Annotated in this window: 59 protein-coding genes, 2 pseudogenes and 2 CRISPR repeat arrays (2 of these 63 running past the window's edge); of the genes and pseudogenes, 17 read left to right on the top strand and 44 right to left on the bottom strand. The window is 41.1% G+C overall.

The window, feature by feature from the left end:
- Positions 1-486: the 5' portion of a nucleotidyltransferase-like protein gene (locus MKY18_RS04375; RefSeq protein WP_003217861.1), read on the bottom strand. Its footprint begins 393 nt before the window's first position; 486 of the gene's 879 nt are visible here — the first part of the coding sequence; it begins with the start codon at positions 484-486; its stop codon lies beyond the left edge, outside the window.
- Between the two features lie 189 nt (positions 487-675).
- Here MKY18_RS04375 and MKY18_RS04370 point away from each other — a divergent pair, with 189 nt between their 5' ends.
- Positions 676-1,023, top strand: coding sequence for a YgzB family protein (locus MKY18_RS04370; protein WP_003217804.1), 348 nt, complete (start codon positions 676-678; stop codon positions 1,021-1,023).
- A gap of 34 nt (positions 1,024-1,057) precedes the next feature.
- On the opposite strand, the gene perR is transcribed toward MKY18_RS04370, so the two are convergent.
- Entirely contained in the window at positions 1,058-1,495 is a 438-nt protein-coding gene (gene perR, locus MKY18_RS04365; protein ID WP_003217782.1) for a peroxide-responsive transcriptional repressor PerR, read from the bottom strand.
- 157 nt (positions 1,496-1,652) lie between these two features.
- The gene (gene bcp / locus MKY18_RS04360; protein WP_065097425.1) at positions 1,653-2,120 is read right to left on the bottom strand and encodes a thioredoxin-dependent thiol peroxidase; all 468 of its coding nucleotides are present in this window, start codon (positions 2,118-2,120) and stop codon (positions 1,653-1,655) included.
- A gap of 128 nt (positions 2,121-2,248) precedes the next feature.
- On the opposite strand from bcp, the gene MKY18_RS04355 reads away from it, so the two are divergent.
- A complete protein-coding gene (locus MKY18_RS04355; protein ID WP_342497749.1) occupies positions 2,249-3,544 on the top strand; it encodes a glutamate-1-semialdehyde 2,1-aminomutase in 1,296 nt (431 codons plus the stop codon).
- Positions 3,545-3,790: 246 nt separating this feature from the next.
- Positions 3,791-4,864: an aromatic acid exporter family protein gene (locus MKY18_RS04350; protein ID WP_283924254.1), complete on the top strand. Its 1,074-nt coding sequence runs from the start codon at positions 3,791-3,793 to the stop codon at positions 4,862-4,864.
- Between the two features lie 31 nt (positions 4,865-4,895).
- Here MKY18_RS04350 and MKY18_RS04345 read toward each other — a convergent pair whose 3' ends face one another.
- The 10 genes and pseudogenes from MKY18_RS04345 to fabL all read right to left on the bottom strand — a co-directional run bounded on the left by MKY18_RS04345 (position 4,896) and on the right by fabL (position 14,646).
- Positions 4,896-5,792, bottom strand: coding sequence for an ABC transporter permease (locus MKY18_RS04345; RefSeq protein WP_217012987.1), 897 nt, complete (start codon positions 5,790-5,792; stop codon positions 4,896-4,898).
- A gap of 17 nt (positions 5,793-5,809) precedes the next feature.
- Positions 5,810-6,811, bottom strand: a complete 1,002-nt coding sequence (locus tag MKY18_RS04340; RefSeq protein ID WP_065097429.1) for an ABC transporter permease — start codon at positions 6,809-6,811, stop codon at positions 5,810-5,812.
- A 60-nt stretch (positions 6,812-6,871) separates the two neighbouring features.
- Complete coding sequence (locus MKY18_RS04335) at positions 6,872-8,458, bottom strand: ABC transporter substrate-binding protein (RefSeq protein ID WP_265209141.1); 1,587 nt, start codon at positions 8,456-8,458, stop codon at positions 6,872-6,874.
- Entirely contained in the window at positions 8,433-9,410 is a 978-nt protein-coding gene (locus MKY18_RS04330; protein WP_265209142.1) for an ABC transporter ATP-binding protein, read from the bottom strand. Before MKY18_RS04330 ends, MKY18_RS04335 begins: the two co-directional genes overlap by 26 nt.
- Complete coding sequence (locus MKY18_RS04325) at positions 9,379-10,401, bottom strand: ABC transporter ATP-binding protein (protein WP_137055485.1); 1,023 nt, start codon at positions 10,399-10,401, stop codon at positions 9,379-9,381. Before MKY18_RS04325 ends, MKY18_RS04330 begins: the two co-directional genes overlap by 32 nt.
- A 112-nt stretch (positions 10,402-10,513) precedes the next feature.
- On the bottom strand, positions 10,514-12,256 hold the full coding sequence (locus MKY18_RS04320; RefSeq protein ID WP_065097433.1) for an ABC transporter ATP-binding protein: 1,743 nt from the start codon (positions 12,254-12,256) through the stop codon (positions 10,514-10,516).
- A gap of 95 nt (positions 12,257-12,351) precedes the next feature.
- Entirely contained in the window at positions 12,352-12,882 is a 531-nt protein-coding gene (locus MKY18_RS04315; RefSeq protein ID WP_003217818.1) for a DUF402 domain-containing protein, read from the bottom strand.
- Positions 12,883-13,029: 147 nt separating this feature from the next.
- The gene (locus MKY18_RS04310) at positions 13,030-13,290 is read right to left on the bottom strand and encodes a YgaB family protein (RefSeq protein ID WP_003217867.1); all 261 of its coding nucleotides are present in this window, start codon (positions 13,288-13,290) and stop codon (positions 13,030-13,032) included.
- Between the two features lie 382 nt (positions 13,291-13,672).
- Positions 13,673-13,819 (bottom strand): annotated as a pseudogene (locus tag MKY18_RS04305) (gamma-type small acid-soluble spore protein); the annotation flags it as partial.
- A gap of 74 nt (positions 13,820-13,893) precedes the next feature.
- Complete coding sequence (gene fabL, locus MKY18_RS04300; protein ID WP_003217873.1) at positions 13,894-14,646, bottom strand: enoyl-[acyl-carrier-protein] reductase FabL; 753 nt, start codon at positions 14,644-14,646, stop codon at positions 13,894-13,896.
- Positions 14,647-14,727: 81 nt separating this feature from the next.
- On the opposite strand from fabL, the gene MKY18_RS04295 reads away from it, so the two are divergent.
- Positions 14,728-14,952 carry a hypothetical protein gene (locus MKY18_RS04295; protein WP_044139672.1) on the top strand — a complete coding sequence of 75 codons (225 nt, stop codon included), beginning with the start codon at positions 14,728-14,730 and terminating at the stop codon, positions 14,950-14,952.
- Here the strand turns inward: MKY18_RS04295 and mutY are convergent.
- On the bottom strand, positions 14,939-16,039 hold the full coding sequence (gene mutY, locus MKY18_RS04290; protein WP_106067534.1) for an A/G-specific adenine glycosylase: 1,101 nt from the start codon (positions 16,037-16,039) through the stop codon (positions 14,939-14,941). The genes MKY18_RS04295 and mutY overlap by 14 nt on opposite strands.
- Positions 16,040-16,230: 191 nt before the next feature.
- Between mutY and MKY18_RS04285 the strand changes: the two genes are divergently transcribed.
- Positions 16,231-17,211, top strand: coding sequence for a metal-dependent hydrolase (locus MKY18_RS04285; RefSeq protein WP_044139674.1), 981 nt, complete (start codon positions 16,231-16,233; stop codon positions 17,209-17,211).
- An 822-nt stretch (positions 17,212-18,033) separates the two neighbouring features.
- Positions 18,034-18,329: a CRISPR direct-repeat array (repeat unit 20 nt; unit sequence ATTTCAATCCACGCACTCAT).
- A 662-nt stretch (positions 18,330-18,991) separates the two neighbouring features.
- On the opposite strand, the gene cmr6 is transcribed toward MKY18_RS04285, so the two are convergent.
- The 10 genes from cmr6 to MKY18_RS04235 all read right to left on the bottom strand — a co-directional run bounded on the left by cmr6 (position 18,992) and on the right by MKY18_RS04235 (position 29,537).
- Positions 18,992-19,768, bottom strand: coding sequence for a type III-B CRISPR module RAMP protein Cmr6 (cmr6, locus tag MKY18_RS04280; RefSeq protein ID WP_223252871.1), 777 nt, complete (start codon positions 19,766-19,768; stop codon positions 18,992-18,994).
- Entirely contained in the window at positions 19,765-20,133 is a 369-nt protein-coding gene (gene cmr5 / locus MKY18_RS04275; protein WP_106067536.1) for a type III-B CRISPR module-associated protein Cmr5, read from the bottom strand. Before cmr5 ends, cmr6 begins: the two co-directional genes overlap by 4 nt.
- Positions 20,130-20,999: a type III-B CRISPR module RAMP protein Cmr4 gene (cmr4, locus tag MKY18_RS04270; RefSeq protein WP_223252872.1), complete on the bottom strand. Its 870-nt coding sequence runs from the start codon at positions 20,997-20,999 to the stop codon at positions 20,130-20,132. The genes cmr5 and cmr4 overlap by 4 nt, the downstream gene beginning before the upstream one ends.
- A gap of 13 nt (positions 21,000-21,012) precedes the next feature.
- Positions 21,013-22,245 (bottom strand): type III-B CRISPR module-associated protein Cmr3, encoded by a 1,233-nt coding sequence (cmr3, locus tag MKY18_RS04265; RefSeq protein WP_065097439.1) that lies wholly within the window; start codon positions 22,243-22,245, stop codon positions 21,013-21,015.
- On the bottom strand, positions 22,238-24,049 hold the full coding sequence (cas10, locus tag MKY18_RS04260; RefSeq protein WP_342497748.1) for a type III-B CRISPR-associated protein Cas10/Cmr2: 1,812 nt from the start codon (positions 24,047-24,049) through the stop codon (positions 22,238-22,240). Before cas10 ends, cmr3 begins: the two co-directional genes overlap by 8 nt.
- Positions 24,019-25,326: a type III-B CRISPR module RAMP protein Cmr1 gene (cmr1, locus tag MKY18_RS04255; protein WP_216927788.1), complete on the bottom strand. Its 1,308-nt coding sequence runs from the start codon at positions 25,324-25,326 to the stop codon at positions 24,019-24,021. Before cmr1 ends, cas10 begins: the two co-directional genes overlap by 31 nt.
- Before the next feature lie 15 nt (positions 25,327-25,341).
- Complete coding sequence (locus tag MKY18_RS04250; RefSeq protein ID WP_065097451.1) at positions 25,342-26,223, bottom strand: DUF6602 domain-containing protein; 882 nt, start codon at positions 26,221-26,223, stop codon at positions 25,342-25,344.
- Between the two features lie 216 nt (positions 26,224-26,439).
- The gene (locus MKY18_RS04245; protein ID WP_342497747.1) at positions 26,440-26,730 is read right to left on the bottom strand and encodes a dipeptidyl aminopeptidase; all 291 of its coding nucleotides are present in this window, start codon (positions 26,728-26,730) and stop codon (positions 26,440-26,442) included.
- Positions 26,731-28,087: 1,357 nt separating this feature from the next.
- Positions 28,088-28,584: a CRISPR direct-repeat array (repeat unit 32 nt; unit sequence ATTTCAATCCACGCACTCATGTAGAGTGCGAC).
- A 181-nt stretch (positions 28,585-28,765) separates the two neighbouring features.
- The gene (gene rsoA, locus MKY18_RS04240) at positions 28,766-28,987 is read right to left on the bottom strand and encodes a sigma-O factor regulator RsoA (RefSeq protein ID WP_268455031.1); all 222 of its coding nucleotides are present in this window, start codon (positions 28,985-28,987) and stop codon (positions 28,766-28,768) included.
- Positions 28,935-29,537 (bottom strand): sigma-70 family RNA polymerase sigma factor, encoded by a 603-nt coding sequence (locus MKY18_RS04235; RefSeq protein ID WP_268455033.1) that lies wholly within the window; start codon positions 29,535-29,537, stop codon positions 28,935-28,937. The genes rsoA and MKY18_RS04235 overlap by 53 nt, the downstream gene beginning before the upstream one ends.
- 166 nt (positions 29,538-29,703) lie before the next feature.
- Between MKY18_RS04235 and MKY18_RS04230 the strand changes: the two genes are divergently transcribed.
- From MKY18_RS04230 to MKY18_RS04220, 3 genes are all read left to right on the top strand, one after another.
- The gene (locus tag MKY18_RS04230; protein WP_073204399.1) at positions 29,704-29,868 is read left to right on the top strand and encodes a YvrJ family protein; all 165 of its coding nucleotides are present in this window, start codon (positions 29,704-29,706) and stop codon (positions 29,866-29,868) included.
- Positions 29,869-29,962: 94 nt separating this feature from the next.
- A complete protein-coding gene (locus MKY18_RS04225) occupies positions 29,963-31,126 on the top strand; it encodes an oxalate decarboxylase family bicupin (RefSeq protein ID WP_034664992.1) in 1,164 nt (387 codons plus the stop codon).
- A 67-nt stretch (positions 31,127-31,193) separates the two neighbouring features.
- A complete protein-coding gene (locus MKY18_RS04220) occupies positions 31,194-31,616 on the top strand; it encodes a regulatory YrvL family protein (RefSeq protein ID WP_106036214.1) in 423 nt (140 codons plus the stop codon).
- A 4-nt stretch (positions 31,617-31,620) separates the two neighbouring features.
- On the opposite strand, the gene MKY18_RS04215 is transcribed toward MKY18_RS04220, so the two are convergent.
- Positions 31,621-32,088 carry a DinB family protein gene (locus tag MKY18_RS04215; protein WP_106030249.1) on the bottom strand — a complete coding sequence of 156 codons (468 nt, stop codon included), beginning with the start codon at positions 32,086-32,088 and terminating at the stop codon, positions 31,621-31,623.
- 206 nt (positions 32,089-32,294) lie between these two features.
- Between MKY18_RS04215 and MKY18_RS04210 the strand changes: the two genes are divergently transcribed.
- Positions 32,295-33,428: an NAD(P)/FAD-dependent oxidoreductase gene (locus MKY18_RS04210; RefSeq protein ID WP_283924250.1), complete on the top strand. Its 1,134-nt coding sequence runs from the start codon at positions 32,295-32,297 to the stop codon at positions 33,426-33,428.
- A 22-nt stretch (positions 33,429-33,450) separates the two neighbouring features.
- Here MKY18_RS04210 and MKY18_RS04205 read toward each other — a convergent pair whose 3' ends face one another.
- From MKY18_RS04205 to MKY18_RS04195, 3 genes are all read right to left on the bottom strand, one after another.
- Entirely contained in the window at positions 33,451-36,042 is a 2,592-nt protein-coding gene (locus tag MKY18_RS04205) for a YfhO family protein (RefSeq protein ID WP_265209148.1), read from the bottom strand.
- Between the two features lie 87 nt (positions 36,043-36,129).
- On the bottom strand, positions 36,130-37,113 hold the full coding sequence (locus MKY18_RS04200; protein ID WP_003217835.1) for a glycosyltransferase family 2 protein: 984 nt from the start codon (positions 37,111-37,113) through the stop codon (positions 36,130-36,132).
- 289 nt (positions 37,114-37,402) lie between these two features.
- On the bottom strand, positions 37,403-37,675 hold the full coding sequence (locus tag MKY18_RS04195; protein ID WP_044139690.1) for a YfhJ family protein: 273 nt from the start codon (positions 37,673-37,675) through the stop codon (positions 37,403-37,405).
- 116 nt (positions 37,676-37,791) lie between these two features.
- On the opposite strand from MKY18_RS04195, the gene MKY18_RS04190 reads away from it, so the two are divergent.
- Both MKY18_RS04190 and MKY18_RS04185 read left to right on the top strand, forming a co-directional pair.
- Positions 37,792-37,941: a small, acid-soluble spore protein K gene (locus tag MKY18_RS04190; RefSeq protein WP_003217849.1), complete on the top strand. Its 150-nt coding sequence runs from the start codon at positions 37,792-37,794 to the stop codon at positions 37,939-37,941.
- A gap of 25 nt (positions 37,942-37,966) precedes the next feature.
- The gene (locus tag MKY18_RS04185; protein WP_003217811.1) at positions 37,967-38,140 is read left to right on the top strand and encodes a YpzG family protein; all 174 of its coding nucleotides are present in this window, start codon (positions 37,967-37,969) and stop codon (positions 38,138-38,140) included.
- A 160-nt stretch (positions 38,141-38,300) separates the two neighbouring features.
- Here MKY18_RS04185 and MKY18_RS04180 read toward each other — a convergent pair whose 3' ends face one another.
- Both MKY18_RS04180 and recX read right to left on the bottom strand, forming a co-directional pair.
- Positions 38,301-38,615 (bottom strand): YfhH family protein, encoded by a 315-nt coding sequence (locus tag MKY18_RS04180; protein ID WP_106033150.1) that lies wholly within the window; start codon positions 38,613-38,615, stop codon positions 38,301-38,303.
- Between the two features lie 3 nt (positions 38,616-38,618).
- Positions 38,619-39,410: a recombination regulator RecX gene (gene recX / locus MKY18_RS04175; RefSeq protein ID WP_185108445.1), complete on the bottom strand. Its 792-nt coding sequence runs from the start codon at positions 39,408-39,410 to the stop codon at positions 38,619-38,621.
- Positions 39,411-39,504: 94 nt separating this feature from the next.
- Between recX and MKY18_RS04170 the strand changes: the two genes are divergently transcribed.
- The 3 genes from MKY18_RS04170 to MKY18_RS04160 all read left to right on the top strand — a co-directional run bounded on the left by MKY18_RS04170 (position 39,505) and on the right by MKY18_RS04160 (position 40,781).
- Complete coding sequence (locus MKY18_RS04170; protein WP_342497746.1) at positions 39,505-40,401, top strand: TIGR01777 family oxidoreductase; 897 nt, start codon at positions 39,505-39,507, stop codon at positions 40,399-40,401.
- A gap of 52 nt (positions 40,402-40,453) precedes the next feature.
- Positions 40,454-40,564 carry a YfhE family protein gene (locus MKY18_RS04165; protein ID WP_017358836.1) on the top strand — a complete coding sequence of 37 codons (111 nt, stop codon included), beginning with the start codon at positions 40,454-40,456 and terminating at the stop codon, positions 40,562-40,564.
- A gap of 61 nt (positions 40,565-40,625) precedes the next feature.
- Complete coding sequence (locus MKY18_RS04160; protein WP_012009317.1) at positions 40,626-40,781, top strand: YfhD family protein; 156 nt, start codon at positions 40,626-40,628, stop codon at positions 40,779-40,781.
- Positions 40,782-40,819: 38 nt separating this feature from the next.
- On the opposite strand, the gene MKY18_RS04155 is transcribed toward MKY18_RS04160, so the two are convergent.
- Positions 40,820-41,407, bottom strand: a complete 588-nt coding sequence (locus MKY18_RS04155; protein WP_185108759.1) for a nitroreductase — start codon at positions 41,405-41,407, stop codon at positions 40,820-40,822.
- 274 nt (positions 41,408-41,681) lie between these two features.
- On the opposite strand from MKY18_RS04155, the gene MKY18_RS04150 reads away from it, so the two are divergent.
- On the top strand, positions 41,682-42,938 hold the full coding sequence (locus MKY18_RS04150) for a transcriptional regulator (RefSeq protein ID WP_065097460.1): 1,257 nt from the start codon (positions 41,682-41,684) through the stop codon (positions 42,936-42,938).
- A 36-nt stretch (positions 42,939-42,974) separates the two neighbouring features.
- On the opposite strand, the gene MKY18_RS04145 is transcribed toward MKY18_RS04150, so the two are convergent.
- The 3 genes from MKY18_RS04145 to mprF all read right to left on the bottom strand — a co-directional run bounded on the left by MKY18_RS04145 (position 42,975) and on the right by mprF (position 46,995).
- On the bottom strand, positions 42,975-43,442 hold the full coding sequence (locus MKY18_RS04145; RefSeq protein ID WP_003217856.1) for a DUF393 domain-containing protein: 468 nt from the start codon (positions 43,440-43,442) through the stop codon (positions 42,975-42,977).
- 336 nt (positions 43,443-43,778) lie between these two features.
- Positions 43,779-44,327 (bottom strand): thioredoxin family protein, encoded by a 549-nt coding sequence (locus MKY18_RS04140; protein ID WP_003217810.1) that lies wholly within the window; start codon positions 44,325-44,327, stop codon positions 43,779-43,781.
- Between the two features lie 97 nt (positions 44,328-44,424).
- The gene (mprF, locus tag MKY18_RS04135; RefSeq protein ID WP_044139697.1) at positions 44,425-46,995 is read right to left on the bottom strand and encodes a bifunctional lysylphosphatidylglycerol flippase/synthetase MprF; all 2,571 of its coding nucleotides are present in this window, start codon (positions 46,993-46,995) and stop codon (positions 44,425-44,427) included.
- Between the two features lie 168 nt (positions 46,996-47,163).
- On the opposite strand from mprF, the gene MKY18_RS04130 reads away from it, so the two are divergent.
- Entirely contained in the window at positions 47,164-47,643 is a 480-nt protein-coding gene (locus MKY18_RS04130) for a MarR family transcriptional regulator (RefSeq protein ID WP_008341672.1), read from the top strand.
- Positions 47,644-47,665: 22 nt separating this feature from the next.
- On the opposite strand, the gene MKY18_RS04125 is transcribed toward MKY18_RS04130, so the two are convergent.
- The 6 genes from MKY18_RS04125 to MKY18_RS04100 form a co-directional block, all read right to left on the bottom strand.
- On the bottom strand, positions 47,666-47,950 hold the full coding sequence (locus MKY18_RS04125) for a hypothetical protein (protein WP_106067550.1): 285 nt from the start codon (positions 47,948-47,950) through the stop codon (positions 47,666-47,668).
- 12 nt (positions 47,951-47,962) lie between these two features.
- Positions 47,963-48,490 (bottom strand): YfiT family bacillithiol transferase, encoded by a 528-nt coding sequence (locus MKY18_RS04120; RefSeq protein ID WP_044139700.1) that lies wholly within the window; start codon positions 48,488-48,490, stop codon positions 47,963-47,965.
- Positions 48,487-49,512 (bottom strand): zinc-binding alcohol dehydrogenase family protein, encoded by a 1,026-nt coding sequence (locus MKY18_RS04115; protein ID WP_106067552.1) that lies wholly within the window; start codon positions 49,510-49,512, stop codon positions 48,487-48,489. The genes MKY18_RS04120 and MKY18_RS04115 overlap by 4 nt, the downstream gene beginning before the upstream one ends.
- A gap of 158 nt (positions 49,513-49,670) precedes the next feature.
- A complete protein-coding gene (locus MKY18_RS04110; RefSeq protein WP_342497745.1) occupies positions 49,671-50,105 on the bottom strand; it encodes a hypothetical protein in 435 nt (144 codons plus the stop codon).
- Between the two features lie 95 nt (positions 50,106-50,200).
- The gene (locus MKY18_RS04105) at positions 50,201-50,947 is read right to left on the bottom strand and encodes an anti-sigma factor (RefSeq protein ID WP_342497744.1); all 747 of its coding nucleotides are present in this window, start codon (positions 50,945-50,947) and stop codon (positions 50,201-50,203) included.
- Positions 50,944-51,510 carry a sigma-70 family RNA polymerase sigma factor gene (locus tag MKY18_RS04100; RefSeq protein ID WP_342497743.1) on the bottom strand — a complete coding sequence of 189 codons (567 nt, stop codon included), beginning with the start codon at positions 51,508-51,510 and terminating at the stop codon, positions 50,944-50,946. The genes MKY18_RS04105 and MKY18_RS04100 overlap by 4 nt, the downstream gene beginning before the upstream one ends.
- Positions 51,511-51,866: 356 nt before the next feature.
- On the opposite strand from MKY18_RS04100, the pseudogene MKY18_RS04095 reads away from it, so the two are divergent.
- Positions 51,867-52,187, top strand: a pseudogene (locus MKY18_RS04095) (YnfA family protein); the annotation flags it as partial.
- Between the two features lie 84 nt (positions 52,188-52,271).
- Here the strand turns inward: MKY18_RS04095 and MKY18_RS04090 are convergent.
- The 4 genes from MKY18_RS04090 to MKY18_RS04075 all read right to left on the bottom strand — a co-directional run.
- The gene (locus MKY18_RS04090) at positions 52,272-53,987 is read right to left on the bottom strand and encodes an ABC transporter ATP-binding protein (protein ID WP_113768305.1); all 1,716 of its coding nucleotides are present in this window, start codon (positions 53,985-53,987) and stop codon (positions 52,272-52,274) included.
- 12 nt (positions 53,988-53,999) lie between these two features.
- Entirely contained in the window at positions 54,000-54,929 is a 930-nt protein-coding gene (locus MKY18_RS04085) for an ABC transporter substrate-binding protein (RefSeq protein ID WP_044139708.1), read from the bottom strand.
- Positions 54,930-55,063: 134 nt separating this feature from the next.
- Entirely contained in the window at positions 55,064-56,647 is a 1,584-nt protein-coding gene (locus tag MKY18_RS04080) for an AraC family transcriptional regulator (RefSeq protein WP_065097465.1), read from the bottom strand.
- Between the two features lie 71 nt (positions 56,648-56,718).
- A protein-coding gene (locus MKY18_RS04075) for an NAD(P)/FAD-dependent oxidoreductase (RefSeq protein WP_065097466.1) crosses the window boundary here: on the bottom strand, positions 56,719-57,671 show its 3' portion. 91 nt of this gene lie beyond the right edge of the window; the window shows 953 of its 1,044 coding nt (coding positions 92-1,044); its start codon lies off the right edge, out of view — the gene reads right to left on this strand; it ends in the stop codon at positions 56,719-56,721.

Genomic DNA, 57,671 nt, shown 5'->3' with positions numbered 1-57,671 from the left:
AATACGTGCCAAATGATGCAGAGCATGCACAATTGAATTATATGCATCAAGGAATTGATTTGACTCAAAAAATGCTTTTCCTTCTATATATCTGCGAATTAGCTTGCCGTATTCTAAGCCGATTTTAAGTTTGCGGTTTGAAAATGGGAATGTACTCAGGTCATCAATTAAGTTGAAAATATATTCATTTCGATCAAATAGGACTTTCCCATTCAAAATCCAATCAATGATTCGGCGGTTCGTGCCAAGAGTAATCCATTCCTTCAACTGCTCATCTGTGACAACATTTAAAGAAGCTGTTTGGTGATCGGATTCATAGTGCTTGATAAATAACGGCTCTTCCGCTTCTTTTACAATGACTAGAAGAGCTGCATCAAAGTTATCCGTCTCAGAAGATACCTTGTGTCTTCTTTCTACTATAATCACAGCCAATGTGTCTGGATGGCTTGCTCTCTCTTGATAAATAGGACGGAGAAGATTTTCCATAGTGATTCCTCCAATACTCGGGTGTAAAGTTCTTCTCTAATGCTATGTATTTCTCCTCATAGAATCAAAATTCCTTCAATTCAAGAAAAAAGATCATTGAATCATTATAAGCAATTTATTCACAAAACTCTATAACTAATTCAAACGGAAAGGTAAAATGTGCTATATTGGAGACAAGGGGGACTAGGGATGGCGAAATACTCCAGTAAGATTAATAAAATCAGAACATTTGCACTTAGTTTGGTTTTTGTTGGCTTTCTGATCATGTATATCGGTGTGTTCTTCAAGGAATCGATTTGGCTGTCGACTTTCTTTATGCTGCTCGGCGTCTTATCGATCGGATTGAGTACAGTGGTTTACTTTTGGATCGGTATGCTTTCTACGAAGGCAGTCCGTGTCGTATGTCCAGGCTGTGAGAAGGAAACAAAAGTGCTTGGGCGGGTGGACATGTGCATGCATTGCAGAGAGCCGCTTACACTCGATCCAGCATTAGAAGGCAAAGAGTTTGATGAATCCTACAATCGAAAAAAGTCATAAAAAAAGCTGACCATTTAACCGGTCAGCTTTTTCATTAATGATTTTCTTTTTTCGCACATTCTTGACAAGTCCCATAGATCTCCAAGCGATGATGACTGACTGTAAAGCCCGTCACATGGGATGCAAGCTGTTCAACTTCATCAAGGCCAGGATAATGAAAGTCCACTATTTTTCCGCAGTTTTCACAAATCGCATGGTAATGGTCAGATGTCGCAAAATCAAATCGGCTTGAGGAATCACCGTACGTTAATTCCTTTACTAATCCAGATTCCCGGAAGACTCGTAAATTGTTGTAAACCGTTGCGACACTCATATTTGGAAATTTCCCTTCAAGTGCTTTATATATATCGTCCGCGGTTGGGTGAGTCATAGAATTTACGAGAAACTCCAAGATGGCATGGCGCTGCGGAGTAATTCGAACACCGGTTTCTTTTAAAGCATCTAAAGCGTCTTTTAGTTCGTGAGCAGCCATTTCATCATGCACCTCTCTTCAAAAATATTCTTATATTATAATCTTTATAAATAGTGTACCCCCAGAGCCGAATCTTTGTCAATTACAATCCTCTTTTTTACCTATTCTTCTTCACAAAAAAGACCGGTGTGTCTGCCGGTCCTATCCTGTGATGATATTAAGCGTGAGCTTTCAGTTCCTCAAGCGCTTCTTCTACGTGGTCTTTTACCTTAACTTTTCTCCACTCTTTCACAAGCGTTCCTTCTTTATTAATAAGAAACGTTGAACGTTCGACGCCCATGTATTCTTTGCCAAAGTTCTTTTTCAGCTTCCATACTCCAAAGGCTTCAGACAATTTCTGTTCATCGTCTACAAGAAGTAAGAACGGTAAATCATGTTTTTCTTTAAACTTCTGATGCTTGTCCTGACTGTCTGGGCTTACGCCGATAATGACAGCATCTAATTCTGCAAAGCTTTGATGGCGATCGCGGAAATCACATGCTTCTGTAGTACAACCTGGTGTCATATCTTTTGGATAGAAATAAAGGACAATATGTTTTCCTTTAAAGTCAGAAAGCTTTACTTTCTCCCCGTTGTCACCGGTTAATTCAATTTCAGGTACTTGCTGGCCTACTTCGATTGTCATAACACAATCCCTCCAACCTATTTTTAAATAGCCTATCCAATTTTGAGAGGATATTCAACTAAGGACGCTTGCATCGGCATGTTAAAATAATGATAGACGACGTGATACGTTGAGATAGGAGGCTATTTATGAAATTCACAGAATCAGAAAAATTACATCAAGAGGCGCTGGAGCATATTGTTGGAGGTGTCAACAGCCCCTCTCGTTCATATAAGGCAGTAGGCGGCGGTTCACCCGTGGCTATGGAAAAAGGAGAAGGCGCTTATTTTTGGGATGTTGATGGAAATCGCTATATCGATTACTTAGCAGCATACGGCCCAATTATTACAGGACATGCCCACCCTCATATTACAAAAGCGATTACAAAAGCGGCTGAAACAGGTGTCCTTTACGGAACGCCAACGAAGCATGAAGTCACTTTTGCTAAAATGCTGAAGGAAGCCATGCCTGCTTTGGACAAAGTTCGCTTTGTCAATTCCGGTACTGAAGCGGTGATGACAACGATTCGTGTCGCACGTGCATATACAGGCAGAACAAAGATCATTAAGTTTGCTGGATGTTATCACGGTCACTCTGATCTTGTACTTGTGGTAGCTGGCTCTGGTCCTTCCACTTTAGGAACCCCTGATTCAGCGGGTGTTCCAAAGAGCATCGCCAATGAAGTGATTACCGTTCCATTTAATGATATTGACAGCTACAAAGAAGCATTGGATCGATGGGGCGATGAAGTCGCAGCTGTCCTTGTCGAGCCAATTGTCGGGAACTTCGGCATCGTGGAGCCTAAGGACGGTTTCCTGCAGCAGGTCAATGACCTCACTCATGAAAAGGGCGCACTTGTGATCTACGATGAAGTGATTACAGCTTTCCGCTTTATGTACGGAGGCGCACAGGACTTGCTTCAAGTAAAACCTGACCTCACTGCATTAGGAAAAATCATTGGCGGCGGACTTCCGATCGGTGCTTATGGCGGTAAAAAAGAAATTATGGAGCAAGTCGCTCCTCTTGGACCAGCCTATCAAGCTGGCACGATGGCAGGAAATCCCGCATCCATTCTTTCTGGTATTGCCTGCTTGGAAGTGTTAAAACAAGATGGTGTTTACGAGCGTCTTGATCAGCTTGGCGCTATGCTAGAAGAAGGCATTTTAGCCCATGCAAAAAAACATCAAGTAGATATTACAGTGAACCGCTTAAAAGGGGCTCTCACGATCTATTTCACAAAAGAAACCATTGTGAACTATGAACAGGCTGAAAATACGGATGGCGAAATGTTCGCCCGCTTCTTTAAATTAATGCTTTCGCAAGGGATTAACCTCGCTCCTTCTAAATATGAAGCTTGGTTCTTAACGATCGCACATACTGAAAAAGATATTTCTGAGACGCTGCAAGCAGTAGATCATGCGTTTGAACAGTTGAAACAATCATAATAGGGTCAAAAACAGGCGTAAAAAAATGCGCCTGTTTTTTTATTTATCAGCTCTTGTTTGTCAAAAGCGTGTGAATCTGTTACATTTCTTCTCAATACCTTCTTTTGATGTTTTCATGAACTTTCAAAAATCACTTGAATATTTCGGAAGACCGCTGTATATTACTTAGTTGTTCATCAAAATATTTATAATAAATGACGAGTGATCATCTATTATCTAAAAGAAAGGAATGCAGGGACAAAACCAATGAAACTTGGAGCCCGTATTTTAAAAACTGGTATTGCCATTGTACTCGCGCTTTACCTGGCAACATGGCTTGGGTTGCCAACGCCCGTCTTCGCGGGAATTGCAGCTGTATTTGCTATCCAGCCATCTATTTATCGATCTTTTTTAACGATTGTTGATCAAGTGCAAGCCAATATTATTGGAGCAGCACTTGCCATTACGTTCGGCCTGCTTTTTGGTACTGGACCAGTCATTATCGGTTTAACCGCCGTCATAGTCATTGCCATTAATTTAAAGCTGAAGATTGAACACACGATTCCAATTGCACTTGTAACCGTCATTGCGATTTTAGAAAGTGCAGGGGATCATTTCCTTTCCTTTGCCTTAATTCGAACAGCTACTGTGGTGTTAGGAGTTCTTTCTTCATTTTTAGTGAATTTAATCTTCCTGCCGCCAAAGTATGAAACAAAGCTTGTTCATCACATTATGGAAAATACGGAGGAGATTTTAAAATGGATCCGTCTGAGCTCCAGACAGTCTACTGATCATTCCATTTTAAAAGATGACATCGATCAAATAAAAGAACGCATGATCAAATTAGATCACATTTACTTGTTATACAAAGAGGAACGAAGCTATTTAAAGAAAACAACCTATGTAAAATCAAGAAAGCTCGTTTTGTTCAGACAGGCCATTATGACATCGAATCGTGCCCTTTACTTGCTGAAAAAGCTTCATAAATTAGAAAATGAAATTCTTTTGATGCCAGAGCATTTCAAGGAAAGCTTAACAGATGAAATTGATTACTTACTGTATTGGCATGAGCGCACCTTGATGAAATTCGTCGGTAAAATGAAACCGCAGGACGATGAATTTCAAAATGAATGCTCTCTTCGCCTTGAAACGTTAACGAAATCATTTATCCAGCATCAGCAAAACCAAGAAAACGACTTGCTCGATTACAATATGCTAAATGTCATGTCCAGCATCATCGAATACCGTGATGAACTAGAGCATTTAGATACATTGATTACAAGCTTCCAGACGTATCACCCAAAAGACAGTGAAATTGAGACAGAAGAAAAAGAAGCATAAACTGAGAAAAGACCAATTCCTAGAATTGGTCTTATTTGATTTTCTTCATTTTAGGATCCAGTGTGTCTCTTAATCCATCTCCCATCAGGTTAAAACCTAAAACTGTCAGCATGATCGCTACACCTGGGAAAATTAATGTCCAAGGGGCTTGAACGAGATAAGGTCTCGCATCGGCGAGCATTTTCCCCCACTCTGGGCTTGGTGCCTGTGCACCTAATCCTAAAAAACCTAAAGCCGCTGCCTCGATAATCGCTGTTCCGATCGCAAGCGTCGCCTGTACGATGACCGGCACCATACTGTTTGGCAGAATGTGACGCAGCACGATGCGGCGGTGTGACATCCCAATCGCCTTTGCTGCTAGCACGTATTCTTCTTGTTTAATACTCAGCACTTTTGAACGAACGAGTCGTCCAAAGGTTGGGACATTAATAATCGCAATGGCAATAAGGGCATTTTGTAAAGAGGGACCTAAGATGGAGACGATCGCAATCGCTAGTAGAATACTAGGAAAAGCGAGTAAAATATCAAACACTCTCGAGATCACAGCATCTAGCACTCTTCCGCCATAGCCTGCAATTAATCCAAGCAGTGTGCCTAAAATGACAGACCCGAGAACCGAGAAAAAACCAACCCATAAGGAAATCCGCGCGCCATGCACAACTCTTGAGAATATATCTCTGCCGAAATCATCTGTACCAAACCAGTGCGCAGCTGATGGCGCACTAAATCGCTCACCGAGAGATTGTTCATTGATTCCAAAAGGAGCAATGAGCGGTGCAAATATCGCTAAGATGAGAAATAAAAAGACAATCACACTGCCAATGACCGCCAGCTTGTGCTGAAAGAACAGCTTCATCGATTCAAGAATCAATGATTGAGAGCGTTCTTCTTTTGGTTGAGGTGGTTCAAGCTCTTTTTGCGCTTCCATGTGATCACTCTCCCTCCCTAATATTTAATCCTTGGATCAATGACCGCATACAAGATGTCCACAATGAAATTGATCAGGACAAATATGAGCGCAACGACGAGAATGCCTGTTTGAATGACTGGGTAATCACGATAGCTGATGGCGTCATATATATACCGCCCAATGCCCGGCCATGCAAAAATGGTCTCTGTTAAAATGGCTCCGCCTAGCAAGAGGCCTGTTTGAAGACCAATAATCGTCAAGATCGGAATAAGCGCATTTTTCAACCCATGCTGATAAATGATGAAAAATGAACGTACCCCTTTTGCTTTTGCTGTTCGAATAAAATCTGAATGAAGCACTTCCAGCATACTTGCCCTTGTTATCCTCGCAATAATCGCAGCAGGGATTGTAGCAAGTGCTGTACTTGGTAAGATCAAATGCTTGATGCTGTCAGTGAATTGATCAAACCGGCCTTGCAAAAGCGTGTCCAGCGTATGAATATAGGTGATTGATTCCACTGGATTTCTTACATTTTCACGTCCCGTTGTCGGTAAAATACCTAATTCAATCGAGAACAGCCACTGCCCCATTAAGCCTAACCAGAAAATCGGCATGGACACTCCAATGAGTGCAACAAACATCGCGACATAATCAAAGAAAGAATGTTTAAACCAAGCACTGATGATTCCAGCATTTACACCCACAACAATCGCCAACACCATGGCAAAAAAGGTCAATTCTAACGTCGCAAATAAGTACGGCTTCATTTCCTGGGCAATAGCCGCTCCTGTTCGTATCGAAGTCCCTAAATCTCCTTTTAAAAGGCCCAGCATGTAATGTCCGTATTGAACATACCAAGGCTGGTTTAAACCGAGCTGGATGGTTAACTGTTCTACCGCTTCTTTCGTTGCCCGCTGTCCTAAGATGACCTGTGCTGGGTTCCCTGGAATAAACCGTATAATTGAAAACACGACCAATGTCATTCCGATCAATACTGGGATGAGCATTCCTGCCCGCTTCATACAATAAGCAAACAAACAGCTTTCACCGCCTTTTCTTTGTTTGAATAAGGGAGATACAAGATCTCCCTTATTTGCTTATTCGAAATACACGTCAGTCAAAGCTTCTGAACCAGTTGGATGCGGCTGGTAGCCTTTTAAATCACTAGATGTTGCAAGCATTGGGATTGAATGCACCAATGGAATCCAAGGTGCTTCATCATGAATGATTTCTTGTGCTCTTTTATATAGCTCATTTCGTTTCTTTTGATCTGTGTCTGTTTGTGCTTCAATGAGGATGTCGTGCATTTTATCGTTTTCGAAGAATGTATAGTTGTTGCCGCCAATGCTGTCTTTGTCCAAAAGTGTGTAGATGAAATTATCAGGATCACCATTGTCCCCTGTCCAGCCTAATAAGAACACATCAGCCTCCCCTTTACTTGCCTTATCTAAATAGGTCGCCCAGTCGTAAGTCACAATTTCTGCTTTGACTCCGACCTTTTCAAAGTTTGATTGAATGACTTCTGCTACCTTCATCCCATCTGGCATATATGGACGCGGTACAGGCATCGCCCAAAGCTTGATGCGAAAGCCGTCAGGAAAGCCCGCTTCTTTTAAAAGTTCCTTCGCTTTTTCAGGATCATACGGATATGGATCAATGTCGTCATTGTAGCCTTCTAAAGCTGGCGGAAGAGGGTTTTTTGCTGGCTCGGCAAGTCCGCCATAAAATGACTTAATAATGGATTCTTTATCGACCGCGTAATTGAGCGCTTGACGAACGAGCTTGTTATCGAGCGGCTTCCTTGTGACGGTCAGTCCGATATAACCTACATTCATTGATGGTCTTTCAATGAGCTGGAGTGCCTTATCAGTTTTAATGCCATCTAAATCTGACGGATTCACGCCATCCATCAAATCGATCTCGCCTGTTTTCAAAGCATTTAAACGAGCCGAGTTTTCTGGGATCGAGCGGAAGATGATTTGATTCAGTTTTGGTTTATCCTTCTGCCAGTAATCTTCGTTCTTTTCTAACACGATACGGTCGTTTTGTTTCCACTCTTTAAATTTGAATGGTCCTGTTCCCACTGGATTCTCACGAAAGGAATCGCCGCTTTTTTCAACAGCCGCAGGACTCGCGATGCCAAACGGTGACATGGCAATATTTTTAAGGAATGTCGCCTGCGGGCGTTTTAGCTGAAATTCAACTTCATGCTCACCTTTAACAATGATGTCTTTAATCACATGTCCTTTATCTTTTTTATAGCCACCAAACATGCCGTAGTAAGGGAATTTTTCTGCATCGCCATTCATCCAACGATCAAAGTTGAATTTCACTGCTTCTGCGTTAAAGTCTGTGCCATCGTGAAATTTCACACCTTCTCTTAAGTAGAATGTGTATGATTTTCCGTCCTTTGCAACATCCCAGTCTGTTGCGAGACCTGGATGGATGGTCGTGTCTTTCTCACCATAATTCAGCAGCTTTTCAAACATATTCTCTGTGACCTTGAAGGTTTCGCCTTCTGTTGTTGTGATTGGATCAAGTGAAGTGGAGTCTCCTCCTCTGCCAAATACGAGGGTATCTTTTGTTGCTTTTTCTTCTGATGACGGTGCGGACGAGCATCCCCCCAAAAACAGTGCAAGCGCCAGCACAAAAATGAAACTACTGAACAACCATGTCTTCTTCATTGTGTTCCTCCTTTTGATATAAGTAACACGCCGCTGCGTGCCCCGGTTCCTCCTCATACAAAGCAGGTACTGCTTTTAAGCATTTCCCCCACCTTTTTGGACACCTTTTGTAGAAAGGACATCCGCCGCTTGGTGTCATGGCAGACTCTTCTGCCGACACATCTTGCGTCTCTAGCACGTGATCCATATGTGGAATGGATTTCAGAAGCAGAGATGTATAAGGATGAAGCGGGCTGTGAAATACGTCTTCGGCAGGTCCCATCTCGACAATGCGGCCAGCATACATGACTGCGATTCGGTCGCTCATATACCTGACAACACCAAGATCGTGAGAAATAAATAGATACGTTAGAGAAAGCGTCTTTTGCAATTCAAGCATCAAATTCAAAATTTGCGCCTGAACGGATACATCTAAAGCTGAAACGGGTTCATCGGCAATGACAAGACTTGGATGGGTAATGAGTGCTCTAGCGATACCAATACGCTGCCTTTGTCCGCCGCTGAATTGGTGCGCATAACGTTCTCCGTAGGATGGGTCAAATCCGACAATATGCAGCATCTCTTTTACCCGCTTCCGTCTTTCTGCTTTCGTTCCATGTTGATGGACAATGAGCGGTTCCTCTAAAATATCTTTGATTTTCATTCGTGGATTTAATGAAGCGTATGGATCTTGAAAAATCATTTGAATGTCTTTTCTTAAAGAACGCATCTCTCTTTCTTTCAAAAGAGTGACCTCTTGCCCTTTCAGTTGAATAGAGCCTGACGTCGGTTCAGTCAATCTCATTAAGCTTTTGCCAAGCGTTGATTTCCCGCAGCCCGATTCACCAACAATGCCAAGCGTTTCCCCCTCCTTCACGTGAAAGGACACTTGATTTAAAGCCAGAGTCGAATGTTTGTGTTTAGAAAAAAAAGCGGCTGTGTCATACCGTTTTGTCAGTTGATTCACTTGCAAGAGTGGGTGACTCAGTGTCTTCTCCTCCTTCCATTAGAAAGCATGCCACGCGGTGATCCTGTTCAATGGATTGTAAAACTGGATCTTCTTCAAGACATTGCGCCATTTGATAGGGGCAGCGCGCGGCAAATTGACAGCCGGATCGAATGGTCCCAGGCTTCGGTACATGACCTGCAATGGAGATGAGCTTTTCTTTTTTCTCTTTAAACGATGGAACTGAGGCGAAAAGACCTTTTGTGTAGGGGTGCAGAGGTTTTTGAAAAATACGGTCAACGGTTCCTTCTTCTACGATTCGACCGGCATACATTATCATGACTCGCTGGCATATTTGCCGTACGACGCCTAGATCATGGGTAATAAATAAAATAGCGGTGTCCATCTCTTCGTTCAGCTTTTTGAGCAGGCGAAGGATTTGCGCTTGGATGGTCACATCAAGTGCAGTTGTTGGTTCATCTGCGATCATGAGCTTTGGGTGACAAAGCATCGCCATCGCAATCATCACACGCTGGCGCATGCCACCTGATAATTCATGCGGGTATTTTTTAAGCAACGATTCGGCTTGCTTCAATCCAACTGTCTGAAGCAGATCAACCGCCTTCGCTTTTGCTTCTTTTTGACCGATTGCTTGATGTGTGAAAAGGGCTTCCGTCATTTGTTTGCCGATGGTCATTAATGGGTTTAGAGAGGTCATTGGTTCTTGAAAAATCATCGAAATGTCATTTCCTCTTATTTCTCGCCACTGTTTTTCTGAAAGCGACAGCAGGTTTTGCCCTTCGAATTGAATCTCTCCCGTTGTGTCTGTTTGCTGGTTCAGTCCCATTAATGACATAGATGTGATGCTTTTCCCGCAGCCAGATTCGCCAACAATTCCTAAGGTTTCTCCTTTTTGAATCGAGAACGATATGTGATGGACGATGGGTACTTTTTGCTTTTTTTGCTGGAATGCAATGGACAGCTGTTTGACATCTAGCAGCACGTCTTGTTCTTTCACATATTCACCACCCCGTCATACTTTTTAAAATTGTATTGAGACAAGCTGGGAAATATGTCATGTTTTTGACAAGCATAAAAAAGCCTATCCGCTAGAATCGGATAGGCTTCTACTAATTTAATGTTTGAATGGTAAATAGATGGCGATAGTGGCTGTCTCGGTTCATTAATTCTTCATGTGTTCCTTTTTCCACAATCTCGCCTTGTTCCATGACGACAATGAGGTCAGCATGTGTAATTGTTGATAAGCGGTGCGCGACAATAAAGGTTGTGCGGTCCTTTGCTAGCTTTTGCATCGCTTCTTGAATGTAATGTTCACTTTCTAAATCTAGTGCAGACGTTGCTTCATCTAAAATCAACAGCGGTGGATTTTTAAGAAAGACCCTTGCAATGGAAATCCGCTGTTTTTGACCGCCTGACAGCTTCACGCCCCGTTCTCCTACCTTCGTGTCATATCCTTCAGGAAGAGACATAATAAAATCATGGGCATTTGCCGCTTTTGCAGCCGAAACGATTTTTTCAAAAGAGGCTTCTGGGTCTCCAACCGCAATATTTTCTTTAATCGTGTCACTGAATAAGAATGTATCCTGCAGCACCATTCCGACTTGATTTCGAAGGCTTCTTGCTCTGTACTCTTTTATATCGATGCCGTCAATTTCAAGTGATCCGTTTGTCACATCATAAAACCTTGGAATTAAGCTGACGAGAGTCGACTTCCCTCCACCGCTCATTCCTACAAGCGCAACCGTTTGTCCTTTTTCAACTTTCAAGGAGATATTGCGGAGAATCTCTTCCTGCGTGTGTTCATAACGAAACGACACATTTTTAAATTCGACCTCTCCTTTTAAATGATCGGCTTCTTTCGCATTCGGCCGATCTGTTACCTCGTATGGCTCATCAATAAATTCAAAGATACGATCCATTGACGCTACTGACTGAGTTAAAGTCGTGGATGAGTTTATGAGGCGGCGAATCGGGTTATACATCCGGTCAATATAACCGACAAAGGCAATCATGGTCCCGATCGAAAGTGATCCATTAATGACGGTGTAGCCAGCAAATGCAATGATCAATAGCGGTGCAATATCAGTGATGGTATTGACGACGGCAAATGTTTTAGCGTTCCAATTCGTATGGTTGATCGCTTTGTTTAAGAAATTTTTGTTTTCATCATGAAAATTCTCTTGTTCATATTCTTCAATGGCAAAGCTCCGAATGACTGGCATTCCTTGTACTCGCTCGTGTAGATGCCCTTGCACTTCAGCCAGCGCCTGTGACCGCTCTTTTGTCAGCTTGCGAAGCCTGCCGTAAAAATACTTCACTGCAAACGCATATAACGGAAAAATAATGACAGACACGATGGTGAGCTTGATGTCCAGTGTACACATAATGGCGATCACGATCAGCACGGTCATCAAATCTAGCCAAATGTTCATAAGACCTGTGATAACAAACTCTTTTGTCTGCTCCACATCATTGATGACTCTAGAAATGATTTCTCCTGTTCTCGTGTTGGCATAATAACGAAGGCTGAGCTTTTGAATATGCGAAAACAGCTTTTCTCGAATATCAAATAATACTTTACTGCCTGTCCACTGCGCATAGTATTGTCTATAATATTCAACAGGCGGCCTCATCACTAAAAATAATGCGAGCATGATTCCCATAATGATCAGTAGAGATGATGTCTTTTCTTCAGCCGACCCCGTGCCTTGAATGACATCATCAATGACATACTTTAAAAGCAGAGGCAATGTTAAGGGAATCGAGAACTTGATCATCCCGATGACCATTGTCAATGCAATCTGTTTTTTATACGGTGTAACAAAAGCCATGTAGCGTTTAATGACCCCCATGTAAATCTCCTTCCCAATCTATCAGTGCCTCTTATCCGTACGCAATCAAAAACCTGTTAGCCTAAAAAGCCAAACAGGTTTTTTGATGCTCTTGCTTATTTTGTATAATGTAAAAAACGTTCATACCACATATCCACAAATTCAGGAGCAAACGGACCTTTCCGCTGGTGAATCCAATGCAATAATGTATTCAGATGCTCTCTTAAGATACTATCAATTTCCTTTGGATAATTCATCTGCCTCTTATGATCTGCATATTCATCCTCATCCAAAATATTATACGTCATGTCTGGAAAGACTTTGACATCTAAGTCGTAATCAATATACTTAATTGCTTCTTCATCTGTTGCAAAAGGAGAGCTGATGTTGCAGTAATAATATACCCCATCATCTCTAAGCATCCCAATCACATTAAACCATTGTTTTGCATGGAAATAGCAAATAGCCGGTTCTCTCGTCATCCAAGTACGGCCGTCGGATTCAGTCACCATTGTCCGGTCGTTTGCACCAATGATACACAATTCCGTTGCTTTCAGAATGGTGGTTTCATTCCAAATCCTGTGGATCAAGCCATTGTGTTTATAGCTTTGAATTTGGATGCTTTCTCCTTCCTTGGGATAGCCCATATTTTCTCCCCTACTTTCTATAACAAACAAACATAACAGTCCAAAGACCTAATTTCCCAACTAAACATGTCTCTATCATATTATACCGTTACATCATTAAAAAATGAAATGAAAAAGCCATTCAACCCAATTGAACGGCACACTGTTTTACATCACGGTTGAACTCTTTTCCATCTGCTTATATGAATTGATGACCTCTTCTGTCTGTTTTGTAAACAAGGTTTGGATTTTTTGCAGTTCCTTACGTTTTTGTTTGATTTGATCATGAATCCTGGTCCACTCTTCTTTTTTTTCATCTTGCAGCAATTGTTTTTCTGTTTCTAAGCATAGATCGAGTTCTCCCTGTACATTGAGTAGTTGATCCATGAGCTGCATTTGTTCTTTTACAAGCTGATCGAAATCAGACATCCAACTCCTCCCTTTTATTCCCATCCACTTTTTGTCTGTATACCACTTCTTGAAAGATTGCTGAAATCCTTTGACTGTTTATGTAGAGGCTTTACAGGTTTTGTCGGATGGTGGGAGAGGCAAAAAGAAAAGCACTTCATTCGTAGATGAAGTGCTTCAGCGTGCAGACAAACCCTCGCATTCGGTGTCAGGTCTGCGCTTCGGTGCTCACGAATGTCAAATTCGCTCCGCTCCGGTGCTCGTCCTTCCTAGACTTCAAAGGTTTTCATGTCACGCTGAAAAGAAGACAAAGGACTAAAATAAAGATCATTTTAGCCCTTTGTCAACAATCTGAAAGAAAAGCACTCCATTCGTAGATGAAGTGCTTTCTCTGTTTCAGTGATTAGCTGTTTTGTTGTTTGTTTTGCTCAGCTTTTTGGTTGTATTTTTTTACTTGCTGTGCGTCAGTCTCGCTAGCAAATTCAGTACCATATTGACCTTGAGCAGAAGCTTGGTTTTGTTTTTTCACTTGTTGTGCGTTTGTTTTGTTTTGTTGTTTATCCATCATTATCACCTCCACGCACATTAATTTGTGCAGAAGGTGTACTTCCTATTCATGATTTTTTAAACAAGCAAAGAACGTCCGCCATCTACAATGATGGTTTGTCCTCTAATCATGTCTGCTTTGCCTGATACAAGGAATTCGACGCTGTCGACCATGTCTTTAATTTCCACCATTCGGCCAGCTGGTGTATTTTTCTTGGCGTCTTCTAAAAGCTCTTCTCGGTTCGGGAAGTGCTTAAGTGCATCTGTATCGATCGCGCCGCCAGATACGGCATTCACGACGATATTTTTTTGTGACAGCTCCACAGATAGATAACGCGTCAACGCTTCTAATGCTGCTTTTGATACGCCGACTACTGTGTAATTTTCAAGGTAGCGGATGGAGCCTAGTGAGCTAATGCTGACGATATGTCCGCCGCCGTTTTTCTCCATTAATTTAGCCGCTTCTTGTCCGCAGAATAACAAAGCTTTCGCATTGATATTCATTGTCCAGTCCCAATGATTTTCTTCAAGGTCCATGATTGGACGCTGAACACCAGATGCCGCATTGTTCACAAATATGTCTAAACGGCCAAAGGTTTCGTCAATTTGCTGGAACATGTCTTTGATTTTCTCTGGCTGACCTACGTTGGCTTTGACAACCAATGTTTTCACACCCATCGCTTCAATTTCTTCCGCTGTTTCAAGTGCGGCTTTTTTGCTTCTCGCATAGTTAATGACAATGTCATATCCTTTTTCAGCTAGACGAAGGGCTACTTCTTTTCCTACACCTCTACTGCTGCCTGTAATTAATGCACATTTACGTTGACTCATTATGGTTCATCTCCTGATTTGAATAGTTTTCGTCCATTCGCTTCACACTAATAGGAAAGTTCCTATTAGGAGGTTACATTCATGTATGTCGGACGCGATTTAAGCCAGCTTGGCATGATGTCCAAGGATCAATGGAAAGATACTGAGCTTGCTTACTTTCATCATGCTTTCCAACAAATTTTACCTTATTTAAACGAAGAAGGGCAATCTAAGTATCGAGAAATCATTTCTGAAATTGAAAACCGCGGGGGTCTGCACCGAAATGAAGCCGATTATACCCATGGTACAACGGTTAAATATGACTAGGCTGTTCAAGTGCCATCTTCCATATTTTTTGATGTGAGACTGGCAAAGCATATGCCTTAAATTCTTCTGTTGTCACTTTTTTCAGCATCGTGTCATCAGATACAGATGTCACACGTCCAAAGAAAACAGAAATATTCCAGATGAGGTGGGTAAATACATGCTGAATGGTGCCTTCTAAATCACCAAGCTCTGCTTGTACACCTGCCTCCTCTTTTAAGAAATCCATTAGCTGCTCTTTTTCCGTTTTTCTTCCCTTTATGGTTTCCAAATTAGGGAATTCCCATAAATTCGCAAGCAGGCCTGTACTTGGCCGCTTATGAATATAAAGGTTGCCTGCGTCATCAAATAACACCGCTGCTGCCATTGATTTTGCAGTCGGTTTTTTCTTTTTGCTTTTCACTGGGAGCTCATGCTGAACGCCTTCCTCGAGTGCCGAGCAATGCATGTTTACAGGGCAAATGAGACATGCAGGGGATGTTGGGGTGCAAATGAGCGCACCTAGCTCCATCAACCCTTGATTGAATTCTGACGGCTTTTCCCGGGAAATGAGCTGATCCACCGCAAACTCGAAAATATTTCTCGTTTTTGGTTTTGCAATATCATCCCATATGGACAAAATACGGGAAATGACCCTCATAACGTTGCCGTCTACCGCAGGGTACGGCTTGTTATAGGCGATACTCAGTACTGCGCCGCTCGTATACGGACCTACACCTTTGAGCTTTGAAAATTGCTCTTTCGTATCAGGGACAACGCCCTCGTAGGATTCATAGACTTCTTTCACAGCTGCCTGTAAATTACGCACTCTTGAGTAGTAGCCAAGACCTTCCCATGCTTTCATGACTTTTTCTTCATCAGCTAAAGCAAGATCCTTCACCGTCGGGAATTGCTCCATAAACCGGTTGAAGTACGGAATGACCGTATCCACCCTCGTTTGCTGAAGCATCACTTCTGATACCCATACGCGGTATGGATCTTGATTTTCACGCCACGGAAGTGTTCGTTGTTCTTTTTCATACCAATCAATTAAATCATGCTGAAAGCCCGCAATATCTTTGCGGTCCAGCTTTTCTTGAATGTCTTTCATATCTATACTCCTTCTTATTGAACCAAGGGCTAACATTCTGAAAAGAACCTTATTTGTTGTATACTGTTTGTAGATACGTTAACATGTTACATTAAATCAGAACAAAGCAAAAGTGCTTTTGCACATAGTCTTGAAAGAAGGCGTATACTTTGTATGATTGTTCCTAAGCATGACAACTAGGAGGTAATCAATTGGATACTGGTACTCATGTAGTAATGGGCATTTCTCTTGGGGGACTTGCACTTTTAGATCCAGCCGTCAGCGCAGATCCACATATGGCACACGCCGTGATGATCGCGACCATCGCCGGCTCCCAAGCACCAGACATTGATACTGTGCTAAAACTAAAAAATAATGCGGTTTATATAAGAAATCACCGAGGATTTACACATTCCATTCCTGCTGTACTGTTTTGGTCATTGCTAATTCCGGCTGTGATTTTCCCATTTGTGCCGGGGGCGAATTTACTTCACCTTTGGCTATGGACACTATTAGCCGTTGTGCTTCATGTGTTTGTCGATATATTCAATGCATACGGCACGCAGGCCATTCGTCCATTTTCAAAGAAGTGGGTAGCGCTTGGGATTATTAACACGTTTGATCCGTTTATCTTTTTTACCCATCTTGTCGCCATTGTCGTTTGGGCGATTGGCGGGCATCCCGGTTATACGTTCATTACGCTGTATGCTGTGATTTTCTGTTATTATATCGTCAGGGTGATCATGCAGCTTCAGATTAAACATCAGCTGCGTGCACAATTCGATGAAATTGAAGACATTATTATTTCGCCTACAATGAAGTTCAGACAATGGCGCATTGCCGTGAAATGTAAATCCTCTTTCCATGTTGGGCGCAGTATGAATGGAGAGGTTGTCATTTTAGACACCTTTAACCGTGTGCCGGTCCCTGATACAGAGATTATGAAAATTGCCAAGCAAGACGAAAATATTTCAGCCTTCCTCTCCTTCTCCCCTGTCTACCGGTGGGAAGTGGATAAATACAAGGATCATTATGAGGTGCGGTTCATTGATTTGCGCTATCGCAGCAAAGGGCACTATCCTTTTGTCGCAATCTGCCATATCGACATGGACCACCAAATCAAAAATTCCTATACCGGCTGGATTTTCAGTGAAGAAAAACTGCAAAAAAAATTAAGACTCGGCTCTGTGTGAGCGAGTCTTTTTTTGTTGTGTAGGGCTTGGATTTAGGGGGAAGTACATTATTTTGAATTTATGTAATTCGCAGAAACAGTGATCTATGCACTTATGTTGAGTGCGACACCAGGCTTTCCTGTCTTTTCCCACCATTCACCATTTCAATCCACGCACTCATGTAGAGTGCGACAACAATCCAACGTATCAAGCCAAGATCGAGGAGATCATTTCAATCCACACACTCATGTAGAGTGCGACGAAATTGTTGTCTTTGGTATCCAAGGATTTGTAAAATTTCAATCCACGCACTCATGTAGAGTGCGACTGCGATTTCCGCCCTAATTATAACATTTTTTAGGGAATGATCGTCAAAACCCTTAAGTTTCTATATAGAACTTTGTTTTCACTCTTAAAAAATATACATTTTTTCTCATTTTTGTCGAATGAATAGGTGCGAATGTTCCAGAGATTTTATGTTCACCTCTCATTCGCACCGAATTTTTCTAGTCTGAAATCTATTTGAATCTTGATAATCATATTTATTATTTCAGCAACAACTTTGAATTTAATTAAATACATTACTACTGAGAGGCTGAGTTATGTTTTTCGTAATTATTAATCCACGCACTCACATAGAGTGCGACTAGAGATTACAAAGAAATATGGGCTTACAGTCGTATTTCAATTCACGCACTCATGTAGAGTGCGACTAAATTTATTACTCAGTGGGAATTTATAAAGGAATTTCAATCCACATACTCATATAGAGTGCGACATCCAACAATATTATTGCCAACTCTCCAGTCCAAAGACTCAGCAGTGGTTTGAAGACGACAAAATATTTCAATCCACGCATTCATGTAGAGTGCGACCATAGACCATTATTTATCACAGCCGTTAACAAAAATTTCAATCCACGTACTCATATAGAGTGCGACAAGTCAAGGCACTATTAGACATTATGTTTGACTTATTTCAATCCACGCACTCATATAGAGTGCGACAACACAAGGAGGAACGATCATGAAAAAAGGCGGTAATTTCAATCCACGCACTCATATAGAGTGCGACAGCAAGGTTTATCTCTATGGCAATTTAATGATTATTTCAATCCACGCACTCATGTAGAGTGCGACTGCGATTTTCGCCCTAATTATAACATTTTTTAGGGAATGATCGTCAAAACCCACAAGTTTCTATATAGAATTTTGTTTTCACCCTAAAATATACATTTTTTCTCATTTTTGTCGAATGAATAGGTGCGAATGTTTCAGGGATTTTATGTTCACCTCACATTCGCACCGACTTTTTCTTAGTATGAAATCTATTGAAACTTGTTAATCATAATTCTTTATATTTCAGCAACAATTGAATTCAATTAGATTCATGACTACTGAGGCAGGAGGCAGGAGGCAGGAGGCAGGAGGCAGGAGGCAGGAGGCAGAGTTATGTTTTCGCAATTATTAATCCATCCACTCATGTAGAGTGCGACCCTATCTGACACTAATAGTAATGAGCGGTTGTTTATTTCAATCCACGCACTCATGTAGAGTGTGACGCTTTTTATGTAGAAATCGGTTGGATTAACAAAATTTCAATCCACGCACTCATATAGAGTGCGACTGCGATTTCCGCCCTAATTATAACATTTTTTAGGGAATGATCATCAAAACCCTTAAGTTTCTATATAGAAGTTTGTTTTCACCCGTAAAATATATACATTTTTTCTCATTTTTGTCGAATAAAACGGTGCGAATGTTCCAAGGATTTTATGTTCACCTCACATTCGCACCTAGTCTTATGAAATGACGTTGTCCATTTTAAGTCTTCCATAACCCGCATTTGTTTTAGCGCCGATTCCTTCGTGTTCTAAAGCGCCTAGTAAGATGGTTTTGGCGAGTTCGAGCCATTCCGCTTCTTCTGGTAGATTCTTTTTTGTTTTCAATAGAAGTTGAAAGCGGCCGTTGACCACCGTTAAGAAATGAATCGGTGTTGGTGAGTCATCATCTCGAGGGGCTGGAACACTTCCCCCTTTGTTCACCTTATCTAGCTTGACGCTGTTGTAGTCTGAATGATGTGGTGTCATCACATCCACTTTGAATGCTTCTCCTACCGTCTCTGGCATCATGAGCGCATCATGAAATTCGATCATGCCGGCACGTTCGTTTGTTCCAAACAATGTGTTGTAATCACTACCACCTTGTTTTAGTTCTTCAAAGTTTTCACCTAATACAGAATGGGCATAATGAGAGGCTACGCCTTTTAAAGCTGTTCCTGGTAAATAAGGAATGCCGTATATCGGGTGTAATAACAATCCCGTTTCAAGTACACCCTCTCCTCCATGTCCAATGACTAACGGCGATATGGACTTGACTAGGCATGTGGGGTTCGTATCGGTATAATATTGCTCCACAAATCTTTCATACAATAAGCGATTTTCCCCCCACTGTTTTCGATGTAGACTAATCACATTTTCATAAAATGACTGCTTCTTCGCACTGTCCATTATGATGTTCGACAATGTAGAACCATCAATCTCCCATTTGCTTTTGTTTAAGGTTAATGACAGATTCATTGGATGTCCTCCACATTTTCCGCCCCTTGTTCCACCTTTAAAATAGATTCCGCATATCTTTTTAACCAAACAGATGCACTTAAAGCTTGTCTTGATTTGATTAAGTAATTTCGATTAGAAGCTGACCAATCGCCTTGTAAATCTAGTGTTTCTTTTATATCTTGAACGAATTGTTGATAAGCATTTCCTTTTCTTGATTTTGCTTCAAAAAATGTAATGGTGAGCCTTAATCCATTTGTTAAGATCATTGAGGCGAATCTGTGACAGAGTTGTCCATATTGATTTGAGAAATTCTCCTCATTCGTTTTGGCATTCATCACATGTTGATACGCTTTCTCAGCATAATGATGTTGAATGAGTTTCATGATCCCTCCCCTCCTGTCATACGCCAGGATACTCTTCCTTTACCTACGTTTGTGTTTCCACCTAATTGAAGATACATCTGTTTTTCTAGTTGATTTAACAGTTGGTGTCTAACAGATAAATCATTGCTTCCATCGACACGATCACACCACATGAGCCCATAAAATATGGCTTCTGCTGGTACATACTCTTCATACCAGAGAGCTCCTTTACTAACTGTTTGGGTTTCATGATCAATTCTAATACGAGGTGTCACTTCAGAATTCATGGTGACAATGTATTGAAAAACGTCATCACTTACAATCACAAATCGTTCTATCCAAAGAGTTTGTGATTGTTTATCGTCGAATAAAAGTTTGGCCATCTGTTCAGCAAAATCGGTTAGTTGTTGAGATTTTTTCGCTGCCCCTTGGAATTCACCTAGATATAATTCGTCATTCTCTACTAATTTAGAATTCATGGTGACTAGCGTGCTTGATTCTTCTATGAGATCAGGGATATCCAGCGTTACGCCTAATGCTTTTGCATCGCGGGCTAATCTTTTCAATATAAGTGGACTTGCCACATATCCAAATGTACCGTATCTACTCGCCACCGGGAATGAAAATAACCGGCCATCTGTCATGACGACTGCTCCTGCACTTCCATCTTGATCTCCTTGTGTACCAAATACTTTTTGTACGAATGTGTCTTTTCCTTTCGCGCGATAATGTTCACGCTGCACGCCTTTGATACTGCTTCCAGGTATAATCGGCCATTCTGTTACTTTTTCTCGTTGAATGGGCATATCAATCACGCCAACTCCTTCACCCGCTCCAATATGAAGGGGGGATAAACAATGTATCCAAAACCAACGGCTTGCTTCCATCATCTCACTCCTCTTATTCATTCGGCTTCCATGTTCCCCAAAGTGCTAACCCGCAGCCATCTTCACGATCAAACGCTTCTTTGCGCCGATTACGATCAGATACTGATTGAAGCCACATTTTTTCGGCCAGTTCTGCTGGATCTCCTTCTTCTACTGTAAAGAAGTAAACACTACCTGCGGGGACTAAGCGGCGTATTGCTTTTTCACGCCCTTTGTCTTTATTTGCTAAGCTCCATCCAGAGATAGGCTGCCAATGTGGAACAGATGCCCAAACCAATTTGAGTCGTACATTTGTATCAAATAGTGGTTTTGACATGAGCTGTTCATCCAGCCATCCGGGCTGCCATCCTTTACTGAAATAAGCAGGTGTCGCCAATATCATGCGAACATACGGCTTGTTTTTGAGCGATTCTTTAATAGCATCCGGACATGTCCAATCTTGTTGGTATACATGTGGCCGGTCTTCTATATGAGCCAGCCGCCGTTCACCACCTATCGGGTGAATGCCTGAGAAAGGCTTTAATTCCTCTGACTCTTCAGTAGATAACTCTATTCCCGCCTCCAGTTTAAAGTCATCTGGGAATACGAGTGATTCTGTTGAAAATAGATGCTGATCTTTTGCCTTTTTACTGCCAGTCTCCACCTCAATTTGTGTTCGTTCCTGACGCTGTAATGCTGGAATAAATGCCGGTGGTGTTTCCTTTTTGAAAGAATGATTTTCCTTCTGCATGTGTTGGTATTCAGTCAAGGCTTCCTTCACCTGACTCTCATCCACTGCGTCTATCAGCCAGTTCACCATCCACTTTAGTGATACAAAAGCAGGCGGCGATTTCATTTTTTTACGAGCACCAGCTCCAATTGGCGGCCATAATGCCTCACTAAAACGGCCTGTTTTTCCTGTACCAAAAAAGCCCTGTCCTTCCGACATCATTGGCTTTGGTCTCAATTGATTCATCCCATACTCATCATCGAATAACTCAAGGTCATGAGGCATTGGCACATATAAATGATCATGCCAGCGATATAAAGGACCTCGCACAAGAGATTTTGAATAATAAGAAAGTGGCGTCGTGTGTTTGATTGATTGTCGTTTCTTTGCTAGAGCTGTACGAAGTGTTCCTGCGACCACACTTGGCGGAACATCGTTTAGTGAACGCGCCCGTATACCTGGTACACTTTGAAATGGGCGTGCATCACGAATAAGCAGCGGATCAAGCGGTTGAATGTGAAACCATCTTTCAGGCATGTCCACTTACCTCCTCCAGTTGAAGAGCAATGATCATACATTCAGCGATTGTATGTAATTCTTCTAATGTATTCTTCTTCGGTATATACTTCGCAATCAATTGATCGATCCACTCTTTCGTTTCTTGCTCTGTTTTTGCTTCCGTTTTCTTTTTGAATGCAAGACGTCTTATCTCTAGTGGAATGAGTTCATCTAAAATTTCCGGCTGTTTTCTAAAAGAAGACTGTTCGTATGTTTGATACAACTCTCGTAAGCCATATGCAAAGCCAGATGTGAAATAAGACTGCTTTAACCACGTCGTCATCTCTTGGATAGAGGCCACTGGATCTATTTGAAATGAGACTGAGATATTCATTGTGTCTCCTCCGCCTCGCTTTTGGAAATGAATCGCTAATGAATTCCGCTCTTGTTTCGCATATTGTTCAGCCTGATGTGCCATGCTTCTTACTTCTTCAAGAGGCTCAAGCATATGAACGATAGCGATGCCAATTGAAATCGAAGGAGGTATTTCACTATGTTGATGAGCCTTCATCGTTGAAACAAATTCTCTTTGTAATTTCCCAGCTGCTTCTAAGCATTGGTGCACCGGTACATAAGCCATGACATCATCTCCACCGCCATAGATCAATGTACCTTCACATTTGGAAATAATCCCACGAGCCTTTGAAGCAAAAGTTGAGAGCGTTTTAGAAAATGCAATATGGCTTTCTACATGCTGTATATTTCGCAGTTGGCTGCCCATCTTATCTCCATCCGCCATGAGAAAGGCATAGTAAGGTGAAGGTGCTGGTGGTTTGATCGGCTGGCCGTGATGCTTGCTGTATTCACCTTTGAAATATTTTTCAAGCAGCTGTGTGATTTCATTTTTCGCTTCTGTTCGTGTGGTCCCGACAAGTCCTCGTTGTTCAAGAAAATCTTCTATTCTTCTTTCATAAAAAAGCGATGCCTCACTCAAATCAAGAGGAGCTACTGTCAGGTTCGTATTCTCAAGATACGTTTCTACATTTTTCACATATTGTGTGGCTGCTTTCTTCATCTGTTCATTTTGTTCCAACATGTTTTGATAGGGAGCAAAAGCTTTATCGCATACAGATGGAAATGTCTCGCTCGGGTGCTTATGTAAGGACAATCGTTTGATCACTGAAATCGCATCTAATGATTCATGTTCACCAATTCCCCATTTCGCTAGTTGCGCTACTTGCTGTGGTGTTTTTTGCTTTTGAAAAACAGACTCTCGTCCACCGTCAAGTGATGATTTTGGTTCACCGAATAACGCCCCTGGTTCATTTTGTTTAAAATCTCTTAAAGTCTTCCGTGCCGCCATTAAACCTTCGACTTCTTGAAGAGCCAAATGATATGGACTTGCGGACGCATTTGCCGCTTTGTCTTGATTTTGCACCTCAGTCCACACAGCATAAAATTCCAATAAATCATCTACTTGTCGATTCCATGTGCCTATTTGAATATAAGGATCAACTATTTCTCTAACAAAGTCTGCGTATTCCTTCCATTTGTCATAGATTGCTTTTTTCACTTGTCTTGCAATGGATGAAGGCTGTTCGTGTGAAATTCCTCCCAATATTTTGTTTGGTGCGTTGTTTGTTTTTGCAGAGGATTCGTTGAACACAGGGAAAATAAGCGTTCCACCCAGTTCTTGAAATTTCTTCGCACCTGCTTTACTTAATTCAGATAGAAGAAAAGAGCCAAACCATAAATCACGCGTTCGCCTTGCTTGCGCAATAAATTCTTGAACAGGCCCTATCGAAAATAGCATTAATGTTTGTTTTTGTAATTCTTCTGACAAAATGTTCGCACCTCCTTGCTATGTAAAAAAGCTTGAATCGCCGATGAGTGCGTACGGCCACTCTCGTCTTGTAATGGGTTGTTTGAGTAGGTGGCTGTTGGGTAGATACTTTGTTCATCTGTCACATCGGGCAAAGGCTTTCTGTCCCCTAAAAGCGATAAAGCTTCGATCTTTGGTTGCTGCAACACCACCACCATGCCCACTGATTCCTTTTGATTAATAGCCAATGGTTTTAAGATGAGTGGTGAAGCCAAGCGATCCTTTCCTTTAGGTAGGAGCGTTACAGGATCTGGATCTTTCCCACTATCTTTAGGAGCAAATCGGAACTGAATAGGCAAACCAAATTGAGCTCTAGGAAATGCTTGATATTTAAATGGTTTCTCTTTTGGATAAGGGATGTGATGACCTGATTTAGCCTTACCTGTTAACAGACGAATAGTATCTGCTTCCGGCCAGCAACTTCTTCCCCTTTTTTTGTCCGGGTTAGATCTTCTTCGAAATGTTTCATATGTCTGAATGACAGACCGCCAGCTTGAGATCATAGATGATGGAAATGCCTGTACTTTGAATTCTCGACTAAGCGTCGGCCATTCTCGACTTGATGCTGGCAATTGAATGTCATATTCTAAAAGCTTTTGCTCAAACCATTTTTCCAATTGGCTTTTTGTCCTCTTGTTGTATGGTGAAAATTGCTTGCAATATAAACTGCCACACCCACGTCTCGTTCTTGAACCAAGTCCACCGAAGTTGATCCAAGCCCATAATGCTACTTCAACTTCTTTTTTGATTAACTCAAAATCGGTTGTTTTTTTTGATAACCGGATATTTAAAGAAAATTGCGCCTTCATGAGGTATGGTGTTTCATCTTTCATATTTGAAAGAACATACCGTGGAAAAGGATGATTTTTCTTTTTAAAAAATACTTTTGAATTTCTTTTCACTTCGTCTTTTTCATAATGCGTTACCACTTGAATCTGGCTCGCTTGTTCTGTATGACCAAAAATCTCTGCTTCTCGTTTAGATAATTCATTTGCATTCTTGCAAGCAGCTCCTCTAGTTGCACGCCACCAGAAACGAAGATGTCCACGAATCGCACTTTCTCGAATGGGTCTCTCTTGATCAATTGAGTTTGATTGGGGCCCTCCCCCAAACATTGGCGTAACTAAATGAATAGTGAGCGGCTCTTTAAAAAGTCTTTGGTCTTCATGAATGTTTGTGTCGATCGCATGTTTCACATCATGCCAATTCGTTTTGGGTTTACTAGATTCCCTTGTCATGTCGCTCTCCTTTCTTCACTTTGGTATCTGTTTCTGAAACAGCTTGGCATATGCATAGTGAGGGAAAAACATGGGATTGTTAATGAGCATCAGCAATTGATTTAATTGGAAGTTTAGCGTTAACAGCTCATTGTGATCAATACGTAATTCACTGAGTTTGTTCGAAATCACTTTGTCTTTACTATCATCTTCATTATTTTCTTTCTTTTCTTCATCCTCTTGTTCCTTAGATCTTTCTGGATCATAACAATTTAATTCATTAGCCCACCATCCTAGGTGTTCACCTTCATTAGGAGCTCTTAAATGAAATACACTCTTTTGTTTCATAAGTATAAAGTCAAATGCTTTGTCTAATTTTTCAAACATCCCTGAAGATGAGTTTGCTGTTTGCCTTTTTAAATTACTTGCTAAAATTAAAATAGGACGTGTTCGTTTCTGTGTATCATTTTCAACCATGACAACCCCTTGGGCGGCCATCCTAGCTATTCCTTTTGTTTTCGGTACTAATTTTTTTATATTGTCAGACCAAACTTTTAAATTATCAACATCGAAATTTGAACTTTTACATTCTATAGCAACCGCAACCGCCTCAATCGGTATAAACTTCAACGAATTGTGTTGGAACACATATGGCGTATACTGCTCATCAAATACGGCAATATCGACTTCGTTAGAATGATTTCCATCTGAGTCAATAATGATGACACCTTGTGCTAATGAATATTTTTTAGGAATGATTTTCCGAAAAAGCTCCAGCCACATCACTTCTCTAGAATCCCCTGTCAGTCCGCCATGGTTAGAAGCAAAGTCCACTTCTTCTGATATCATGCTGTTTAATCTTTGATAATTCTCTAAGATCAGCTGCTCAACTTTACCGGTTCGCTCCGTTTCACCCAAACCAATTCCTCCTTCATCATTCATTACGAATGGATAAAATTTGAATCTAAATAACTACTTTTCATTTCGACTTATTTTGAGATTTTTTAAGGTTTATTTAGGAAAAAAAAGAAGAAAAAAACATGACTGCAAAAAGTCATGTTTTCACTATACAAATGAACAGTATATTTTGATGGCTTTTGTATCTGAAAGAGGATGTTGTAAGAAGATGGTCTTTTAGGTGGCATACCCGTTTAAGACACAATCATTTAAAATCGCGCACTCAGGTAGAGTGCGACAGCGAGTACAATACATAAACTTATTTACAACGTGAATTTCAATCCACGCACTCAGGTAGAGTGCGACCAGATAAAAACGCTCAAGTAAACCTTGAATTGTGATTTCAATCCACGCACTCATGTAGAGTGCGACATAATGAATTGAGGGCATTTCCTCATATTCTATTATTTCAATCCACGCACTCATATAGAGTGCGACATCTTTATCCTCCGCACTTGCAACTGCCATAATAATTTCAATCCACGCACTCATATAGAGTGCGACTGCGATTTCCGCCCTAATTGTAACATTTTTTAGGGAATGATAGGCAAAATCCTCAAATTTCGATATAGAATTTTGATTTCCCCTTCATAAAATATACATTTTTTCTCATTTTTGTCGAATAAAAAGGTGCGAATGCCTCGGGGATTTTATGTTCACCTCACATTCGCACCAAGTTTTTAATTCATTGACTTTATTAACTAAAATGACTACTCTTCTCCCAATCTTTGAGGAAAAGTAAATTTTAATCAGTATAGTTACTACACTAATTATTTCCGATCAAACATACATGCTTTAACTTTAACTATGTTTTCTCTTACCTAAAATCAAGAATGGCTAAGCACTCATGTAGAGTGCGACCGAAGAACACTACAAAAAATACCCAACACCACAGAATTTCAATCCACGCATTCATATAGAGTGCGACGGTTTCATTGTTAGAAAGATTTTTGAAGGAACAAATTTCAATCCACGCACCCATATAGAGTGCGACCACGATTTCCGCCCTAATTATAACATTTTTAGGAAATTATAGTAAAAATCCACAAATTTTAATATAAGATTTTGTTTTCCCCTTCATAAAATATACATTTTTTCTCATTTTTGTCGAATGAAAAGGTGCGAATGTCCCGGGGATTTTATGTTCACCTCACATCCGCACCAAATTTTTCTTAATCCTATTTAATTAAAAACTATTGCTTAAAGGTAGTTATTTCGTTATTTCATCAACAGCTTTGAATTCATTTAAAAACATGACTAATGTCAACATTTTTTTCAATCTACCTCAATCCATACACTCATGTAAAGTGCGACACATAGAAGCACCTGAGCATGGTCAAACAATCATTATTTAAATTCACGCACTCATTCATATAGAGTGCGATGCTCAAGTGACGACTGAAGAGGAGTGAGCGAAGCATTTCAATTCACACACTCATGTAGAGTGCGACTGTTACTGCAGTATTCCATGTTGGAAAAATGGGTAATTTCAATCCACGCACTCTTGTAGAGTGCGACTGCGATCTCCGCCCAAATTGTAACATTTTTTAGGAAATAATAGTCGAAATCCACAAATTTCAATATAGGATTTTGTTTTCTCCTTCATCAGATATACATTTTTTCTCATTTTTGTCGAATAAAAAGGTGCGAATGTCTCGGGAATTTTATGTTCACCTCACATTCGCACCGAATATTTCTTAATTCTATTTAAATAAAAACTATTGCTCTTGAAAACATACTTATTTCACTGTTTCATCAACAGCTTTGAATTTATTTAAAAATATGGACTACTGAGCCAGTCCGGGGGTTACTTGGTCTATGATGCTGCCCAATCCATGCACTCTTGTAGAGTACGACGACTATGACAGCCTATATGAAAGTAAAGCGTCAATATTTCAATCCACGCACTCTTGTAGAGTACGACAAGGACATTGATTCATATGAGTTTATGGAGCCGGCATTTCAATCCACGCACTCATGTAGAGTGCGACTACATTCGCATATTTGACAGGCACAAGAATAGGAATTTCAATCCACGCACTCATGTAGAGTGCGACTTCTATTCCGTATTCATCACCATGATCCTCAATATTTCAATCCACGCACTCATGTAGAGTGCGACAAAACGCTTTTCCACCTACATCAGTAGATCGGATGATTTCAATCCACGCACTCATGTAGAGTGCGACGGCAACAACGTTGATACTAATAGTAAAGTTGCTAACATTTCAATCCACGCACTCATGTAGAGTGCGACCAGATTGAGAAAAACGGTAAAGCGATTGATCCAATTTCAATCCACGCACTCATGTAGAGTGCGACTGCGATTTCTGCCCTAATTGTAACATTTTTTAGGAAATGATAGGCAAAATCCACAACTTTCAATAAAGAATTTTGTTTTCCCCTTCATAAAATATACATTTTTTCTCATTTTTGTCGAATAAAAAGGTGCGAATGCCACGGGGATTTTATGTTCACCTCACATTCGCACCATCAACTTCTCTTACAACTTCGTCATATATTCCACAATAAACTCCCAAAAGCCAGGTCCCTCTTGGTAAATCAGCCGGTCTACTTTTTCGATGAGTTTGATATAGAGTTCTTGTTCGAGGTCTTCTCTTTCTTGATATGCCGTGTTTTGTAGTTTCTTTTTGATCATGGGTGTGAAGGTTTCAATGAGTTCTTCCATTTGTCCATTGGTCATTTTTTCTTCGTTCACGGACATCTCCCCCTGTTTCTTCTTTTAGTTTGTTGAGCGCTTTTTTGTGGATGTTTGAGATGTTTTGTCTCGTTTCGCCCAGCCGATCGGCTATTTCTTTCATAGTTTGACCTTCAACATAAATATGGGTTAAGACCATCTTTTGTTTGTCTGTGAGTTGCTGGTAGGCCTTGTACATTGTTTTGTCTTGCAGGTGCTCCCCTAAGTCTTGCTGGTTGAAGAGCACAGCTTCATACGTATCTGTTTGAACAGGATCTTTCACTTCTTGCGTATCAGGATGATCGAGTATGAGCGGAAAACGCTGCTGCTTTTTTTTGACTCGTTTATCAAAGTCGACTGAAAAGATGCGGATCATTGTGGAAATATACTTGATGATGCGGATTTTTTGATAAAACTGCTTGAATTCGGAATCTAGTTTTTTCGCATTTTCTTCATTTGGCTCTTCCATGACTTGCCTAAGCAGCTGCTGGTTTTTAGGGTTGCTTAAAAATTGCTGAATGAGCGGGTGATCAACGATTTCATTCCATTTTGCTTTCAATAACAGCCGATAATCCATGTGCATCCTCCCCTTTGTTCTCTCTACTTGCATTAAGTGGACAAAAGTTAAAAAAAGTAAACTTTGTGAAACGGGTCTAATGGTTCATTTTCTCCCCCTTTGATTTCCTATTTCTTCTTTCATACCACTTATAAAGAAGACGAGCATCCGCTGGGAGGTGAGACAAATGGAGACCTTTTTTTCGGAGGAATGGCTGAAACAGCTCGGTCAGGCTGGCTTTCCTGCCATTTTGACGGTTTATTTGCTGACACGCTTTGAACGAAAGTTTGATGAATTAAGCAAGCTCATCCAACGATTAGTCGCTGCTCAAAAAAATGATGAATCAGATTGACATCTGCTTGATTGGTTTCACCTTATGAAAACGAGGGCGAAATGAAAGGCCTTTTGTCACCTCACACCATACGATGTTGAAAGGGGATTTTATCATGAGTGAAAAGCAAAATGGGGTACCACAGCCGATTCGAGGAGAAAAAGGAGCAACGGTCAAAATTCCACGTAATCTCGAGCGAGACAGACAAAACCCAGATATGCTCACGCCACCAGAAACCGATCATGGAACGGTTCCCAACATGAAATATTCTTTTTCTGATACGCACAACCGTTTAGAAAAAGGCGGCTATGCCCGCGAGGTAACGGTGCGTGAACTGCCAATTTCTAAAAGTCTTGCCTCTGTGAACATGCGGCTAAAGCCTGGTGCGATTCGCGAGCTGCACTGGCATAAGGAAGCGGAATGGGCGTACATGATTTATGGGGAAGCCCGAATTACATCGGTTGATGCAGAGGGGCGCAATTTTACAGAGGATGTGACAGAGGGTGATTTGTGGTACTTCCCTTCAGGCTTGCCGCATTCTATTCAAGCACTTGAACCGGGAGCTGAATTCTTGCTTGTGTTTGATGATGGTTCCTTCTCTGAAAATAGTACGTTCCAAGTGACTGATTGGCTTGCCCATACGCCGGAGGAAGTTGTGCTCCAAAACTTTGGAATGACAAAGGAGCAATTTGAGAAACTGCCAGAGAAAGAGAAGTATATTTTCCAAAAAGGAATTCCTGGTTCACTTGAGTGTGACAAGGTGAAAACAGAGCAAGGGGAAGTCCCGAATTCCTTTAAATATGAGCTGTTAAAACAAGAGCCGATTACGTCAAGCGGTGGACAAGTGTGGATTGCGGATTCTACCAATTTCAAAGCTTCTAAAACGATTGCCTCTGCTCTTGTGAAAGTTGATCCAGGTGCCATTCGTGAGCTGCATTGGCATCCAAATACGGATGAATGGCAATATTTCATATCTGGAAAGGCACGAATGACGGTATTTGCTTCTGATGGACATGCGAGAACCTTTAACTATCAGGCGGGAGACGTTGGCTATGTGCCATTTGCGATGGGGCATTATGTAGAAAATACAGGCGACGAACCGCTTTATTTCTTAGAAATCTTCAAGAGCGACCATTATGCAGATATCTCGCTCAATCAGTGGCTTGCGGTCACACCGAAACAGCTTGTTCTTGATCATTTAGATCAAGGCGAAGACTTCTTGAAATTGCTTGACACTGAAAAACACCCTGTCATCGCTGCACCTAAAAAAGAGGATTAATTCAACCTTCCTGCAAAAAGGCTGTCCTTTTTGCAGGTATCTTCATGAAAAGGAGTGTTGTTTACCCATGCAGCAATCTGTTCACGCTTTTTGGCAAGGGCTGAAATGGCTCATGGCGGCGTCGGCTGTCTGTTACATATTTTTGTTGTTTTGTGTGCTGTTCTTTCATTTGACGGGTGCTTTTTATCAATCGATTTTATCGCTGCTACTGTTTATGGGCATCTATGTTGTACTCGGGATCTCTTTTGAACATCTGGAACACGTGCTCATGCGGTTTGTTCGAAAATGCCGGTCCAAAAAACGATCCATCGTTTTCTATGCCATCTTATTTCACCTTTTGTTTATTTGGGGTGCTGTCTATTTATCAGACGAATTGGTTGACGGCATTTTACTGTCTACTTCTGAAGAAATTCTCTTTTCGCTTAGTCTTTGGCTATTTCATTTTTTGTTTGATTATGCGACGTTTCCATTTGATAAGGAAGCTTCGTGAGGCGCTATCGTCTTTCTGTAGAGAGCGCTTGTTTGACCTGCTCCATATGATGAAGATCATGCTTAATTAAACCTTGAAAATAACTTGATAACGTCAGCTCGGTTTGACCGATCAAAAAGGTTGTAGTCCAGCGAGATGCTTCGATTTTCTTCATTTCTTGAAGCAATTCTGTTCTGACAGCAATAAATCGCCCGATCGTCTCGCTTCTCTTTTCGTGTCTTGCCCTTTCGGCTGACTGCCGGTTCATTTCATGCACATCAGGTGCCTTACATAACGCCCGATCTTTCCAAAATTCCTTTAGGCGATCGTGTAAAATAAATTCATCCCACGGAACAAAATGTGCGATGATCTCAGCAATACTCCACTTCCCATCAGCAATGGCGCGGCGCCATTCTTCGTCTGTTACATCCGCTAGTGACAGTACCCATTCAAGGGTGTGTTCGTAGTGTTTTATCACGGTGTCTTTGTTCATGTTTTGTTATCCCCTTCATGTTTTTAAAAGAAGTTGATTAGAAATTGGTTAGTTTCATTCTTGCGAAATCATTTATAACATATTATCATATACTTTAATTACCAAATGAAAAGGGGGAATTGTGATACGCTGTCCTATATGAAAAAGCTTATTTTTTTGCACTAAAATAAACCGACTGGTCTGTTTATAAAAGAGGAGGGGAAATAATGAAATCTCAAAATGTGATCATTATCGGCAGTGGTGTAGCAGGATTGGCTACTTCTTTATTTTTAAAAAAGGCTGGAATGGAAAGTACGATTTATGAAAGCAGGTCAGATGAAGAATTAGAAACAGGAGCAGGTTTTTTACTGTCTCCGAATGGGGTAAAGATTTTGGATGAAATCGGGTGTAAAAATGAAGTGATAGCAAATGCAACAGTGATAAAGAAGATCCAGCAAATAAACAGTGAAAATGAAGTAGAAGCGATCTTTCACAATTATAGTGAAAAATATTATGATGCCCCTTTACTGAACGTCATGAGAGACCAAATCATCAAATCACTTTTAAAAGAAGTTCACCGTCAAGGAATAGAAGTGAAATACAACAAAAAGTTAACCTCGATCAAACAGCAGCCTCATTCCGTTCAGGTTCTTTTTGAAGATGAAACTGAGATAACAGGTGATATTGTAATAGGAGCAGATGGAACTTTTTCGAAAACAAGAGAGGCTGTTGCGTTTAATGCTAAATTAGACTATAGCGGTTTTTGGGGACTTCAAGGAGTATCGTTTGTGAAGGATTTTGTATTGGATGAGGCAACAAGTTATTTTTACAATGACGGAAACTTTCAATTCATTTTTGGAAAAGCGCATCCAACAAATAAAATGAATATTTTATGGCAAGCTTTCTCTCAGTGTCCTGAGAAGTTACCTACAAAACATTTTGAGAAAGCCAATAAAGAAACCATCAGACAGTTATTATATAAACAAATGGAACATTGGAACATTCCTAAACACCTTTCTGACATCATCGATCATACAGACATGTTCTTTCCAAGAAGTATCTATGAAATAAAGGATCTTCCTGTGTGGTCAAAAGGACGAGTTGTTCTTATAGGTGATGCTGTACATACAGCAAATCCTTTTGTTGGTCAAGGAGCATCGTATAGTCTAGAAGATGCCATGGTCATAGCAAAGATGCTAAGAGATCATGATTATCGAGATGCGTTCTATTATTATGAAAAGGATCGAAGAAAGAGGACAGAAGAATTGAATGCGCTATTTCAGCACATGGGTATTCAGAATGATATTGATAAAAAAATGAACGAATACAATATTGAATGGGATGAAGAAACATACGTATGAGATGAAAAATAAAAAACACCACTTATGATGAAAAGTGGTGTTTCTTGTGTTTTCTCCGTGCATATAGGATCGCACCAATCAAACTGACGAGTGAAATCAATGCAAGAATTCTGATATAAGGCGGATAGTAGGTTAGCACAATCTCGTTTTTCCCTTTTTCTATTGGAAAGCCAATAAAAGTGTAGTTGGCTTTTTCAATATCGGTTTTGTGTCCGTTCACCGTGAGCTCCCAGCCTTTTTCATATGGAACAGGCAGAATCATGTAGTCATCACTGCGCTTGTTATCATATGAAATCGAAAAGCGGTTGTTTTTAAGCTTTACTTGCTGGCTGCCATCATCCTGTTTTTCTTTTTCATATGCTTTCTCTAGGACGCGGTAAGGTTCTTGATACAGCTTCAGTTGATTGAGCTCGTATGTCCCTTTTGGTACTCGAATGGAGAGGATCTTTTCCGCTGGGACCCGAATCGTCACTTCATTGACACCTGTTTTGTAGATGGATGTATTGCTTTTTCGTGATGTGACATAGTCGTCAACGGATAACTGAAATCCTTCGTTACGGTCGGTGCGCTTCACATAAAAGCTCACATACACATCCCCCACGCGAGCGATGTCATCTGGCAGTGTGATATTCAGACCGCCCATTTCTCCGTATACATCAAGCACGCCATGTTCGTATACAGCTTGTTCCGTATGAATATTCGTATCTTTGACTCGATCTGCTGCGCGCTCGATTTCAGCGTTTCCTTTTTTGTCTAAAATGACGCCTTGCAGCATCGCATGCTCTTTATCAAGTGCTGAGGCATCCTTTAAGGATTGTTCTGAATAAACGGTGCTCGTTGTTCTTGCAAATGGCAGTGACCGCGTATTTTCATATACCTCATAATGCTCACTTTTCAAGATTGGCTTAAAATAAGCTGGCGGTGAGTAAGACATCGTGTTGTCTCTCATATAATACTTTCCGTAGGTCAGGCTGTATAAATTCGCCCTGTCCCCCATTGTTGCATACCGGCTGACACTTTCCCGTCCCATATCGATTTGCAGGTCATTCCAATAGAAATTGAGCAAATGCTGATTCAATATACTTGAATACACACTCATGCCTTGAAAGCCTTCAAATAATGGGGTATTGTTTCGCACGCCATTCATCCAATCAATCCGGGCGAGCGGATCTTTTGAGCGGCTTTGAATTTGCTGGATCAGCTTCATTTGTTCATGGCCAGCATATGCCTCACTATTCAGATACGTATCTGATACGCTCTTAATATTGCTTCTTTCAGATAAGTATCCCTGCTGATACACGCCTGCTGTCAGTAGGCTAATGGCAATAAGCACAGCTGAAAAGAGACGAAGGTGCTGGCGTTTTTCCGCATGCATCCATAGGAAGAACAAGCTAATCACAAACAATCCTATGCCTGTAAACACAACGACATCCATGTTTCCCTTTGCTCGTTCTGAAAGGACGATAGCGAGAAGGAATACAATCCAAGCACCTAAGACCGCACGCTTTTTCCACTTCCACTCGATTTGTGAGAAATGCTTGATCGTGATGGCAACGACCGCTCCAACTGTAAAGGCAAGAATGTATTCAAACCTGTACTGCGGTGCTGAAAAACCATTAAACACACTCGCCATCTTTGGGCTAAAGTGAAAAACAATGAGCAACATACTGATGGAGGTGAACATGAAAAACCATCTGTTCCGGTAAAGCGGTACGAGAAACAGACAAATCAGAAAAATCACAGGTAATAAATACACCCTGCTCGTAAACAGCAGATGATCATGCAGCTCGAACCAAGGAATGGCCTGTTCATACGGCGGTCTTATATTGTTAAGAAAGCCATAAACAGACGGGATAAAAAAGGCGGCACTGATCCCAAAGGATAACAGCGTAGAGATCGCAAGCGTCCAGAACACTTTCCACCCGCGCTCCTCACTTCGTAGCTTGATCATATATCTGAAGACAAGATATATCGCTAAAAAGATAAAGTGAATATAAGCAAAGTAAAAGTTGTTGATGAGCATCAGGCTGCACGCCAAAATAAACCAAGCCGGCTTACCCGTTTTGAATATCCGTTCAACCCCAAGTACAAGCAGCGGAAGCCACATCATGCTGTCGGTGAAAAATTCCCAAAACGTTTGATGCCGGAAATACACAATAGATAGTCCATAAATTGCGGCACCTGTCAGGGCACCCAGTCTATTTTGAACCATTGAGAGAAGCACACGGTAAGCAATGAATAGAATGAGCGTCAGCTTAATCACGCTCAGCCAAATCACAGCATTTGCCCAGAAATGAATGTCCGTTGATTGTATGAGGTGAAGCGCATTCATCAGCCAGACGACAGCGACTGTCACCATAAAGACCGTCGACGTTGTGAAATAATACCCTAATTGCGTGTATGTACCGCCGCCTAGACCGAATTGATAGGAATAAAAGAAATTCCCTTTGACATATTCGTCGTAAAGCAGCTTTTTAAATGGGAGCATTTGCGAGATGCCATCCCCATCTCCTGTCATGTACCGGCCTTGCGTATATTCATATAAGAAAAAGGAGTGGCCTAATAATGCAAGAATGAGGCACATTCCAATGATTATCCATCTACGTTTCATCATCTAAATCCTTTCCACAAAAGATCCATTGTTCTTTGAAACAAAACAACCCAGCAAGCGATTCGTGCTTGCCGGTTATTTGACTCCACGTTATTTAAATAACTGTGTTAACACTCGGTCTTGTTCCTTTGAGCTTGTCTCTTGTTGCATGACATTTGATTCTTGGATCAAATAATGTGGCCTCTTTTTCGTTTCATAATAAATGCGGCCAATATATTCTCCAATCACACCTAGACTCAAAAGCTGGACACCTCCGAGGAAAAGCACAGCCGATATTAAAGTGAAATAACCAGGTACCATCACGCCCGTTCTGACGATTTGAATAAAGGTGGCCACGATGTAAATCAAAGAGAGGAATAAGATCAGTATGCCAGTATAAAAACAAATACGCAGCGGGCGGTTGTTAAAAGAAATGACGCCATCTATGCCGTAGTTAAACAACTTCTTTAATGACCATTTTGTATCACCATGCTGTCTTTCTACATTTTCATAATAGATGACCTTTTCTTCAAACCCAATCCAGCAAAAAAGCCCTTTTGAAAAACGATTTCCTTCTTTTAGCTGAAGCAATGCATCGATTGCTTGGCGCGAAATCAAACGGAAATCTCCGACGCCATCACGCAAGTCCACTTCGACTACCTTGTTCATCACTTTATAGTACATGGATGATAAGTAAGAGCGAAGCTTGCTGTCTCCTTTACGGTTCCGTTTGGCAATGACTTGATGGTAGCCTTCTTCATATCCTCTGACGAAGTCCTGAATCAAATACGTTGGGTGCTGCAGGTCGGCGTCCATGATGATCGCAGCTACTCCCTTCGCATATTCAAGTCCTGCAAGTATAGCGGCTTCCTTCCCAAAGTTACGTGAGAAGGAAATGTATTTGACCTTTGCACTTTTGCGAGAGAGCTCTCTCATGTATTGAAGTGTATTATCTTTGCTTCCATCATTCACAAAAATGATTTCAAAGTCATAATGAAAATCGCGAAACTCTTCCTCGAGTGCCTCAAAGATTCGTCTGATGTTTTCACCTTCATTGTAAGAAGGAATTATAACAGAGAGCAATTCTCGTTCCATATCGCACCTTCTCTTCACTTTTTTCACATAGTCTGATATGTTCATTATTCCTTTTTTGTCAGGAAACGAAACCCTTTTTTATTATCCATAAATTACATGTCTCTTTAATCGTTCTATTATATCAGAGTTTTATTTCCAGTGATTTTCAGTAAGATGAATTTAATGTAATTTTAAGTTTAACCATTGTAAAAAGCCTGTAATTTCGATCACAGACTGGGTATTGTCTCTTAAAATTGTTTACTCATTTATATATTTTCCTATTTCTTGAAAAAGATGAGGGGCACTTTTTTTAATGAAGCAGCCCTTTATTCTGCCCTTGTAGATGCTCGTTTGCCTTCGATTGTTTATTTTGGAATAAATGCAGCTGCGCACCGTAGCTCTCAATCCACTCTTGGACAATCCGTTCAGTTGTTTCCTGTCCTTTATACTTGTAGCCAGCCTTTGCATAGGTTGTTTCAAAATCACTCCAAAGCAGCTCTACCCATGTACGTGCTTCGTCATATGTCAGCATATTGTTTTTTTCCATGAGTTGTTCTGTTAGTCGCTCAAAGTATTGTTCCATGTCGGTTCCTCCTTCATCTAGCAGAAAGTGCCTTTTTAAAAAAACCTCTTTTTTCATATACTACCCTTACGTCTTCAAAAGACGCAAATGATTTGTATTGTTTGGAGGGAATCGATATGCGTAATAAAGCAAAAGGTTTTCCAAATCAAGTGAATCACAAATTTGAAGGCGAGCCAGGCGCCACAGATGCTTATGCGTCTAAAAGGCCGAATGGTGAGACGAATACACGTCCGCAGGAACGTATGAGGGCATCAGGAAAACGCTAATTTTTCCAAAGGGAGTGCTTGAGATATGAGTTCAAATGGGAAATCGTATATGGAAGACTTTGTTCAATTAAGGACAACCGCTTACCCTCAACCATGGGCGAATGCAAAGCATTCTGCCTCTCAGGTCAACGGAGAAACGCAGCAAACGCAGCACGACATCGTACTTCAGAACAACGTCCGTAAACAACGTTCGAAGTAAAGAAAAGGACTGATCTCTAGGATCAGTCCTTTGTCTTCTTTTCAGCGTGATAGAAAACCTTTGCAGCCCTAGGAAGGACGAGTACTGGAGCGAATTTGACATTCGTGAGCACCAGCACGCAGGACTAGCGCCGAATGCGATGGTTTGCCTACACGCTGGATCAGTCCTTTTTCGTAAGCATTGAAATTGGCAGTGCATCTTCTTTATTTGGAGCTGATACTCTGTGTCCCCACGCAAATACACCATTTAAATATTCCACGTAAAACTCTTCGTCTGTATCTTTGATTTGATAAGTCGTTTTCGTTTGAATCAAGGCTGGATCTAATAAGTAGGCTTTGGCCATATCGATTTTCCGTTCTAAGACGGCATATTCATTCACAATGCCAAGCTGCTCAGCCTTTCGTGCTTTTTCAGAAAGAGAGGCAATCTCCTGCTTCAATTCGTATTCCGTCATCTCACTATAACGTTTGTCCATCTGTCATTCCCCTTTGTCTAAAACGTGATCAATTGTGTCGAGATCAAAGCCTTTTCTGAATAAAAATTGCTTCACCTTCATCTTTTTTTCAAATGACCCGTCATATCCTACCTTGCGTTTTGCCTTCTCCAGCATATAGAGGAGGGCTTCTTCTTCCTTTTCCTCTTCTTGTCCATCATAGGCTTCTTGAAGGGCTTTATCAATGATCCCAAACGCAAATCCCTTTCGCTGCAGCTGCAGCTTGATGCGCTGCTCGATCTCTTTTGCGGAACGATTTTTTTCTTTTCTCACAAGCTTCTGAACCTGCTTCACAGCTTCCTCCAGCTGTAAGTCATCAGGATATTGCGATAGTGCTTGTTCAATGTTGTCATCATCTATTCCTTTGAGCTTTAGCTCTTTTTTCAGGACGGACGGCCCTTTGCTGTTCGTTTTACGGTGGGTGCTTACATAGGCTTCCGCAAATTCAAGATCATTTACATACTTGTAATGCTTTAATTTGTGTATAATTTCACTAATAGCAGGTGCCGGGATTTCTTTTTTCGTCAAATAATCGGTTACTTCTTTCACCGATCTCATTCGGTAGGATAAATAATCGACGGCCTGTTGAAATCCTTTTTTCACAGCATCACCGAATTGAATGTCGATGACATCTGCTTCGTCCAGCTCTTTCCCTTTTTTCAAATCGTGCTGGACGAGCACATCTAGATCAACGCTAAAGGCGTACTTTTCATCAAGAAAGATGTTCACCCGCTCTGTATTGTTTTTCTGAGCGGAGATTTTTGTAATATAGGGCATCCTGTGATCACTCCTTTTTTAAAACAGTCAGGATGTTTCTTCTGATTCAAAATCGTGAAAGATATAAGTATGTATATGAGAGGAGAGATGTCAATTGAATATCGCCATCACCGGAGGAACCGGTTTTATCGGCCAGCACGTCACTAAAGTGCTGGCTGCTGAAGGACATCATCTATATATTTTAACAAGAAATCCAAAGGAATCCGAACAAAATCATTTACACTATGTGCAGTGGCTGACAGAAGGTGCTGCGCCTGAGCATGAATTGCCTGCGATTGATGTCTGGATTAACCTTGCTGGAAAATCCATTTTCACCCGCTGGACAGACAAGGCAAAAGAAGGCATCCTCTCTAGCCGTATTCAATCCACACAAGAAGTGAGACGCATTATAGAAGCGCAGGAATCGAAACCATCTGTGCTCATTCAAGCAAGTGCTGTCGGAATTTATGGCACGTCTCTAACAGGAGATTTTACAGAGGAATCACCTTCTGCGGATACTGATTTCTTAAGTCATACATCAAAGCGTTGGGAAGCTGAGGGGCAAAAAATTGAAGCACTCGGCATTCGTACGGTCTACACACGCTTTGGCGTCGTATTAGGAGAAAAAGGTACACTGCCACTGATGACACTGCCATATAAACTATTTGCCGGCGGAACGATTGGCTCCGGCTCGCAATGGGTTTCATGGGTTCATGTCGAAGACGTGGCACATCTCATGGCTTATGCAATACACAATGACGACATCTCAGGTCCACTCAATGTCACATCACCGAATCCTGTTCAAATGAAGCAGCTCGGACAAACGATTGCGTCTACCCTTCACCGCCCCCACTGGCTAAAGGTCCCGTCCTTTGTCATTCAAACGGCACTTGGCGAAATGTCATTACTTGTTTTAGAAGGACAGCGTGCGCTGCCGAAAAAGGCTTTGCTTTCTTCTTATGACTTTTTGCATCCTGAATTAAAAGAAGCGATTTTACATTCAGAGGAATAATTTTTGTCAAAAACACCCATCCTAATAGAAATGAGATGAGGGGGCGATTTTGATGAAGAAAAAAGAACACCAGCCAACTTCAAAGCTGAAGAAAACCCAGGAAGTCCTGTATCAGCAGGAATTCAAAAAAGCGGAAAGAGCAGCAGAAAAAAGAAACAAATAAGATGGATATTCCACTCCAACAAGCACATAACTAAAGTGATCTTGTAAAGGAGGGAAAGGTTTTGAAAAAAGACCAACACCAAAAAACCAACCACGAGCTTGCAGCACAAGAGTCGGATGGCGAATATGTTGAATTTTCCAAAGAACTTGCAGATCCGAATGACGTAAAAGCAATGGCACGTATGAAAGCAGCCGACCAGCGCGCCAAAAAACAATAAGTCAAAAAGCAGACCTTATTCAGCGGTCTGCTTTTCTTTTATTTGATTTCAGTAAGAAGACTTGATGCTTTCTGACGTGATTTTTCCTCAGGCACCTCTTCTGGATAACCAATATGAAGGATGGCAGCAAACCGCTCGTTTTCCTTTAGACCCATGTCCTGTTGAAAGCCTTTGTCGTATAAGATGCGGCCGCTCTTCCAGACCATACCGATTCCTTGATCCCAAGCAAGCAGCTGGAAGTTTTGAATGAGTGCGCTCACAGCGGCAAAATCATCATTTCTCACGACTGGATTCTCGTCTTCCTTTAACACTACAAGTAAAAGGGCTGGGACTTTTGAAAAGTAATCTCTATATTGATTGATCTTTTCTTCCTTTGCATCTGGATTGTTGCGCTTGAAGAACGCAATGAAGCGATCAATAAATGTCGCTTTCGCTTCATCCGTCACCGCATATAGAAAGCGCCAAGGCTCCGTAATTTTATGATTCGGTGCATAGACCGCATCCTCTAATAACGGCTGAAGCTGCTCAATGGCCACCGGCGTTTCTTTAAATTTTCGAATGGATCGTCTATATCTGACAGCGTCTCGTACCGTTAACGCTTCTGTTTGTTGTTTGATTTCTGGCATATGTGTCATCCTTTCAATCAATCTTAATTGAAATTGATTCTCATTCACATTATAAACATCATTTCGAGCAGTTGCAAATGGTGTTTCCCATCCCGTCTGCTAAAAAGTTGTTTGAGTTTTTCAAGTAATGTTACAATCATATTACGTTTTAAACAAATTTTGATAAAAAAGCCAATATGATGAAATGATTTCAGGTATATTCCCATTTTGTCTGATTCGGTTATTTTGTCAAAAGGCTTTCAACCCATGATTGGAAGGGAGGCTTCTGGATGGAATGAAAATCAATATCGGGCAAATCATTAAGCTCTACCGTTATAAACAAAATATGACCCAATCTGAATTGGCAGAAGGAATTTGCTCTGTCTCTCATTTAAGTAAAATCGAAAATGGCTCAAAGGAGGCCAATCAAGATACGATCAATCTACTGCTTGAACGACTTGGCATCAGTCAAGAAACGCTGTCACAAAAGGCGCGTCATCTGCTGTCACTCTTGGATGAGTTTCAAATGAATATGTATTTCTATGCACTCGATCAAGCTGAACAAAATGCAGAAATGATCATTCAGCACGAGGAACAGTTCTTTTCGCTAGATTTAGGCATTCAGTATCATTTGTCCTTATTTCAATTTTATTTATTATCGGACAAGCAGCCGCTTGCCTTAAAAACACACCGCGTGCTTAAAAAGTTTGAAAAAACCTTTATTGAAACGGAAAAAGAAATATTTGAATATCTAGATGGCATTCATCTCATTAAAAATGGTCAGCTTGAAGAAGGCATAAAGAAACTTGAGAGTTGCTTTTCTTACGCGTCTGTTGAACAAAGTGACCTCTATTATCACTATGCAAAAGCACTTGGAAACATGGGACTTCTTGGCGATGCGCTTGAAGCAACCCATCAAGCCATGGATTTATATAGACAAAAGAACAATTTCAAGCGGATCATTCACTGCACACTCATTCATGGCGTGATCTCACTGGAACTAAAAGCCTTTCAAACAGCGAAGAAATATTTAAAAGAAGTAATTTTGCACACGTCCCTTTATCCTGATGCCTATATTAAAATGACCGCTTATTTTTATTACGGTGTGCTCTTAAAACGTGAAGGCGATTTCTCTTCAGCTGTGCCTTATTTACTAGATTCACTCAATTACTTTAATCAAGAACAGATAGAAGACCGTTACTGTGAAACACTGTATGAAATTGCAACATTATATGCTGAATATGACCGCAAAAAGGCACTTCCCTACATACATGAGCTGTTAAAACAGCCTCGTATTCAGCCAAACTGTTTATATATGATCAAAATCTATAAATTAATGATTGAGGAAAACCCTCTTGATTTGAAAACCTATTTGATCGAAGCAGCCCTTCCTTACTTTAAACAAAATGAGCTGCACAGTGAGTACTTGTTTGCTCTTAGAACCTTGCTTTCCTATGCGGCTTCTGAGCTTGACGAACATGCGTTTATGTCCTACACGAGAACGCTGCTCCATCATCTTGCATCATATGTCCCCTATTACAAAAAAGCATGACCTTCTGCCGATCGAAGGTCATGCTTTTCCTATTCATTAAATGGTCTTCTGTTGATCTGTATCAGGACGGGTGACTTGTTTGACTGAATGAACATACCGTTTTCTCGCAAAGTAATCGTACGCATGCTGACCAAAACCTAACCAAATGCTGAGCACGATGAATGGGATCGTTCCCCATAATGCAGGGATATTGCAAGCAATTTTCAGCCATGTATAGATCCCTGAGTTTTTTTGGTTTTTGGCTAAGGAAATTGACACGATTCGCTTTTCTGCCTTTTCTTCACTTATTTTGTTCAGTTTGAGCAGCTGCGAGTGTCTAAAGGATTCAAAATGAATACGGTTCTTCCAATCGAGAGCTTTCAACAAGTCCATCGCTTTTGCACATGAAGGACTTTGCCCGTCATAAAACACAAGCAGCCTAAGTGATTTGATGGAACGCTGTTCTCTTTTTTTCGATTCAGCGAGCTTCTTTTTTTCTTGATCGAGATAAATGATTTTTTTCATAGATTGATCGCCAGCCCTTTTCCGTCATTTGTTTTTTAGTTCGTTCAAAGGAGATTACAACTAGATTACTATAGTTGCTGGGCCTCTTGTATTGGGAAAAAGCAAACCAACGTGCGTTATATGAGCCTTTAGATAAGGGCAAAATTAAGGTTTTCATGGCACATATGAGGTTTTTCAACTAAAAATGGTTGGGAAAATCGTGATGCGTTGCGGTTTTCTGCGGTTTTTTGTAGAATTCTGCGGTTTTTCTACATCTTTATGCGGTGTTTTGTAGGTGAGACGCAAAAACAAGATAAAAAAAGACTACTTCCCGTTGCGGCGAAGTAGTCTTTTGGTTTATATTTTTTCCAAAACTTCTACTATTTCTTTCTCAATATCTTTCCATAAGTAACGATCTGTCGTATAGTGATGTGCGGCTTCTTTCGCAAATACTTGAAAAGCTTCCTCAAAATCAGGGGCATCCTTGTCGGGTTTTTTCTCATCAACAAATCGCTGTGCTTCTGTTGAACGTGGTCCCCATTTACCTACTTCATTCCCATCCTGATCAATGATCACGATAATCGGAATCGATCTTGCGGTCCCGTTCGTTAAATACTGATCCATCAGATCTAGATGCTCGTCCCGAATGAAATAGCGCGCATCAATGAGTGCTTCACTTGCAATACGCATGAAAATTGGTACATTGACCATCGCATCTCCGCACCAATCCGCTGTGATGACAAGCGCTCTGAGCTTTTTCTTTTGCAGCTTTTGAAGCAGCTCTTTTTCTTTTTGATGAATTGCGTACTGGTTGTACACCGTGAGTAGATTTTCTCGGTTTTTCTCCATGTTGTGTACATATGTACGTTCAGTTAATCCCTTTTTAAACCATTCATTTAATGTCATATTTACATCCCCCTTACTCTTCAACTTTACCACTTTTGCTATTCTTTTGTCTAAAAAAACCTTCACCTAATGAAAGGTAAAGGTTAAGGTTTTTGATCTATGGACGCCGGTTGCGATTTGGGTCCATCCCAATCAGCTTGGTGACAAGCACCATTGTGACAGGTAATGATGTATTCTTTTTATACGCTAAATATTTCCCGCGCCATTCAGGTTTATATTTCTGTTTAAACGACCGTAATCCGCTGAAGCTGTACATAAATCTGACGTTGTTGAAAATAACACTCGCCAAACGCTCCGTGAGGAAAGATTGATGAAATGTTCCTACATTTGATAAAGGCGCCATTCCCATGTTAAAGGATTTGTAGCCTTTTTCTTTCGCCCATTGAAAAAGGTGGATAAACAGCGCATCCATCATCCCGTTCGGTGCATCGTGCATATGACGCATTAGGTCGATGGAAATCTCCCCTTCTTGATACATCGGCATTAGTGATACAAAAGAAATGATCTCCCCTTGTTCATCCTTCAGAATCGCAATCGGTGCTTTTTGAAGATAATCTTCTTGAAAATAGCCGAGCGAAAACCCTTTTTCATTTTTCTTTCCGAGCCAGCTGTCAGAAATCCGTTTTAAAGTTGAGATAAGCTCACCTGAAAAAGGCGGTTCCAGCATTTCAAACGTATAGCCTTCTCGTTCAAACTTATTGGCCACAGCCCGTAAATTTGATTTTTTCTTACCGGAAAGAGAGAACGTTTCTAAATCGACCATGGCTTCTTCTCCAAGCTTAAAGAAATGAAAGCCTAAGTCATGGTAGAGCGCCATCCCTTCCCGTTCTACTTGATAAAAAGCAACGCGATAGCCTGCTTTTTCTGTCTGCTGTAGAAACTCTTCAAGTACAAGTGGATAGGATGATTTACGTCCAGATGGATCTCCAAGCACAATGACGCAGCGGCCAATGCGCCCAAATTGAAGCATCGCCTCTCCATCACTTGAGAAAAATAATTTTTTATCGCCTAAAAAGCCAAGATGACTGAGGGCATTTCCACCCTTTTCCTCTAAAAACGTTTTTAATTTTTCCTCATCTGCTATTTCTCCAATCGGAAATGCTCTTTTATTAAAAATCAATCTGCTAATGAAGAAAAAAAGCGGTACACCGATGAGCGCAATCATGCTTGTCATTGTGATATGCCGTTCATTATGCACCAGGTAATCCCTACTCAAGAAATGTCCAATTTTTGTCCAAATAAAGTTGCCGATGACATTATAGTTAAACAGCACGAGTAAATAACCAGCCGCAGCCGCCACAAACTGATACAAGGAATAAGGGGCCTGCTGCTTCACAAATTGATTTCGAAGAGAGAAAAATACAACCATGATGACTGGCAGAATAAAGATGAGACTCAGGTTAAATCCTTTTAACAAAGTAAACACAAAGCCGCCTGCTAGGGCGATCATCGTCAGCACATAGGATCTTTTCGTTCGTTTATACACTTCAATGGACAAAATCATCAGGATGATGCCGAACATTAAAGAAAGACCATTAAATCCTGATAATAGAAAGCGTGGAATGCTCGTAATCACGCCTAATCGATCGACAGGAAGCACAACAGACGCCATGATGAGCAAGCCGCTTCCGAAAGTTAAAATTGATACTGATCCGTACAATAAACGGATTAATAAAGCACGGTGCAACACAATTAAGACGTTTGTTGTTTCTACGGCAGGTGCCATTCTCGGATTGCCTTCAAGACGTCTAAGCGTCGTTCCCGTTAAATCGTAAGCAGCTAGACAAAGCCCAAGGATAAACGGGAAGATCGAGTACACGAAGCGGTACAAAACGAGCGCCGTCAGCACCATCTCTTTATCAAACCCAATGTACTGCATGCTCAGTAAAAAGATGAGGTCAAACGAACCAAATCCGCCCGGAACCATACTGATTAAACCGCCGATTGACGCAATCGCAAATACGCCTAATACAATCCGTACATCGACATTCATCCCCATAGAGACGACAGCCATGTACATGACGAGACCAGCTGCCAGCCATTCTAAAAACGATGCTCCGATATAAGCGTAAATCGGATGCTTCAGTCCGCTTTCACCGCTCTCAATCGAGCTTTTTCGTACGGATGCCATAATGATGTAAATAGGCACAATACAGGCAAAGATGATCACAAAGGCCCATAACCACGGCTCTTGGCTGATAATACTTTCAACAGGAAGCACCCTCACCAGGATCAGATCGCTGAAAATAGATAAGCCCAAAAGGACCGAGGAAGTCAAAAGGGCAATGCCTTTGAGCAGTTTTTTCGTATCGGTTATGTACTCCTTGTATAGAAGTGTTCTAAGCCCTGCTCCTGATAGACCGCCAAACCCAAGGACACTGTTAAAGGAGTTCGCAATCCAAGAAATGCGAATCGTTTTCCAGCCGCTGATGGGCATATTCAGGCTTTTTCGTAAAATAAAATCATATAAGGACATCGATAATACTGCGACAAGTCCAAGAAAAACAAGAATAAACAAGTCCATTCGATTCAAGCTGTCAATGATATAAAACGTTTTTTTAATGGAAAGGCCGCTCAGTTCCTTCTTGGCGACAAAAATTAAGACAAGGATAATCACGATCGGAAAAAGCATTTTTAAGATCGTCATACCCGTTTTTTTGTTCCACATGTTTTTCCCAACTTTCTAAGTTGCTTCATTTATTTCGACTGACCATTATTATACAACAAATACCACTTAATTCATGCAGTTTAACATTCAAAAGCTCGTCAAACCTTTCAATTAGAAGTAAAAATCAGTAATATAGAGAAAAGAGCCGCTTAAAGGAAGTGAACAAGCGTGGAATACAATATTCATGACACCACTGTATTAAAAGAAGAGATTCTATCTCCAGAGGAAAAAAAGACATGGGTGCTTTATATGAAAGTACTCACAGCTGCAGGTCTTGGAGATGTGTCAGAATGGATGAAGCTCGATATGAGTATGCCTCAAATGAAGGTACTCATGCTGCTCAATAACCATGGCTCTCTTAAAGTATCCGAAATTGCTGAAAAAATGGGGGCTTCTTTGTCCAATATGACAGGCTTGCTTGACCGTTTAGAACAGTCTAACTTTGTCGAGCGAAAGCATTCTGAGCGTGACCGGCGAATCATTGTCGTAGAACTGACAGAGGAAGCGAAAAATATTTTCAGAAGTATTTATCAAAAAGGACACGAAAAAATTAAAAATTCCCTGCAACGGCTCAATGACGAGGAAAAAGAAAAAGTCAATGAAGGGCTGGCTATTTTAGAAAAAGCACTGCGTCCTGAACGCGGCTAAACATGAAAAGGAAAAAAGACGGTCACTTGAGATCCGTCTTTTTTAGTTCTTCTTCTACTTGTTTATCTGAGAGGATGAAGGTTTTTTGAAGAACGACTCTGTCATCCCATAAAAGATAGGCTAAACCGATGATGAGAAAAATGATGCTGATCCACGTTCCGCCAGGCAGCAGTTGTTCAAGTTCCTCAAACGTTCTTTCTGAGCCTAAGCTGTTACTATAACGTATCTCGAAAAGCACATATTTCGCTACATAAAACAATGCCGCCATACAGATAAACATGGCGCCGACAATTCTTCTACCAGACATGTGTCTACTCCTTTAATTCCATTGATTTCTTTTGATTAATTCCGTGATATGGGCAAGATGATGCTTTGAGTGCCAGACATACATACCTGTTGCATCATATAAGGACACCGTTTGTTGATAGGCTGGGTGATAATAAGACGCAGTGAAGTCTTCCTCTGACATCCCTCGAAGTAATGTAACCCACCTGCGATGCAGACTGCTGATTAAGGGCAGCGATAGGCTGATGGGCGCTTTGCTATCTGGAAGCTCGGCGAATCCCGCCTGATCATATGGACGAATGTGCGGTATTTCTTCTGTGAGCGCAAGCTTGAATCGTAAGTATGCATTCAAATGGCTGTCTGCTACGTGATGAATGAGCTGACGGACGGTCCATCCTCCAGGCCGATAGGGTGTATCCAGCTGAGCATCTGTCAATTGATTGGTGACCGTTTCATATTCTTGAGGAATCGCAGCCAACTGATCAATCCATGCCACAAGCTGTTCTTTTGTTTTTTCTTCAGCCGGTTCATATAAGCCAATCGGATATTGTAATGACGTCATACACTCTCCCCTTTCTCAAATCCTTCTAGTACAAATTTGCCAATCATCTTTCCTTGCTCAAGTGTTTGATGTGCCTGCTTCAAATGAGCAGCATTAATCGGACTGAGAACCTTTGTTAATGTATGCGTCAATGTCCCCTGTTCAAATAACTCAGCCGCCTCTGTTAAAAGCTCATGCTGTTTGATCATGTCCGCTGTTTTGTACATAGGGCGTGTGAACATGAACTCCCATACAAATGCAGCACTTTTATTTTTGAGTAATTGAATGTCTAAGTTGTGCTGATTCTCGACAATGGTACAGATCGTGCCTTGCGGTTTTATGGCTTCTGCCATGCCTTTGAAGTGTCCGTCTGTATCATTTAGGCATAAAATGAAATCCACTTCGCCTATTTCTTTTTCCTGAAGCTGCGCAAGAAGCGGCTCATGATGATCAATGATATGATCAGCACCTAATGACAGACACCACTCTTTTGTTTCAGGTCTTGATGCGGTGGCGATCACAGTGACATTTGCTAATTTGGCTAGTTGGATGGCGATAGAACCTACTCCGCCTGCACCGCCGATGATGAGCAGTGTTGCCCCTTCTGCGTTTCGCTTCATATGCATTCGGTCAAATAACGCTTCATATGCCGTAATCGTCGTCAGAGGCATCGCAGCTGCTTCTGCAAAAGAAAGATTTGCAGGCTTTTTTGCCACAATCCGTTCATCCACAAGCTGATACTCACTATTTGAGCCTTGACGCGTGATATCTCCCGCATAGTACACGTGGTCACCCGGCTGAAATAATGTACACGCTTCGCCGACTTCAACAACCGTACCGCTTGCATCGTAGCCAAGAATTTTCAGTTTTTCTTCCTTCTGATCCTTCGGTGATCTCACCTTCGTATCAACTGGATTCACTGACACAGCCTCTACCTTCACCAGTATATCCTTGCCCGTTGCTTTAGGCTTTTCTACTTCCTGATCCATCAAGCTTTGCTCATGCTCGATCGGTAAGTACTCCAATAGTCCAACAGCTTTCACTCGTTCGCACTCCCTTTCTATATGCTTCTTTTCCACATTTTATCATAATTTTCTGATGTTTATGGATAGATCAAACGAGTGATTGCACATTAAGAACTCTTCAAAGCCTTTCTCTCCCTCGCTATATAAGAAGGACGTGCCTTTTGCAATGAAGGAACTTAGGAGAACCAGCTTTTGGATTTAAAGAATAGCTGAACGTAATAAAACTGGATATGCTGAAGTGAAAAGAGCATTAATAGAAAAATAGCTAGTAAAAGAGTTAGGTGATCAGCTGCTCCATGCGTCCATTCCGTGATAAAGAAAACAACAAAGCCGATCATGATCAACTGTTCCAGCCTTTGCATGAGCTGGGTCAAGATATGTCCTCGTTTCGATAGATCCCCAGACTGGCGCTTCCTGATCTTTCTCGATTTATAAAACCAAATGGTACATTCTACTAAGTTATGAGTCATAAAAAGAACGATGAGGGCGATCAATAAAGGTGATGGGGTATAAAGGACTTGTGCAACGAATGGAAACACTAAAAAATAACATGCAATACATGCGTGTCTCACTGATAAGAGAAATAGTTCTTTTTCTATGTATGGTTTCATCTGTTTCACCTCCATAAGTACTACGTCTGATCTACCAAAAAGTTCCTTTTACCTATCAAAAAAGGATGCCCAAAGGCACCCTTCCTGAATCACATTTAAAATGCAGCGCTTAGTACGACAGGTCCTTGCGGCAGCTTGTTATCCTTTTTTGGTTCAAGGGTGACTGCCACGGTATCCCATGATTCACTCGCTTCTTTTTCTGATAACGCATAAGTGACGGTTCCTTCTCCTTTGTTATCTGTTTTAAAGGCACCGGCTGGCACCGGCTGATCGCCTTTAATAAGCCATACTTGATAAACAGCAGATGAATCAATCTGATCCTTTAATCCGTCTGCACTCACCACCAACTCTTTTTTGCCGTTATGCTCAATCACTGAGAAAGCACCCGTTGTTTTTGGTGATGCGGCTGATGCCAGTGATTTTGTCGCTACAACCCTGACAGGTTCTTCCGCCTGTTCTTTTCCATTCGATAAGAAATACACGTTTCCAGCTGCTGAAATGAGAAGCAGTGCGGCCACAAGTGGTAAGAGCCACTGGTTTCGTTTCTTTTGCAGTGGTTTCATCTCGTTTGGTTCACGTGCTGCCTTGAGCTCTTTTCTAGGGCTATACTTTTCTTCGACTGTCTCTTTTTCAAACACCTGGGATAAAATACGGTCTTTCATCCCTGCCGGAGGTGTTTGGTCACCTGCTAGAAATGGAATGTCAGACATGAGCGATGTCAATTCTTCAAGTTCTTCTTTGCAAGCTGAGCAGTGCTTGAGGTGCTCTTCAAATTGTGCTTTTTCTTCTCCTTGTACATGCCCGTTGAAATAATCAATCACTTGATGTTTACACTGAGTCATGCCTCTTCCCCCTTTCCTCCGCGAGACAGTCTCGTCCGTAAGTGCTTCAATGACAATCGAACCCTTCCCTTCACCGTTCCAATGGGGATGCCTAGCTTTTCAGCAATACTTTTTTGTGTCATTCCTTTAAAATAGACATCTTCTATGATGGTTTGCTGTTCTTTTGACAATGTAGATACTGCTTCACGTATGATTTGTTTTTCATCGTTCCATTCAACTTCCTTTGATACATCTTCTTGATGATCGGCTAAATATTCAATATGCTCATCTTCTAGTGTCGTTTCGTTCCGGTGCTTTCTTAGGAGATCAATGGCCGTGTTGCGTGACATCATGAATAACCACGAGGAGAATTTCCCTTTATCCGTATGGTATTCTCCTATGCCGCGCCAGAGCTTGATAAAGACTTCTTGAAGCACTTCCTCCGCAAGCTCACGGCTTCCAGTCATTTTATAAATAAACGAATATAACACACGTTCATAGCGATCATACAGCACTTCAAGCGAAGGCTTGTGACGATCAAATTTGATCTTGTGATACAGCTCAGAATCTTTCAGTGTATCCATGGTCATCTCCTTCCTTTTTCATGAGAAAGAGCATGCTGCATTCATCATGAAATCCTTCACGTATTGCTTATCACTCGATTTGCTGAAATAAGCCTACTTTGTACTTTACTCTTTTTTCAAGGAGAAAAAAAGAGCGCCGAAAAAGGAAGTGTGCTCCTCATGAGAATGTACTTACTGTACGAAAAGCAAGGCCATTTGGATCACTTCTATCTGAAAAGTCAAGAATCCATGTGTTTCCATTCTCTGTTCAGTTGATTCTAGCAAACTCTCGTCCCCCTCACAATGCAAATGAAGTAGAACACATTTTTTCAACATGTCATAATAGAAGGTAACGAAATGAATTGGAGTGTCCTTACATAATTTTGACGATCATTCTTTTTTTATTAGCAGGAATAGCAGAAATTGGCGGCGGCTATCTTGTGTGGCTTTGGCTGCGTGAAGCCAAACCGGTCAGCTTCGGAATCGCCGGCAGCCTCATCCTCGTCGCTTATGGGGTCATTCCTACCTTCTAGCAGTTCCCGACTTTCGGACGGGTTTATGCGGCATATGGCGGTGTGTTTGTGGTTCTTGCTGTGTTTTGGAGCTGGTGGGTCGATCGAAAAACGCCTGATTTGTACGATTGGGTAGGCGCTCTTATTTGTTTAATAGGTGTGAGTATGATGCTCTTTGCCCCTAGAACTAGAGAAAAAGATTGCAATACATGTCATGAGAAAAAAGCCGGCGCTCTTTTGCCGGCTTTCACATTTCTCCTAATGAACTTTTTATGCACCGAATTGTGTTTCATAAAGGCGCTTATATAAGCCATTTTGCGTTAGTAATGTTTTGTGATTTCCTTGCTCTGCAATGCCACCTTTTGTCACAACAACAATTCGATCTGCATGTTGAATAGTTGCAAGGCGATGCGCAATGACTAGCGTCGTTCTACCTTCTGAAAGCTCTTCTAGTGATCGTTGGATCGAAGCCTCTGTTTCAGTATCTAGTGATGAGGTTGCTTCATCCAGTATTAAAATAGGGGGATTTTTCAGGAAAATACGTGCAATTGATACACGCTGCTTTTGTCCACCTGACAGCTTGACGCCTCTTTCACCAATCATTGTCTCAAGACCTTCGGGCAGGGATTCGACGAGTTCTTTTAGCTCTGCTTTTGAAACTGCCTGCCATATTTCATCCTCAGTTGCATCAAGCTTTCCATAAAGAATGTTCTCTCGAATGCTCCCATTAAATAAATAGACGTCTTGTTGGACTATTCCAATTTGTTGGCGCAGTGAAGACAGCTTCATCTGTCTACTATCAATGCCGTCTATCGTAATGGTTCCAGATTGCCATTCATAAAACCTTGGTAATAAACTGCATAGCGTGGATTTACCAGCACCGGAAGGACCTACTATGGCAACCGTTTCCCCTTGTTTGATCTCCAGATTAATATGCTCAAGGATCAAACTGTCCTTCTCATAACCAAAGCTGACATCATGAAATGTGATTTCACCTTTTAGCCCATCGACATGAATTGCATCAGGGACGTCCTTTTCGTCTGGGGCTTGATCTAAGAGCGAAACAAATCTCTTAAAGCCTGCGACTCCCTTTGGATACGTCTCAATCACTGAATTAATTTGTTGAATGGGTCCTAAAAAGATTCCAGACAGCAGGACGAATGAAATGAATTCACCATAGGTCATATTCTTTTGCATCACAAACCATGTCCCGCATACAAGGCCAAAGATGGTGACGCCCTTCATAAGCAGATGACTAATCGAAGCGTGTAATGCCATCATTTTGTATGTGGTTAATTTCGTTTGTTTAAACTGTTCATTGTGTTCAATAAAGCGATCAATCTCATGCGTTTCATTCCCAAATGCCTTCACTACTCGAATTCCGCTCACATTATTCTCAACCCTAGCATTGAATCGACCAATGCTTGAAAACATGTGATCAAAGGCAATCGACATTTTCTTCGTAAAATAAACCGAGAGCCATATTAAGAATGGAACAATGAGAAACGTGAGGACGGCAAGCTGCCAATTAATTGATAGCATCAGGGCAAATGCACCTGTAAGAGTCATCATTGCAATAAATAAATCTTCAGGACCGTGGTGAGCGATTTCACCAATATCCATTAAATCGTTTGTCATGCGTGAAACAAGCTTTCCTGTTTTCTTTTGATCAAAGAATCGAAAAGACATTTTTTGTACGTGGGTGAATAGCTGACTTCTCATATCTGTTTCAATATTGATACCTAGCTTATGTCCAAAATATGTCACCACATAATTCATCGCTGAGCTGACGACATAGACTGCCAGTAAAATTCCACTCCAGATGAGAATCATTTCCCAGTTTCTGTTTGGGAGCAGGTCATCTACAACCATACTGATCGCAAGTGGAAATGATAATTCAAGTAGTGCCGCTATGACGGCACAGGAAAAATCTAATATAAACAGCCCCATATATGGCTTATAATAGGAGAAAAATCGTTTTAACAAAAAGCAGCCCCCTTACTTCTGAGATAATTCTGTCAATATCTCAACGTATTTTTCTGCTTGATTGGCGATAGCTATTGGATCAAATGGCCAGAAATACGTAATATCCAAGTCGTGTACTTGATTCTTTTTCACTGCTTTTAAGCTTTTCCATATTGAATTGCTCTTATCGAATGTTCCTCCGTTGGCTTCATCAACAAATATATAGTCACCTGCATACTTTGGTAGCACTTCATATGAAATTTGTTCTAATCCTGACTTTCCATTTAAAATAGTGTCTGCAACCTCTTTTGGCGGCTGAAGCTGCAATTGTTCGTAAAGTGCTTGTCCACCTCGATAGATACCATTCCCATACACATAGACATCATTTCTAAATGCACCCAAGATTGACACTGTTTCGCCTTCTTTGATGACTGTTTTCACTTTCTTTCTAGCAGCTTCCATACGTTGATCAAATTTTTTCAAAAACGCTTTTCCTTCTTCTTCTTTATTCAAGATGCCGGCTAATGTAGTGATCTCTTCTTGTGAATCTTTAAATACACCGAACGGATAAACAATCGTTGGGGCAATCTTTCTGTAGACGTCAAGTACCTTTTCATCGTCTACAGCTGAAATGATGAGGTCTGGTTTTAAGCTTGCCACCTTTTCGGCGGAGCGTTCATCACTAATGTCTGCCACACCATCCACTTTGCCTTTGAGATGTATGTTTTTTAAATCTTGTGTTGTGGCACCAACCGGTTTTACCCCTAGTGCAACAGCACTACCCAAATACCCATCTACGAGAATACGCTTTGGATTTGCTGGAATCTCGACCTTGCCTTTCACTGTGTCAACCGTTTTTGTTTTTTCTTCGGCTTTTTTACTTTCTTCCTTTTGACCGCAGGCTGCTAGTGCGAATAACAACACTAAAGTCATTAAACTAAGAAATATGCCTTGTTTTTTCATACTTTTCTCCTCCATATCATGATGAATCATTGAGAATCATTATCATTTATTTGTCTCTCGTATTCTATCAACCGCTTGTCTATCGGTCTATGGATAATCGTCATAACTTGTTTATGGACAATTGTTAGAAACTCTTATTCTTTTATTAAAAATTGAGAGAATCGTTTCATGATTTCTATCGCTCGTTCCCCTTCACCAAATCTAAATTCTTCTAGTTTTAACAGGTAGAATGTATCATTTTGCACTGCGGGTAAATTACGCAGGACATCACTTTCCATCATACGTTTGTCCATATGTCTGTACCATCCATTTCGAACAGCCACAATAAAAAACATATGATCTGCTGCATAATCTGCTAAACGCTCAAGCGGAATCACAACATGTTTATCCGGTTTCAGCACCTCCTCTTGAATGGCTTCAGGGGGCTTCAACCCCAACGTTTTATATAGGTTGATTGCTCCTCTCGCATGAAAAGACCACATATACACCTTGTCATGTCCCCTTACTTCATATAAAGCAACCGTTTCCTTTTTTTTCAAAAATGGCGTCAAGCGAGCTCTTTCCTTCTGTGCTTGCTTCTCATAACGCTCCACCCATTGCTTTGCTTCTTCGCTCCTTCCGATGAGGCTACCTAAACAAAGTACCTCCTCTACAGGACTCAGGCGACTATATGGAAAAACAAGCACAGGAGCGAATTTCTCCATACGTTTCATCCATTCTATGTTTGTATAGAAATAATCAGGCATTAAAATGAGGTCTAAGTTCATGTCCTTCAAAACGTCGTCAGGTGTATGTTCATGAATGACGAAGACATCACTGAGTTGACCTTGAAGCAGATCTGAATAAAGAGCAATATCTTCTTCCATGCAAATTGGTTTCACTCCGAGCGCAAGCAGAGAGCCTACAAATTGAAAAGCGGCAATTCGTTTTGGTTGGCGACTCAGTCGATACTGACTAGGCGATCTGCCCGTTTTTTGACGAAACTTTCTGCTGAAATAGAGGCTATCAGTATAGCCTACTCTTTGTGCAATCGCCTGAACCTGTTCATCGGTTTTGAACAATAGCTTTTTTGCTTCATCTATTCGAATTTGTGCAATATAATCTGTAACACTCATCCCAACGCTTTTCTTAAAAAAAGTTGAGAAATAGCTTTCATTAAAGCCCATTTTATGTGCTAAGTCCTTACGGGTTAGTTCTTGTTGGTAATGCTCTGCAATGTATTGAAGAATCATTTGAATTGAATAATGATCAGCATGAGTTGTTTTCTCATTTTGTTGCTGAAATATTTGCAGTACTAGCTTTAGTAGCTTCACTTGGCTACTTTCTGAATAAGAGGGATCACTTAAACGTTTAATATGATGAAATAATACCGGTGAGCCCATCACCACTTGCCCGTTATCAGGCAGGGTATCATAATTGATTTTATAAATTAATTCATCATCAGCATCATTTGTGAGCATGTAATGTTCAAATGAAACAGCAAAAATTGTGACTTGCTGATTAGATAAAGAACGGATGACAACAGGGATGTGAGATCGTATAAACAGGCTATCCCCACCGTCAAGCTCGTACTCCATTCCTTCTAGCTGAATGACAACGGTATCATCAGCTGTTAAAACGCTTGGAGATTTTGTCTGCCATCTGTTCGTTTGTTTTGCTTTCAGACACATCTGAATTTTCTTTTTCACATGTAGCATCGTTTCCATTTGTGCGTTCATCTTCAGATACCTCCTTTCAGCCATAAAAAAGGTGATGCCGTTGCGGCACCACCCTTCTTGTTTTGTTTTTTTTAGCGATCCGCACCGGCTGCCAGCAATTCTTTGTTTTTTTCCTTAAAACGTTCATTATGAGAAGATACATACGCCACTTTCTCCGCATCTGGTTCGATATATAATTTCGCACTATTTAGTGCGTTCACACCATCTACAAACGTTCCTGCAATCAAGCGGACCTTGCTTTTATGTGTACATAAATCACCTACTGCATACACACCTGGTAAATTGGTCTCCATCTGCTCATTCACTTCAATGAGCCCCCATTCACCTTGCTTTAATCCCCATTCTGCAAGAACACTTAAATCGCCTTTCATGCCATGGTTGACAATGACTGCGTCTGTTTCAATACGTTCTTTTTCACCTGTTTCTAAATGCTGAACAGTGACAGCTTCGATTTCTTTTCCGTTACCATGTAGGTCAGTTAATTCATGTGGGGTTAAAATACGTGCACTTGAAGCTTTCATATTCGCCACGTTTTTTTCATGACCACCAAACATATCTCTGCGGTGTATAACAGTGACACTTTTCGCAATTGGCACAAGGGCATTTGCCCAATCCACCGCAGAATCGCCGCCCCCAGAGATGACGACTCTTTTTCCAGCGAAGGTTTTGAGCTCCTGAACCGTATAATAAAGGTTTGTTACTTCATAGCGATCTGCATTTTCAACCTCCAGCTTTCTTTGAACTGGAATACCATGCCCCATTGCCAGAATCAAGGTTTTGGTTAAATGACGATCACCATTTTCGGACGAAATCAATATATTTCCATCTTCTAAGCGATGAAAGTCTGTTATTTTTTGATTTAATGCAATGACAGGTTCAAATGTTTTGGCTTGCTGTTCAAGCTGTTTAATCAATTGCTCTCCTCTTGTCGGCACTAATCCGCCTACATCCCAAATGACCTTTTCAGGATACAGTAGGATTTTCCCGCCAAGGCTTTCGTTATACTCCAGTACCTTCGTCTTTA

The organism is Bacillus sp. FSL R7-0672 (assembly GCF_038601465.1).
Taxonomy (GTDB): Bacteria; Bacillota; Bacilli; order Bacillales; family Bacillaceae; genus Bacillus; species Bacillus pumilus.
Note: the sequence above shows the minus strand (reverse complement) of the source record. Positions and strands in the feature narration are given on the sequence as shown.

Excerpts from the sequence above, each read along its gene's own strand:
- MKY18_RS04370 (WP_003217804.1), top strand. The coding sequence starts at position 676 with ATGGCGAAATACTCCAGTAAGATTAATAAAATCAGAACATTTGCACTT.
- perR (WP_003217782.1), bottom strand. The coding sequence starts at position 1,495 with ATGGCTGCTCACGAACTAAAAGACGCTTTAGATGCTTTAAAAGAAACC.
- bcp (WP_065097425.1), bottom strand. The coding sequence starts at position 2,120 with ATGACAATCGAAGTAGGCCAGCAAGTACCTGAAATTGAATTAACCGGT.
- MKY18_RS04355 (WP_342497749.1), top strand. The coding sequence starts at position 2,249 with ATGAAATTCACAGAATCAGAAAAATTACATCAAGAGGCGCTGGAGCAT.
- MKY18_RS04350 (WP_283924254.1), top strand. The coding sequence starts at position 3,791 with ATGAAACTTGGAGCCCGTATTTTAAAAACTGGTATTGCCATTGTACTC.
- MKY18_RS04345 (WP_217012987.1), bottom strand. The coding sequence starts at position 5,792 with ATGGAAGCGCAAAAAGAGCTTGAACCACCTCAACCAAAAGAAGAACGC.
- MKY18_RS04335 (WP_265209141.1), bottom strand. The coding sequence starts at position 8,458 with ATGAAGAAGACATGGTTGTTCAGTAGTTTCATTTTTGTGCTGGCGCTT.
- MKY18_RS04320 (WP_065097433.1), bottom strand. The coding sequence starts at position 12,256 with ATGGGGGTCATTAAACGCTACATGGCTTTTGTTACACCGTATAAAAAA.
- MKY18_RS04315 (WP_003217818.1), bottom strand. The coding sequence starts at position 12,882 with ATGGGCTATCCCAAGGAAGGAGAAAGCATCCAAATTCAAAGCTATAAA.
- MKY18_RS04310 (WP_003217867.1), bottom strand. The coding sequence starts at position 13,290 with ATGTCTGATTTCGATCAGCTTGTAAAAGAACAAATGCAGCTCATGGAT.
- fabL (WP_003217873.1), bottom strand. The coding sequence starts at position 14,646 with ATGAGTCAACGTAAATGTGCATTAATTACAGGCAGCAGTAGAGGTGTA.
- MKY18_RS04295 (WP_044139672.1), top strand. The coding sequence starts at position 14,728 with ATGTATGTCGGACGCGATTTAAGCCAGCTTGGCATGATGTCCAAGGAT.
- mutY (WP_106067534.1), bottom strand. The coding sequence starts at position 16,039 with ATGAAAGACATTCAAGAAAAGCTGGACCGCAAAGATATTGCGGGCTTT.
- cmr6 (WP_223252871.1), bottom strand. The coding sequence starts at position 19,768 with ATGAATCTGTCATTAACCTTAAACAAAAGCAAATGGGAGATTGATGGT.
- cmr5 (WP_106067536.1), bottom strand. The coding sequence starts at position 20,133 with ATGAAACTCATTCAACATCATTATGCTGAGAAAGCGTATCAACATGTG.
- cmr4 (WP_223252872.1), bottom strand. The coding sequence starts at position 20,999 with ATGGAAGCAAGCCGTTGGTTTTGGATACATTGTTTATCCCCCCTTCAT.
- cmr3 (WP_065097439.1), bottom strand. The coding sequence starts at position 22,245 with ATGCCTGAAAGATGGTTTCACATTCAACCGCTTGATCCGCTGCTTATT.
- cmr1 (WP_216927788.1), bottom strand. The coding sequence starts at position 25,326 with ATGACAAGGGAATCTAGTAAACCCAAAACGAATTGGCATGATGTGAAA.
- MKY18_RS04245 (WP_342497747.1), bottom strand. The coding sequence starts at position 26,730 with ATGGCAGTTGCAAGTGCGGAGGATAAAGATGTCGCACTCTATATGAGT.
- rsoA (WP_268455031.1), bottom strand. The coding sequence starts at position 28,987 with ATGTCCGTGAACGAAGAAAAAATGACCAATGGACAAATGGAAGAACTC.
- MKY18_RS04235 (WP_268455033.1), bottom strand. The coding sequence starts at position 29,537 with ATGGATTATCGGCTGTTATTGAAAGCAAAATGGAATGAAATCGTTGAT.
- MKY18_RS04230 (WP_073204399.1), top strand. The coding sequence starts at position 29,704 with ATGGAGACCTTTTTTTCGGAGGAATGGCTGAAACAGCTCGGTCAGGCT.
- MKY18_RS04225 (WP_034664992.1), top strand. The coding sequence starts at position 29,963 with ATGAGTGAAAAGCAAAATGGGGTACCACAGCCGATTCGAGGAGAAAAA.
- MKY18_RS04220 (WP_106036214.1), top strand. The coding sequence starts at position 31,194 with ATGCAGCAATCTGTTCACGCTTTTTGGCAAGGGCTGAAATGGCTCATG.
- MKY18_RS04215 (WP_106030249.1), bottom strand. The coding sequence starts at position 32,088 with ATGAACAAAGACACCGTGATAAAACACTACGAACACACCCTTGAATGG.
- MKY18_RS04210 (WP_283924250.1), top strand. The coding sequence starts at position 32,295 with ATGAAATCTCAAAATGTGATCATTATCGGCAGTGGTGTAGCAGGATTG.
- MKY18_RS04205 (WP_265209148.1), bottom strand. The coding sequence starts at position 36,042 with ATGATGAAACGTAGATGGATAATCATTGGAATGTGCCTCATTCTTGCA.
- MKY18_RS04200 (WP_003217835.1), bottom strand. The coding sequence starts at position 37,113 with ATGGAACGAGAATTGCTCTCTGTTATAATTCCTTCTTACAATGAAGGT.
- MKY18_RS04195 (WP_044139690.1), bottom strand. The coding sequence starts at position 37,675 with ATGGAACAATACTTTGAGCGACTAACAGAACAACTCATGGAAAAAAAC.
- MKY18_RS04190 (WP_003217849.1), top strand. The coding sequence starts at position 37,792 with ATGCGTAATAAAGCAAAAGGTTTTCCAAATCAAGTGAATCACAAATTT.
- MKY18_RS04185 (WP_003217811.1), top strand. The coding sequence starts at position 37,967 with ATGAGTTCAAATGGGAAATCGTATATGGAAGACTTTGTTCAATTAAGG.
- MKY18_RS04180 (WP_106033150.1), bottom strand. The coding sequence starts at position 38,615 with ATGGACAAACGTTATAGTGAGATGACGGAATACGAATTGAAGCAGGAG.
- recX (WP_185108445.1), bottom strand. The coding sequence starts at position 39,410 with ATGCCCTATATTACAAAAATCTCCGCTCAGAAAAACAATACAGAGCGG.
- MKY18_RS04165 (WP_017358836.1), top strand. The coding sequence starts at position 40,454 with ATGAAGAAAAAAGAACACCAGCCAACTTCAAAGCTGAAGAAAACCCAG.
- MKY18_RS04155 (WP_185108759.1), bottom strand. The coding sequence starts at position 41,407 with ATGCCAGAAATCAAACAACAAACAGAAGCGTTAACGGTACGAGACGCT.
- MKY18_RS04150 (WP_065097460.1), top strand. The coding sequence starts at position 41,682 with ATGAAAATCAATATCGGGCAAATCATTAAGCTCTACCGTTATAAACAA.
- MKY18_RS04145 (WP_003217856.1), bottom strand. The coding sequence starts at position 43,442 with ATGAAAAAAATCATTTATCTCGATCAAGAAAAAAAGAAGCTCGCTGAA.
- MKY18_RS04140 (WP_003217810.1), bottom strand. The coding sequence starts at position 44,327 with ATGACATTAAATGAATGGTTTAAAAAGGGATTAACTGAACGTACATAT.
- mprF (WP_044139697.1), bottom strand. The coding sequence starts at position 46,995 with ATGTGGAACAAAAAAACGGGTATGACGATCTTAAAAATGCTTTTTCCG.
- MKY18_RS04125 (WP_106067550.1), bottom strand. The coding sequence starts at position 47,950 with ATGTCTGGTAGAAGAATTGTCGGCGCCATGTTTATCTGTATGGCGGCA.
- MKY18_RS04120 (WP_044139700.1), bottom strand. The coding sequence starts at position 48,490 with ATGACGTCATTACAATATCCGATTGGCTTATATGAACCGGCTGAAGAA.
- MKY18_RS04110 (WP_342497745.1), bottom strand. The coding sequence starts at position 50,105 with ATGAAACCATACATAGAAAAAGAACTATTTCTCTTATCAGTGAGACAC.
- MKY18_RS04105 (WP_342497744.1), bottom strand. The coding sequence starts at position 50,947 with ATGACTCAGTGTAAACATCAAGTGATTGATTATTTCAACGGGCATGTA.
- MKY18_RS04100 (WP_342497743.1), bottom strand. The coding sequence starts at position 51,510 with ATGGATACACTGAAAGATTCTGAGCTGTATCACAAGATCAAATTTGAT.
- MKY18_RS04085 (WP_044139708.1), bottom strand. The coding sequence starts at position 54,929 with ATGAAAAAACAAGGCATATTTCTTAGTTTAATGACTTTAGTGTTGTTA.
- MKY18_RS04080 (WP_065097465.1), bottom strand. The coding sequence starts at position 56,647 with ATGAACGCACAAATGGAAACGATGCTACATGTGAAAAAGAAAATTCAG.